The sequence below is a fragment of the Candidatus Zixiibacteriota bacterium genome, from assembly GCA_036397555.1.
GTDB lineage: Bacteria > Zixibacteria > MSB-5A5 > WJJR01 > WJJR01 > DATKYL01.
In genome coordinates, this window is record DASWIS010000028.1 from 1 (window position 1) to 57671 (window position 57671).

A 57671-nucleotide genomic window follows, 5' to 3' on the forward strand; every position below is an offset into this window, starting at 1 on the left:
CTTGCCGCTGGTCGCCACCAGCCGAACCGCTTCCGCCTTAAACTCCGCCGTGTACCGGCGTCTTGAACTGCTCATCAAACACCTCCTCCGAGAGTATCAAAACTCTCTTATGAGGTGTCAACCAAATCGGGGGAGGATCAGGGTGCTTCGGCGTGTACCGTTCTGTCTCTCCTTCGTTGTCAGAGTGAATAGCATATGGCCCCGTAGAACCTAGCTCGAGGAGTGCTTCGTAACGTCGGATTTCTCCTGTCCTCGGCGACTCCGCTTCGAAGAGATAGCGCATGGAATGCACAAAACGATCCTTTCCTTTGTCTCCGATTAGACGCACGCTTCTTGCGGCAAACAAAGTCTGCTAGCCTCTACCTCCCCCCCGCCGCGCTCGCCAATAGCCCCTCAATCTCTTCACCGACCAGATCGAAGCGTTTTTGCTGCGCGAGGATGCGGATCAGGCCTGCGCGGGCGGAGAGATCGTTGGGGTTGATGTCGAGCGCCTGACGGTAGTGGCGCTGCGCCGTTTCGCGTTCGCCCTTTTTCAGGGCGAGATCGCCGAGGGCGACGAGTGCGGCGGTGTTGGACGGGTCGGATTCGAGGATGCGATCGTAAAATGCGGTGATCTCGCCGAATTGTCCCAGTTCAAAGAGGGCGCGCTCCAGCCGGTCGAAGATCACGTGCGCGTCTTTCGGCGCGGTCTCGGCGTAGCGCGTCCACCATTCGACCGCGTCATCGAGACGGCCTTCGTTGCGATAGGCATCGCCGATCCCGAGCAGCGCGGCGAGGTGATGGTCATCGTGTTTGAGTGCGTCCTTGTAGAGCACGCGCGCGTCATGCGGGCGTCCGGCGCGGGTGACTTCCCCGGCTTCGAGCGTTTTGAGACGCGCCAGCACCTGGTCGCGCCCGCGGCCGCCGCCATTGCGACAGACTTCATAGGCGTCGTCGTAACGCTTGCTGCGTTCAAGCACTGCGACCAATTGCTCGCGCGCCCACAGATGGTGATCGTCGAGCGACAGAATCTTTCGCAGCGAACTTTCCGCATCACGCCATGCCTCGGCGGCAATGTGGTCGAGGGCGAGACTCTGGTGCACAGCGATCTGGCCCTTGGGCGGCAATCCGAGCCGTAATGTCAAATCTTCATGCACCCGGATTGCACGTTCGACATGCCCGCGCTTGCGCAAGAGATCGCCGAGCTTGATGTAGGCGTCAAGGTTGTTGGAGTCTTCGCTCACGGTCGCTTTCAGGCGTTCGAATGCCAGTTGGTCGTCGCCTTCGACCAACGCGCGCAGGGCATCGGTGTACAGTTGCGGCGCCGATGAGGTCCGTCGCTTGAGCGTGCCGCTCCACCACAACGCCGCCCCGGCGGCCGCCAGCGCGAACACCCAGAAGATGATCCAGCCGAATCCGGTAAAGTCCAGCATCAGAGCTTCTCGAGTTCCTCGATCGAACGGTTTCGCAGCGCGCCCATCTCCATCTCCAGACGCTTGCGGGCGCGGCGCTGCGTCCGCAGGTCGCCGTGAAGTCGGATCACATAGGTCATGCCCAGCAGCGCCGAGACCACCATTCCGACCAGAAACGCCCAGTACATCGCCACAATCAAAAGGACATTGTCGTAACGGGTGCGAATCAAATCGATCGAGACCCGCTGGTTGGCGTTATAGATCGAAAACCCGACAACCACCGCGACGATTATCAGTACCAGAATTGTGCGGATGACCCACACGCAACGCCTCCCATGTTGGTGCTCAGTCTACCGTGGCCACGGCCGGTCGTCAACTCAAATCACCGGCCAGGCATGACCGCCGGCGCCCAAAAAGACATTGCCGCTGATCGGTCTGGGCATGTATATCGTTCTGGCCGGAACATGGTTGCGAGTCGCACCTTCCGGCCATTCGTGCCCCCGTGGTGTAAAGGATAACGCACCGGCCTCCGGAGCCGGGAATACAGGTTCAATTCCTGTCGGGGGTACCAGCGCCCATCGCCGACTGCCCGCAACGTGTCCGAAGCGATCCCCCGATCCCGATTCGATGCCGGGTCTGAACAGCCGCCCGGCGAGACGCCACGGACGCCGATCGCGGTCATCATCACCATCCGCAACGAACGCCGCACCCTTGGCGAGACACTGCAGTCGCTCTTCGCGCAAGACTACCCCCACGACCTGCTCGAAATCCTCATCGTCGATGGCCGTTCCGAGGATGGTTCACTCGATGTGGTTCCGCCGTCGGATCGCTCGCCGATCCCGATCCGCATTATCGACAATCCCCGGCGAATGACGCCGGCCGCGTTCAACCTGGGCGTCAACGCCACCTGCGCCGATGCGATCGTGTGGATTTCCGGTCATACTGTCCTCTCGGCGAATTACCTGAGCACGGCGGAGGCCGTCTATCGCGCCGATCCCGGGATCGCTGTGGGCGGACGACTCGCCGTGCGCGGCAGCGGATGGATCGGCACGCTCAATGCGTTGGTATTGTCGTCGCCGTTCGGGACCGGTCCCGCTTCGTTGCGGTTCGGCACGAAGCTTGGTGAAGATGAAGTGATCGCCTTTGCGCTGATGGACCGCCGACGCATTCTCGCGGTCGGCGGAATGGATGAACGCTTGCACCGCAATCACGACAATGCGCTCTGCGCGGCTCTCAAGAAGCACGGCATGCGCTTTGTCCGTGTCGACTCGGTAGCCACCTACCTGGCGCCGCCGACATTGCGGGGATTGTGGCGGCGTGCCTGGGGCAACGGCTGCTGGAACATCTGGGGCCGGCGCCTGCATCGCGGCGGTCTGTCGTGGTGGCACTACGCGCCGATGAGCGCGGTGGGCTGCGGCGCGGTTCTGGCGGTGTTGACGCCGTATTCGGCCTACGCTGGAACGGTGCTGGCGGCGCTGGCGATCCTCTACGCACTCGGCGCGCTGATCGAATCATTTCGCGTCGCGCGAATTCACCGTCGATTCCGGGCAATCCCGCTTGTTCCGTTGGCGTTCTTCGCGTTCCATGTCGCCTACGGAGCAGGAAGTTGGTCGGCCCTGTTCCGCCGGGTCCCGTCGCTGCCCGTATGGCGCGATGCAGCGCCTGCGACCGGTCAGGAGGCAAACACGCAATGAAGATCACTTGCACGGCGTCGGTTCCGGACACACTGCCCGCCGGTCACGCCATCGCCGTATTCGTCGGTGAGTCATCAAAATCTCTCCCGGCATGGACACGAAAACTCCCGGACGCGCTGCGCGCGGCGTTAAACGCGGCAGTATCCTCAGAAAGTTTCAATGGAAAGATCGGGCAGACGGAGATCGTGCGGACCGAAACGGGCACAGCGGTGCTTGTGGGCGGCGGATCGGATACCGGCGCCGAATCGCTGCGGCGCATTTATGGGGCGCTGTGTCGCGACGCGTCGAACGCGCGCCTGAAGCATGTGTCGGCGCCGTTGCTCAGCGGTCGTGATGTCGCCGCCGCCGCCGAAGCGGCCACCGTCGGCGCCCGGCTGGGCAATTACCGTTTCTATCAATTCCGCAGCGAACCGGACAAGCTGACGCCGCCTGTGGAGGCGTTGACGCTCTGGGAAGCGGATGCCGCCCGGCGCCGCAGCATCACAGCCGGTATCGCGCGCGGCAGCATACTGGCCGCCGCGACGATGCGTGTCCGCGATCTGGTCAACACTCCGGCGAATGAACTCACGCCGAAAAGCTATGCGGAGCTGGCGCGGCAGTGGTTCGCCGATTCGAAGGTGAAACTGCAGGTTCTCGGCCCGCGCGAGATCACGCGCGCGGGGATGGGCGCGGTCATGGCGGTCGCGGGCGGATCGGCCAACGAGCCGCGTTTTCTCATCGCCAGCTACCTGGGTCGTCCCGGTCGCATCCGCGAGGTCGATGTCGCGCTGGTCGGCAAGGGCGTCACCTTCGACACCGGCGGCATCACGCTCAAGCCCGGACAGGACATGTGGGAAATGCGCGGCGACATGATGGGTTCGGCGGTCATGCTGAGCGCCATCGACGCGGCAGCGCGGCTCTCGCTCAAGCACAACGTCATCGCCGTGACCCCATTGGTCGAAAACATGCCGTCGGCCACGGCGTATCGACCCGGCGACATCGTCAAAACACTCTCGGGGCAGACCATCGAGATCATCTCCACCGATGCCGAGGGGCGGCTCATCCTGGCCGATGCGCTGACCTACGTGCAGCGATTCAAGCCGCGTGTCGTCATCGACTGCGCCACGCTCACCGGCGCGATGGCGGTCGCCTTGGGAGAAGTCTCCTGCGGTGTCTTCACCGATCACGACGCGATCTGGCGGGCGGTCGAGACGGCCTCGGCCGCGACCGGGGAGATGGCCTGGCGCATGCCGCTGCATCCGGGATACGACCATCTGTTCGAATCGCCGGTGGCCGACATGCGCAACTCCGGCGGGCGCTACGGCGGCGCGGGCATCGCCGCGCGCATTCTCCGCCGCTTCACCGGCGATCTGCCGTGGCTGCACATCGATATCGCGGGCGTCGACAACTACAAAAAGGGCCACGAATACTGCCCGGCCGGAGCCAGCGGCTTCGGCGCGCGCCTCGTCATCGAGTTGCTCCGACAGCCCGCCTGGATCGATCTCGTCGACCGTCGTCACAAGCGTGCGGCCGTCCGCGCGCGGACATCCGGCCAGCCGCGTCGTCGGGCAGGACTGGCACGTTAGCCGACCTGCGGACTGTGGATCATGTCGTCGTGGCGGCCGGCGGATGCGAAGGCGTGGTTGCTCGACCTCGATGGCGTGCTCCATGTCGGCGGCGAGCCGATCCCCGGCGCCGCTGAGGCCGTCGCCCATCTCCGCAGTCGTCATCTCCCATTTCGCATCACCACCAACACGACCACGCGCTCACGGGAGCAGCTCGCCGCCGATCTTTCCACGATGGGCATCGCCGTCTCGGCGGCAGAGATCATCAATGCGCCCTTCGCGGCCATTCTGCACTTGCGACACATCGGCTCGCCGCGCTGCCGGTTGCTCATGCGCGATGACGTCCAGTCCGACTTTGCGGAGTTTCCGACGTCCGACATCGCCCCCGACGTCATCGTCATCGGCGACATCGGCGAACGCTGGGACTATGCACTCATGCGCGAATTGTTTTTACAAATCCGTTCCGGCGCGCGCATCGTGGCGCTGCACAAGGGAAAGTACTGGCAGGAAAAGGACGGATTGCGTCTGGACATCGGCGCGTTCATCGCCGGTCTCGAATACGCCACCGGGACGATCGCCGATGTCGTCGGCAAGCCGTCTCGCCCGTTCTTCGAGTTGGCGCTCAGCGATTTGGGCGTCCGGTCAAGCGACGCCGTCATGGTCGGAGACGATATTGAATTGGATATCGGCGGCGCGCAGGCGGCGGGGCTGCGCGGCGTGCTGGTGAAGACCGGAAAGTACCGTACCGAAACGCACACGGCGTCCGGTATCGAACCGGACGCCGTGTGGGAATCTATCGCGGATCTGAGAAGCGTTTAGCAGGTTGCCGTAATCCCCCTCTACTTTCGACTCAGCCGTCTTTGTCACCCTGAGCGAAGCGAAGGGTCTGCTTTCATCCCGTTGGCGAATCCAGCAGATGTTTCGCTTCGCTCAGCATGACAATCCGCGCTTCGTTAAAAGTACTTAACCGCCTTCTTCCGCAATCGGTCCGCCGGTGTTTGTCCAGCCGCGCTTGACGACCGCGTTGACCATCGGCGTTCCCGGCGGAAGTTTGTCGGGATTCAGCAGGTCGGTGTCGAAGTCCCAGTCACGATTCGGCGCCGTATAGTAGCTGCCGTACGACCACGGGCTGTCGGCCTGCTCGGACAGCCACATTTGCACCATCGACCCCGCCCACTTAAACGTCTTGCCGTCCCACTTCTCGAGGAAGCGCGGGAAGTTTTCCACGCCGCCTGAATAATTGCCGCCGGCGCTGGGGACATACCCGGAGATGAAGGACACGTTGGCGGTCGTGCTGCCGGCCACGCGGTTGGCCAGCGTCAGGGTGCTTTTGGCATCGTCCCAATCCTTGGACAGCACCGTGTACGCGTCGGTCATGACCGCTGCGGGCTTCTTGTTGACCGTATTGTAATTGCCCAACGTATAGACCGGGTTTTCCGAGACGACCGTCAGCCCTTCTTTCAGCGTTGCACCGCTGATCAGACGGGTTGCCGGAAACGCACCCGCCGATTCACTCGTGTACAGAATCCCGTTCGTCGGCCAGTAGGGGCTGAGGTTCAGCTTGGCGATATCGATGTCCAATGAGCTGACGGTTTGGCTTTCGCGCGAATCATAAAACGACGCCGTCTTCAACGACCCCTGTGCCACCATGTCGGCGGTGACGTCGATCCAGGAGCCGCCCGACTTGAAGAACGCCTGTCCGTCGACGACCTTCAATGTCGCCTGGTTCTCATAGGAGTCGCTGTTGCCGCCCGCGGCGGTCTCGATGATGGCGTGTGGGTCGTCGCTGGTCTCCAACGGCAGCTCCAGCGTCGTCATGCCGTGATCGGAATCCTGCACGAGCCCATCCCAGCGATCCATCGATTCGTCGAGCCAGTCGGCGTCCCCGTGATCCAGCCAGGTGCCGTCGGCGTTCTGCATATCCTGATCGACGCCGTCCTCATCTTCGATGCGCACATATCCCCCGCCGGTGGCTTGGCCCGATGCCGGATGCCGCCCATGGTTGATCCCACCGCCGGCCGTGACAAACGAATTGATCGTCAGTCCGCTGTTGGCGCCCAGATACAGATCGCCGTTGGAATGCACACGCCCCGATAGCGTCATGATCGGCCCTGGATGCCATTCGAGGACGTCATCGTAGAAAATCGCGAACTGGAAGATCGGAATGAGCGCGCGTTCCATACGAATGCGCACCGAATTCTGCACCCCGGTCGCATCGGAGCGCGCATAACCCCAGATGTCGTAGTCCTGCACCAAACCATACAGGCCGCGATAGGCCCCCTTGGTCAGCGTCCGTGTCACCGGCGCGCCGACCTTGTCGACTCTGTACACGACTTTGTACCGGTCCACGTCGAACGAATCCGACGGCAGGGGATCGGGCGGCTTGTTGACCGAGTCGATCGAGGCATTGAAGAGCGCAAATGCCTGATCGCAACCCGCCTCGGAGGCGTAGAGCGCGTTGAGATCGCGCATTTGATAGGACGAGACCTTCATATCGTCCGACGACTTCTTGACCATCGAGACGCCCATCAGCCCGAACATCAACAGCAGGGCCAGGGTCGTGATCATCACGAAGCCGCGTTCATTGGCACACAACCGATGCATGGTTACCTCACCTTTCAATCGCCGAGGGGCGATGGACGATTACAACGTCTCGTGATTACGGATGCTCACCCGAAAGTTGTACCGGCGGCGACGGTAGTCCTGTTCGACGTCTTTGTCGACCATGTCGGTGCGCGCCACCAGGTCGACCAGCACGCTTTGCACCAGCTCAGGGTTCGTCAGGGTCAGAACCGTATCGCCGCTCTGCATGATGTAAGCAAACTGCAGGTCTTCGATGTTCTCCGCGTACGGTTCGGGCGCGCCGCCGGCGCGCTGACGCATCAGCATCGGGTGCAGCGTGTCGGAGCGGTCCAGAAAGAATGTGAGCTGCTCGATGTGATAGACGCTGGCGCCGGTCGGATAGGTCTGCGACAACGACGAACTCGGAATCAGACTCGCCGGCGTCTCGATCACGCTGGTGATGTCGAAATACTCGCCCGTGTTGCCGTTCGGATCATAGATGTACGCCGTCATGCCGGGGCTGAAGCAGGTCACATCGGAGCCGTCGCACTCCAGCGGATCCGACGGCTGCGCCATCGCCGATGAGGTCGACACCTGGCAGGCGTCCTCGGATTGATGCACCACCGTGATCGTGTCCGGGTTGCCGTCGGTGCCGGCCAGGGCGTCGAGGGTCGGCGGCAGACCGAAGCCCGCCATGCGCAGCCGCTGGCTGATTAACTCCATGGCGGCGCGTCCCGACTGCTGCATCTCGTTGATCTGATCCTGCCAGATCGACTCCAAATGCATCGTGACATAGGCCTGCATCGCGGCGTAGACCACCAGTGTGCCGATCAACACCGAGATCAGAACTTCGAGAATCGTCATGCCGCGTTCGTCGGAGCGAATGCGGCCCGGTATCATTCTGCGCAGGGACTTCATTCGATCGCCACCCCCGTGTTGCCGCGGAACAGATAGGTCGTCGCCCGCTGCTTGCGCACGACGCCCAGATCGGTTTCCCACGTGACTTCTACGATGACCTTTTCCAATCCGTCGGGATCGGTCTGTGTCCACCATTCGCAGGCCATCCCGGTTTTCGCGTCGACTTCATACCCGGACGTGATGACATCCTCGGTGCGCAGAAACTCGATGTGGTTTTGCAGCACCGTCTGCGCGTCGTTGGTGTCGCGCGCCAGCTCGTTGGCGCCGATGGCGATGGTCATCAGGGGCAGCAGCGTCAGCAGCCCCATCGACAGCATGATCATCCCGGCCAACGACTCGATCAGCGTCACGCCCGCCTCGTCGCGATGACGGGCACGGAGTCGGCGATTGAGGTATTTGAGATAGCGCATAAGACTTCCCGCTCCTTCGTTCCGCTGAGCCCTCAGGTGGCGCAACGGTTCCGGCTTGTCTTGTAAAACCTGTGCCAAAACGCCGGATGGCTGGTAACACGAAGCGGGTAACGAACTAACGGACACAGACGGCGCTGATGCCGCCGACGCGGACCCGGCAAGCAGGACTTGTTCTGTGGCCTATTCTCTGGCAGTGTGGGCGCAGCCCCATACCGGAGCGCATCGATCGGGGCCTTGAACGAGTGGCCGGGATGTGGGGGGGAGCGTTGCAAAACTCCGCTATGATGTCATGCCGAACGACTTGTCCCGAGCGCAGCCGAGGGAAGTGGGGCATCTCTATGCGCGGGAGGCCGCCCTCAGCTCGTTGGAGATTCGTCGCCCGAAGGGCGCGACGGGTGGCCCGGACGTTCGTCCGGGTTTCAAACGCAACCGTCGCCAAACTTTGGACACAACGAAGCGGTCACGCGCTTGAGATTCCTCACCCCATCATCCCGTCCAGTCCGCAAAGCGGGCTGGACGGGATTCCGGGGATTCGGAATGACATGGGTGGTGTTTCACAGCTACTGATCAGGCAAATGGGTTTGGTTCGTCATTCCGAATCCCCGCTTGTCCCGGGCGCAGCCGAGGAAAGTGAGGTATCTCTATGCACGAGAGGCCGCCCTCAATTCGTTGGAGATTCGTCGCCCGAAGGGCGCGACGGGTGGCCCGGACGTTCGTCCGGGTTTCAAACGCAACTGACACCCTACTGAGAACACAACGAAGCAGTCACGCGCTTGAGATTCCTCACCCCATCATCCCGTCCAGTCCGCAAAGCGGGCTGGACGGGATTCCGGGGATTCGGAATGACATGGGTGGTGTTTCACCGGTACTGATCAGGCAAAAGGTTCTGGTTTGTCATTCCGAATCCCCCGAGTACCGCGCCGCAGGCGCGGGGTCGAGGGGGTGAGGAATCTCCTACACGTCGAAGTCACGTTTGCGGCTGGCAGTAGTTGATCCGGGTCTCTCACCCCAGCGCCAGTTTCCCCGAGCGCCGGTTGATGCGTGTCGGGTACTTGCCGGAGAAGCAGGCAGTGCAGAACGACGTCTTCGGGTGGGACGACAGCGAAAGCATTCCGTCCAGCGAGAGATAGCCGAGCGAGTCGACTCCGAGGTGGCGCTTGATGGCGGCAATTGTACGTTTCGAGCCGATCAGCTCGCGCTTGGTCGGCATGTCGATGCCATAGAAACACGGCGAGATGATCGGGGAAGAGGCAACGCGGAAATGCACTTCCTTTGCGCCCGCATCGCGGACCATCCGCACCAGCTTGCGCGCCGTGGTGCCGCGCACGATCGAATCGTCGACTATGACCACGCGCTTGCCCTGCAAAACGCCGCGCACGGTGTTGAACTTGATTTTCACATCGAGGTCGCGCAGTTGCTGGTGCGGCAGGATGAACGTGCGTCCCACATAATGATTGCGGATCAGGCCGACCTCCAGCCGGATGCCCGATTCCTCGGAGTATCCGACCGCCGCGGTGTTCGATGAGTCGGGCACCGAAATAACGATGTCGGCGTCGGCGGGCTGCTCGATGGCGAGCTGCCGTCCCAGGCGGCGTCTGACTTTGTCGACATTCTCCGAATAGATGATCGAATCGGGGCGCGCGAAGTACACATGCTCGAAGATGCAATACGCGCGCTGGGCGGTCGTCGGCAGATGAGTCGATTTCAGACCCTTGCGGCTGATCGAGAGAATCTCGCCCGGCTCGACATCGCGGATGTACCGCGCGCCGATGAGATCGAACGCGCACGTTTCCGATGCCACCACCCAGGCGCCGTTGCGTTTGCCCAGCGCCAACGGGCGAAACCCCAGCGGATCGCGGGCGGCGATCAATTCGTCGTCGGTGAGGAAGATGAAGCAGTAGGCGCCCTCCAACCGCATCAACGCATCCTTGAGACGCGCGATCGTGCCTGTCTTGCGCGACCGGGCGAACAAGTGCAGGACCAGCTCGGAATCCGATGATGTCTGAAAGATGGCGCCGCCGCGTTCCAACTCGGTCTTCAGATCGCCGGCGTTGGTGATGTTGCCGTTGTGCGCCGCCCCCATCTGACGGTACTTGAACTTCATCAGCAGCGGCTGCGCATTTTGTTCCTGCGATGCGCCCGTGGTCGAGTACCGATTGTGCCCGATCGCGGCGTGGCCGGTCAGGTCCTTTAACGCGTAGTGGCCGGGGAAGACATCGGCGATCTCGCCCATGCCGCGCCGCATCGTGATGCGCTCGCCGTTGGTGACCGCGATCCCCGAGGACTCCTGCCCGCGATGTTGCAGCGCGTACAGTCCGAAATAGGTCCACTCGGCCGCGAGCTTGGTTCCGAATGCCCCGAAGAGCCCGCACTCGCAATGCGGCCGATCGTCGGCGACCGGAGAAAGACGAATACTGTCGGCTTCAGAACGTGAAATACCACGCCTCCCACTGACCCGAAGAAGCGGCCATTAAACCTAAACCGCGGGACTCTGTCAAGTGTGCCCGGAGGCTGCGGAAAACTGCGATGACAACACCCTCACAGCGGCCGGTCGACACCGACCCCGTGCGAGTACACCATCAGCCCGCCGAAGTACGCCCCGTAGCTGATGACCGCCGCGACCGCAATGAGCAGGAACAGATACACGAAGCTCAGTTTGCGCGGGAATGCCCCCCGCAGGGCGATACGCCAGAATGTCAACAGCGCCAGAGTCCCGGTCACGATGAACGCCGACAATTCGTGCGCCTCGACCAGCTCGTGAATGATCGGGGTCTCGACCGGGATGCCCTCTTCGGCCTGCAGCCCCGTGATCACCGCCGCGCCTCCGCCGATCAGGGCGAGAATGAGCAACGGTGTTGTCCCGCCCCAGAAGTCCGCCTCCAAAAGACGGTCCCTGCCGAAGATCCACCGCCCCCAGTCCAAGAGAAGAACGGTGAACACCATCGCGATCGGCAGGTGAACCAACATCGGGTGAATCTCAATGTGCATGGCAGCCGGTTCCCGCAGTTAGCTGGGTCGCCAAAGGCGACTGAAAGGGCGCAGACTACCTTGGTTGGCTCACGTCGTCAATCGTAAATCGCCGAGGTCGGCTCAGTGCATATGCTGTGACCGGTGATGCAGACTGAGAAAGCTGCCGCAGCCGGCATGTCCTCGGACCGACACGCCCTCCCCCGGCGCCGCAAATTGCCATTACACATAAATATCAGGACCAGAGTATGTTACGAGTAAATACGAAAGTATCGCTTGAACTGACGTGTCGCGTGTCAACACGCTGATTTCGGCCCGGTGCACCCTTGCGTGACAGATTGCGGGCATTAGGTTTGCGCCAAGAGGGGTGTTGCAAACCGCTTCCCTCGGGCATCGGCACGCGCATGGCAGATAGAGAGACCCAATCGGACCACCGTGGCTTCGCCATTCTGCGGGGCATGGCGATCGGAGCCGTGCGCGGCGAAGCGCCCCGAGATCTTGTCGAGCACGCACTAAATCAGTCTGTCGAGCGACTCGGCCTGGTGGCCGGCTCGGTGCGTGTTTTTGCCCCGCAGGGCGACCAGGACACCCTGGCCATCGTGGGCGGCGAGCAAAACGGACGTGCCGCCATCACGCGCCTCGAGCAGACGTTGCTGGCCGATCTGCGCCGCAGCTATGCGGTGCGTTCTCTCTACATGACGCTCGATCTCAATGGCCCCTCCGGGCTGTTTTCCTATCCGCTGCGCTTCGGCGACCGTGTCATCGGCGCGGTCTCCGGGCTGGCGCGCGGCGAACGCAATCTGGCGGTCGAAGAGGAATTCGTTTCGGCGGTGGCGGCCATGATCGTGCTCGTCGGACGCACCGGCAGCCCGTGGGAAACCGGCGCGGCCGTCGATGATGCCGCCACACGCATGGCCGCGGTCCGCGAAACCGCCGCCGCCATCAACCATGAAATCAACAACCCGTTGATGGCCGTCGTGGGCAATCTCGAATTGCTGCTGCGACGCAGCGATCAACTCGATGACGATACCGTCAAAAAGCTGGCCAAGATGCAGGAGGCGGCCGAACGCATCCGCGTGGTCACGCAGGGGCTGATGCGCCTGCGCGAAATCCGCAGCGTGCCCTATCCCGGCGGCGGCCGCATGATCGACATCGAGGGCTCGCTGCGCGAAGGGGAGTAGCTGTACGCGGATCGGACGGCCCGATCCGATGGAGGGCAGTTACATCATTCGCACGGGCGGCAATACGTTTCCCACTGACTCTCGTTGCGAAAGGCAACACCGATCACTCCGACCACATCGAACACTTCCGTCACGCCGCTGCAATTGACGTCGGTCCGCGCCACAGGGCAGTCGGCATCCTGCGTGGCCGCGACATTGCGGAAGGCGACATCGACGGCACGGACGACATCGAGCACATTGACGATGCCGTCGCATTGCGGGTCGCCGAGGCAGTGACAATCGCAGATCATGCAGGGCCCGGTCTCGGCGCCCATGTTGACGCCATCCTGACCGGTGCCGCAGCAGGGTGAAGTTGAATCGATCGTGAAGTTGCCGATCGGCGAATTCCCATACATCGGATCGGCGGAAATCGAATTCGGCCCGCCCACCGCGCCTCCTGCGTAGTTGGCGCCATTCTGCCAGACACAATTGTAGTCCAGCTCCGCGTAAGACCCCGAAATTCCATATCCCTCGGAGTTCGTCACGATGTTGTTGCGCGCGATTGTCCCCAACATATGCGAGAAGAAGCCGTTCGCGTTGGCGTCGAATGTGTTGTTCAGAATCGTTGCCCCCCCGGAGTAGACGCCGATGCAGACAGCCGAAACGTTGTTATAAAACACATTCCCGGCGATGAGCGGGGGGACCGCCGCGTGACAGTCGATGCTGACGCCGTTCTGATTCGTGTCGGAGCGGTCCCGGAAGATATTGCCGACGATTTGAACTGCTTGCGAGCCGTTGATATCTACTACATGGAAGTCAGACCCTCCTGCGATCGTAAACCCCGAGAGCAGCGCCGTGCCGCCGGTCGTTCCATTCAGATTGACGGTCGCTGCGGCCGCCACCGACGGTCGAATGATGGTCCCTGGCGCGCCATGGGAGCTGATGAGTTTGATGGCGCGCCCGAGGTAGTGGATGTTTTCGGTGTATGTCCCCGGAGCCACCAGCACCGTATCGCCCGACTGCGCGGCGCTCATGCCCGCCTGGATCGTGGCGGCCGAATCCGGGACATGGATGACCCTGGCCTCTGCCTTCGTCGATCCCAACGCAATCCCGAGCGTCGTTGTCACGACCAGCGCCAGCCGCTTCGATGTCACCATGACATTCATCGTCTGCCTCCAGCGGTCAATTACAGAGCACAAGGTGCGCAAAACGCGGAAACAGGGTCGGCATTTCGAAACGCCACGTCGACGAATCGGACGACGTCGAATACATCCGTCGCGCCATTGCACGACACATCGGTGTCCTCGAACGGGCACTTCGGGCCGATGCTGGACGCGCCATTGCGAAACGCCACATCGACCGCCTTGACCACATCCAGCACGTCGACCACGCCGTTGACGACCGGGTCGCCGTGCGCGGGGCAGCCGCACGCGACATTGTGCTCCGCCCACTGCCAGGCCGCCTGCACGATGCGATGGAGTCCCGCAGCCGGCATCTGGCCCGGCGCCGGTCCGTAGGCGAAGTGCTGCAGCGTGTCGGAGACGAATCCGACGATGTAGTATTGCGTTTCACCCGGATCCAATGTGAGGCCCTGATCCAGCGTGAGGACGGTGTAGATGTCCTTGGACGAGTCGGGGTGCATGCTGACGACCGAAACGCCCGCTACACCGGTGAGCTGGGAATACATGAAGCCGCTGCCGGGGCCGCCGCCGATCTGGTTTTCACGGTTATCGCGCACCGCACCGTGCAGCGGGACCGATGCGAAAGAGAACTCCTGCCCGGATGCATCCCGTCCGGCCATATACGTCACGCCCGCAGAGTAACGGCGCGACGTCTGGAAATGGCTCGGGGGATTCCATCCGGGCGCATCGGCGCCGAATTGATACAGCAGATTCGAATCCGGCCAATATGCTCCTTCGTTGTCGACGTTCATTTGATAGTCCACCGGCGGCGCTTCAGTGACATTAAAATCGATCCACAATCCCAGGACGATGTCGTCGATCGTCTGCGGCAGCATGCCGTCCTGATCGGTGCGATTGGTGACGACATACTCGGCGATGACGAAGTCGGCCGAATCGGGATGCTGGGGTGTGTACCAGTGCGCATCGATGCCCAGAGTGGCGTCCATCGTCATGAATCGCGCCTCGGCGACTGCATATCCCGCGCCGGTGCCGTACCGACTCGTGTCCAGGTCGAGCGGCGTGATGGCGGCAAAGCCGTGTTGGCCGGGGTCGCTCTGTTTGTTGCCGAATCGGTGGAAGACGAGCGTATCGGGCATCTGATCGCCGTGCGCGACCAGCAACGAGGCATCGCCGATCGCCCGTGACAAATCCGGCCAGCGTTGCAGGCCCCCGTCATCGTGGGGCGCGCCGAATCGGCCGCCGCTGGAGATTTGCAGGGTCAGCACACCGTTCCCCGCGTCCGCGGTTTTGATGAAGGCCTCCTCCGGACAAAACACATAAGGTGTCACGGCAAACTCGATGGGGATTACGATCGGATTCGGCTGCGCGAACCCATTGTGGGCTATCTCTATCGTGCCGTCGTAGAATCCGGTCATCAACGCGATCGCATCCATTGTGACCGTCAGATCGATGTATTCGTCCGCGGTCGTAACGGAGAACGCCCCCGATGGCGCGATCGAGAGCCACGATGATCCCTCCGTGATCGCAATCGTTCCGTTGAGCGTCGCCGATCCGGTGTTGGCGATGCGCAGTTGCGTTTCCTGAAACGCTCCGGCCGCAGCATGGAACTGGCATTCCGGATCAACAGCGAGTTCGGGAAATATGGCCGACGCCACCAACGGACAGACGAATGGCGCGTCATCGCCGCCGGGAAGGTTCAGGTACATGACCGGGTTGAGCGTCCACCCCGATCCGTCTGCCCACGATGCGGCTTCAAAATCGAGGAGATACAGGATATCGATTCCCGCCTGCCCCGAGATGTCGCGGGCAATCGTGGCCATCGTCTCCGACGCGCAAAGCGAATCGGGATGGATCGACGTGCACTGCGGCGTCTTGGTATTGGTCAGGTTGACCGGCGGCGCCCATGTTCGGCCGCCGTCGGTCGAGCCAGTCGTATAGAGCTCGCCGTTGCAGACGCCGAACTTGGAATAGTCCGCCTGCTCCTCGGGCGTCTCGCCGCAGTTCTTCGTGAAGACAACATAGAGGAAGTCTTCCGTGGTCAGATCGATTCCCGAGCAATATGCGGCGCCGTCGCCGACTCCCAATGTGACTTTGTTGAGATTGAGATGTCCCGAATAGTTGGCGTCATTGTCGTAGTACCCGACCGCCGCTGTGCGAATGTCGCGGCGGAGATCGTTCCAATGTTTGATTGCGATGTCAGGGGACTGATTGGCGAATCGCTGCTCATCCCAGACGATGTGCAAAATGCCCGCGTGATCATACGCGATCGAAATGTGCGCCCACACTTGCGGACCGGGGGTGTCGTTATCGGTATAGTCGGTGACATACTGACGGCTCGCATTGCCCAGTTCGGAACCGTCGCGCCAGCCAATTCCGGCCGTATACGACTCGCGGTAGACAAGATTAAACAGGTTATTCCAGCGGCCCTCGTAGTTTTGCGTGAATGCGACCCCGACTTTGTCGGTGCCGTCGGCGGCATCGATGACATACGAGAGCGCGCCGTTTGAGGAGTCGATCACGACAGGGACATACCAGTCCGGCTCGTTTTGTGCCTTGCGCCAATAGACGATGTCGCCCGTCGGCGAGGCGAAACCGGCGGCCGCCGGAATCGCCCCGGTCGAGATGACGTGGTAGACGTCGTTGGCCTCCGACTTTGCCGCGACCGCATCCTGCGCAATGGCGATATCGGGCCACAAATATTCGGTGAAGTACCATGGCGACGAGATCGTCGGCAGCATCTCCGGAAAAATGATGTCGCTGCCGTTATAAGGCAGGAACAGATGCCAGATGGCGTAGTGCTGAATACCCGGATCGGGATACTGGTGAAACGCCACGTGTGCCCGGCTGTCGCTGTCGACATCCAGACGCGCAAACCCGGCGCGCGAGAAATCGCCGAGCCCAATCTCCGTGCCGCCAAACTCCGGGAACAGGACACCGCCGCTCACGTCCCAGGCCGCGTAGTTGACGAACCGATCCAAGTCGGACGCTCCCCCCGGAATAATGTCCCAATTTATCCATGTGAAGTGCACGAAGGCCGCCCCCGGATTGCGTCCGACCTGGTGGCCCTGCGAGTCGTTGGCCCATGAGTCGTAGCTCGTGTAGTCGATCAGGATTCCAGGTGACAGAATCGTGTCGGGAGCCAGCAACGAATTGCCGGCGGTCATCCTCGCACGGTCGTCGACTTGCGTATGTGCGGGCAGCGGCTCGTGCGAAAGGTAATCACGGCCGACGATCACTCTCGGCTGAGTACGATCGTAAATGTTGACTGCGCCTTGCACGTTTACTGGGGGGAACGTCGTAAGCGCCATCACGCCGACCGCATAGACCGCACACGGCACGACCCATCGCGGCAGTTCGGACTTCGATTTTACTCTGGTTGGTCTCTCTTCCATCTCGATTCCTCCTACTAAGCGCACGGCTGGCAAAACGCCGTCGCCGGATCGGCGCTGCGAAACGCCACGTCGACAATCGCCACCACATCGAATACGTTCGTCGTCGCGTCGCAGTTTACGTCAGTGTCGGCGAACGGGCAGTATATGCTCTGCGAGGGTGACCCGTTTCGGAAGGCCACGTCTATGGCTTCTATCACGTCGAAGACATTGACCACGCCATCGGGAGCAGGATCGCCGACGTTCGGGCAGACACACCCCAGATTGGAGTGGGCCCACTTCCACGCCTTCTGCACGACACGGTGCAGACCGGCGTCTTCCGTCTGACCGGGGGCCGGACCGTAACTGAAGTTCTGCAGCGTGTCGGAGACATAGGCGACGATGTAGTGCTGCGTCTCGCCGGGCGCCAATGTCAGCCCCTGGTCGAGGGTGTAGTGGGTGTATCTATCCGCATCGCAACCCGCAGGATCATAGAACAAGCCGGGAATGCCGGCCATGCGTCGATAGATGAGGCCGCTGTTTGTGCCGGTATATCCGTTACTCGGACCCGGCAGGTTCTCGCTGTTACTACGAACGCCGACACGTATCGGCACCGGATCTTGAAAGTGAAAAAACTGACCGAGCGCATCGCGTCCGGACATGTAGGTCACACCGGCCGAAAAACGCCCGGCCGAAGTGAAATAGTCCGGGGGACTGTAGCCGATTGAATCGAGTCCTCGCTGATAGACGAGGTTGGAATCAGGCCAGAACCCGCTTCCATTATCGTTACCCCATTGCGAATGCACATGCTTCGCCGGGATGACATTGAAATCGATCCACAGTCCGGCCACGATGTTTTCAAGTGTTTGCGGGAGCATGCCCGCTTCATTCGTGCGGTTTCTCAGCACATACTTGGCGACGACAAAGTCGGCTGAATCGGCGTGTTGCGGCGCATACCAGGTTGCCGTGACCTCCAGCAGTGAATCGCGCGTATTGAAAATCGCCGTCGCCGAGGCGTAGCCCATGCCGGTCCCGTAAGCCGATGTATCCATGCTCAACGGCGCGACCGGCAGAAAGCCGTACTGTCCCGGATCGTCCTCGTTATTGCCGAATTGATGGAAGACGACCGTGTCGGGCGATTGCTCGCCGTGGGCGATCACCAGCGAGGCATCGCCGATGCCATAGGACGAATCGGGCATGCGCAACAAACGTCCCTGCAGATCAGGCACGCCGAAGCGTCCGTTGTTGCCGACCTGCAGCCCCAGCACCCACGGACTGGAGCTGGCCGTCTTCAGGATCTTCGCCTCCGGACAGGAGTAGTCTTCGGTGACGAAGAACTCGATGGGATAGACTTGAGGGTCGGCGATCAGCGTATCGTCGTGTGTGATTTGGATCTCGCCGGCGTAATACCCGTTGGGCAGGGACGACGCATCCATCGTGACCTCGATCAGCAACGGCGGGTCGGCCGGTTGCAGGGCAAAAGGTCCGCCCGGCGCAACCGACAGCCACGACCCTCCCTGCATGACCATGACCGACCCGTTCAGCGGCGCATTGCCGCCATTGTCGATCTCCAGTGCGATGGTCAGCCCCCCACCCGACGGCGCATGGTATTCGCACTCTGCGGTTTGTTCGAGGAGGACATCGAGCGACGGGGCCAGCAACGGGCAGACGAATGGCGCGTCATTGCCGCCGGGCAGGTTGAGGTACTTGACCGGGTTGATCGTGGTTGCCCATTCACCGGGTATGGACGGTCCCGCTTCCAGGTCGAAGAGGTAGAGAATGTCGATCCCCTCCTGGCCGGATATATCGCGCGCGATGCTCGCCATCACTTCGGAAGCGCACACCGAGCCGGGATCAGAAGTGTGACAATCCGGCGTTTTCGTATTGCTCAGGTTGACTGGCTTCGACCATGTGGCGCCGCCGTCGTGCGAGCCGTTGATGTACAACTCGCTGTTGCAGTAACCGTAGCGCGAGTAATCGGCGCGCTCAGCCGGTGATTCACCGCAGTTCTTGGTGAATAGCACATAGAGAAAATTTTCGTTGCTGGATCCGAACTCGGTGCAGAACGCCGAGCCGTCGCCGATTCCCAGCGTGATCTTGGTGAGATTCAGATCGCCGGGCGGATTGTGGCCGTTCTGGTAGTACCCGCGGGCGACCCGGTCCATTGTCTGCCGTGAATCGTCCCAGTGGCGGATCGCCACGTCGTGTGCGATGCCATCCGCGTATCGCTGCTCATCCCACACCAGGTGCAGGACCGCATCGTGATCGTAGGCGATGGAGATGTGCGCCCACGCCTGCGGGCCGGGCGTCGTGTTGTCCGTGTAATTTGTCACGTAGTGTCGGTTGGCGTTACCCAGCTCGGTCCCGTTGACCCATCCCATCCCTCCCGTTTGCGACTCGCGATAGACGATGTTGGCCAGCCCGTTCCATTGCGCTTCATAGTTCTGCGTGAATGCAACCGCGACCTTGCCGGTGCCGTCGGCGGCATCGATGACATAGGAGAGCGCGCTGGTGAAGGAGTCGAGGACAACGGGTAGATTCCAGTTACCGCCAACCGCCTGATCCCACCGCCAGTACTCGATATCTCCGGATGACACGGGAACAGTCCCGTATTCCGCAACGGGCATGGCAATAATGTGATAGATGTCCGTCGAGTTATACTTCGTTTGACCTTGATTCTGCGTAATCGCGACGTCGACTCCGAAGTCATCAGTCGGCCAATGCAAGTAGTCCGGGAGTTGCTCGGGGGTGAACGAGCCGCTTCCCTCGACAGTCTGATACAGATGCCAAGCCGAGTAATTCTGAATGCCCGGATCTGAGCGCTGGTGCAACACGACATGACACTTGTTGTCGCTGTCGACATCGAGACGGGGAAATCCGGCTTGGGCGAAATCACCGAGTCCGATTGAAGCCCCATCGAAGCCGGGAACCAAATCGCCCGCCGCCACGTCCCATGCCGCGTAGTTCACAAAGCGGTCTATCCCAAATTGTGCATACCGATCGTAGTGAGTCCATGTCATGTGCACGAAGTCTTCCCCCGGATTGCGCGCGATCTGACGGCCTTGTGAGTGGTAATGCCAGAGGTCGTAGAAGGTGTTGGCGATGTGCATCCCGGGCGACTCGAGCGTGTCCATGTCGAGCAGGCCGTTAGTCGACCTGGGGCGGGTGCGGTCGTTCACCGCCGGATAATCGACATCGGCGACGCGTTCGCCGCTGTCGCTGCGCGACGGCTGCGAGCGCCCGCCTGCGGCAGCATCCGTCGGGTACGTCAGTGCGGACGCCAGCGTGAGGGTCGCCGCCAGAGTCATCAGGCGGACGCGTCGGACCCTCCGGAAATCGCTACGAGCGATGATCATCTTTGCATCCCTTCGTTTCACGCGCACGGCTGACAAAACGCAACGCTCGGATCGGCGCTGCGAAACGCCACATCCACGAATGCAACCACGTCGAAGACATTGGTCGTCGCGTCGCAGGTGACATCGGTGTCGGCATAGGGACAATACTGACCTGCACTTGAAGCCCCGCTGCGGAACGCCACGTCGACCGCCGCCACCACGTCGAAGACATCGACGACGCCATCGGCATACGGGTCGCCGACGCCCGGGCAGGCGCATGCGTAGGGACAGATGTGCTCGGCATCGTCGCCGCCGGGGAGATTCAGGTACAGGACCATGTTCATGGTCCAGCCGGAGCCGTCCGCCCAGGTCGCGGGCTCGCGGTCGACGAGGTAGAGGATGTCAATCCCCTCCTGCCCGGAGATGTCCCGCGCGATGGTGGCCATGACATCGGAGGCGCAGAGCGAGTCGGGATTGGCGCTGCGGCAGTTCGGCGTCTTCGAGTTGGTCAGATTGACCGGCGCCGACCACGAGGCGCCGCGGTGGGGCGAGCCGGTGATGTACAGCTCGCCGTTGCAGTATCCCTGTGTCGACGTGTCGGCCCGCTCCTCCGAAGTCTCGCCACAGTTCTTGGTGTAGGTCACATACAGGAAGTTCTCGTTGGTCGCTGCGACATTGGAGCAGAAGGCCGAGCCGTCGCCGACCCCGAGCGTGATCTTGTTGAGATTCAGGTGCCCGGAGTAGTTGTAGAGGTTGGGATAATACCCCAGCGCCACTTGATCGATGGTTTGACGGGCATCGTCCCAATGACGAATCGCGATGTCGTCGGACTCGTTGGCATGCCGTTGCTCATCCCAGACAAGATGGAGAGTCGCGTCATGGTCGTAGGCGATGGAGATGTGCCCCCACGCCTGCGGGCCGGGCGTGAGGTTGTCGTTGTAATTCGTCACATAGCCGCGGTTGGGGTTGCCCAACTCCGTGCCATCGAGCCAGCCCAGACCACTGGTCAGCGATTCGCGGTAGACGATGTTGGTCAGTTCGTTCCACTGCGCCTCATAGTTCTGCGTGAATGCGACCGCGACTTTGTCGGTGCCGTCGGCCGCGTCGATGACGTAGGAAAGGGCGCCATTGGAGGAATCGATGATGACGGGATAAGGCCAGCCGGGATTCGCCTGATCCCAGCGCCAGTAGAGAATATCCCCGGTCGGAGAATTGTTCGGATAGTAGCCGGCGCCCATTCCAATTATATGAAAGACGTCCGTGTAGTTGTCTTTGGCCATGCCGTGATACTGAGAGATGGCGATGTCCGGCCACAGCGTCTCGGCGATGTCAGGGTTACTTGGGACAAGCGGCAACTGCTCGGGCGACAGAATGAAGTCACCTTCGACCGGGAGGAAGACGTGCCACGCCGAGTAGTTCTCGATCCCCGGATCGGGATACTGGTGAAAGGCCGTATGCGCCTTGTTGTCGCTGTCGACATCCAGACGCACGAATCCTGCGTGGGCAAAGTCCCCCAGCCCAATCGACACACCGTCAAATCCGGGATACAATTCAAACCCGGGCGGACCAAGTACATCCCACGAAGCGTAGTTTACAGTACGATCGCGGTCCCAGATGCCTTCGGGAATCTCATCCCAGTGAGTCCAGACCATGTGCACAAAGTCCTCACCCGGATTGCGCGCGATCTGGTGCCCTTGGGAGTCGTTGTGCTGGCTGTCATACGAATTACAGGCGATGTGCACGCCCGGTGAGGGCGGCGTCTCAGCATAGCAATACGGTCCGCCGGTTCTCGCGGACAACAGACCATCATCGACGACCGTTCGGTCGATGCACGCTCCCGTGGCAAGATAGTCGCCCCCGACGATCACCCGCTCGACATCCCGCCGGCGGATGTCGCCGGCGAGTGTATCCCCATACATTGCCGCCGTGAAGGCGAGCGCCGCGAGGGTCATTCGCAGCGTGCGGAGCAGCGATCGAAATCGTTCAGGCGTTGTCATGACTCCTCCCTGAATCCGTCGGCAAAGGATTGATAGCGCGCGCCGGGAGGCTCAGCAGAAGCTTCGCCCTCCCAAAGCGTGCGAGCGGGAGGGCGAGGCTTCCGCTCGTCCTGAGCACAGCGAAGGGCCGAGCCTGTATTTCGATTAAGGTTGCCCAATGGAGCTGATGATCCATCGCCTCACCCGCACGCATCGCAAAACACCACCTCCGGATCGGCGCTGCGAAACGCCACATCCACAAACGCAACCACATCGAAGACATTCGTCATCCCGTCGCAGGTGACATCGGTGTCCTCGTACGGGCACACCGGACTCTGCGGTGGCAGTGCGGCGCGAAAGGCGACATCCACCGATTTGACCACGTCGAAAATGTTGACCAGGCCGTCCAACACCGGGTCGCCGAGATTGGGGCAGTTGCAGCCGAGATTGGAATACGCCCATGCCCAGGCCTTCTGCACCGCCGCATGCAAACCGGCGTCATCCGGCTCGCCGGGCGCGGGGCTGTATGCGAAGTGCTGCAACGTGTCGGAGACCAGCGCGATGACATAGCGCGATGAGGCGCCGGGCGACAATGTCAGATTCTGGTCGAGCGTCAGGTATGTGTAGCGATCCTGCGACGAGCCGGGATCGATCAGTGCAAAGGTGATTCCCGGCGTCCCGACGATCCGGCTGTACATCAGTCCGCTCGACGGCCCGCCGCCGGTCTGGTTTTCCGTGTTCGCGCGAATGCCGCCATGCAACGGCGCGGCTTCGAAGAAAAACGGCGTCCCGGCCGCATCGCGTCCCGCGATGTAGGTGACGCCGCCGGAGAAACGCTGTGTCGACTGGAAAAATGATCCCGCGTGTCCGGCGGTATCGAAGCCGTACTGGTAAATCAGATTCGAGTCGCCCCAGTATTCGCCTTGATTGTCCGCACCGCGTTGACTGCCGACTGCGCCGCCGTCAAGGATATCGAAGTCGATCCACAATGCCGCAACGATCTGATCGAGCGTCTGGAGAAGAGATCCCGGCTCGTCGCTGCGATTGGTGATTCTGATGTCCGCCGCGATGAAGTCGGCCGAGTCGGGATGCTGCGGCGCGCACCATTTGAGCTCGATCTTAAGCAGCGAGTCGCGCGTCGTCATCTCGACGCGCGCGCTGGCGTATCCCTGACCGGTGCCGTATGCCGACGTGTCGACTTCCAGATCGGCTAAGGGACGGAACCCAAGCTGCCCCGGATCGGACATGTTGCCGCCGAACCGGTGATAGACGACCGTATCGGGCGACTGGCTCCCGTGCGCGATCAACAGCGAGGCATCGCCGATTGAGCTGGAACCGCCCGGAAAACGAAACAGCCCGCCCTGCACATCGGGCGCCCCGAAACGGCCGGTGCTGGCGACTTGGAGCGAAAGCACACCGGGGCTGGCTTTCGCGCTGCCCAGGAGCAACTCTTCAGGGCAGTAAAACTCGTCGACGACAAAAAAGTTGATCGGCAGGATGATCGGACTGGCGACCGAATCATCATCGTGGACAATCTGAACCTCGCCGACGTAGAGTCCTTCGGTCAATGCACCGGCGTCGAGCGTGAGAGTGAAAGCTTCGGCCGGATCGATATCGGCAATCTCAAATGGCCCCGACGGCGTCACCGAAAGCCATGATGCGCCCTGTGTGACCATGATCGAACCGTTCAAGAGCGCATTCCCGACATTGTCGATCGACAGGACCACCTCGGTGAATGCGCCCGGCGGCGCGTGATATTCGCACAACGGCTCCTCGGGCAACAGCGCCGCGATTGCCGGGGCAAAGTGCGGGCACACGTGCGGCGCATCGTCGCCGCCGGGGAGATTCAGGTAGATAACTTGGTTCATGGTCCAGCCGGAGCCGTCCGCCCAGGTCGCCGCCTCGCGGTCGACGAGGTAGAGGATGTCGATCCCCTCCTGTCCGGAGATGTCGCGCGCGATGGTCGCCATGACATCCGAGGCACAGAGCGAGTCGGGGTTTGCCGAGCGGCAATTCGGCGTCTTGGTGTTGGTCAGATTGACCGGTTTGGACCACGATGCGCCGCTGTTGTACGAGCCGGTGATGTACAGCTCGCCGTTGCAGATTCCCTGTGTCGACGTGTCCGCCCGCTCCTCCGAAGTCTCGCCGCAGTTCTTTGTGTAGGTCACATACAGGAAGTTCTCGTTGGTCAACCCGACATTCGAGCAGAACGCCGACCCATCGCCGATACCCAGTGTGATCTTGTTGAGATTGAGGTGGCCGGCGTAGTTTGCGTCATTCTCATAGTAGCCCAGCGCGACCTGATCGATGGTCTGACGGTTGTCGTCCCAATGCCGGATGGCGATGTCATCGGATATGTTCGACAGCCGCTGCTCATCCCAGACGATGTGAAGGACCGCGTCGTGATCGTAGGCGATGGAGATGTGCCCCCATACCTGTGGGCCGGGCGTCGTGTTGTCGGTGTAGTTGGTGACATATTCGCGATTGTTGTTGCCCAGTTCGGTGCCGTTAAACCACCCGAGTCCGCCGCTGCTTGATTCGCGGTAGACGAGGTTGAACAAATTGTTCCACTGCGCTTCGTAGTTTTGCGTGAATGCGACCGCGACCTTGTCGGTGCCGTCGGCCGCGTCGATCACATAGGACAGAGCCCCGTTGCTGGAATCGATGATGATCGGATCAGGCCAGCCGGGATTTGCCTGATCCCATCGCCAATAAACCAAGTCCCCGCTCGGAGAGCCGAACTGACCGCAAGGGCATATCGGCATGGCGATTACGTGGAAGATGTCGCTCGTATTATCCTTGGGCAGGCCATTATTTTGCGTGATCGCAATATCGGGCCACAACACTTCGGTGATGTCGGGTGACAACAGTGAGTCGGGGAGCTTCTCTGGCAACAAGACGTCCCCTCCCTCGATCGGTAAGAACACGTGCCACGCCGAGTAGTTCTCGATCCCGGGATCCGGATACTGGTGAAACACCGTGTGAGCGAGATTATCGCTGTCGATATCCAGACGTCCGAATCCGGCCCTGGCGAAATCCCCCAGCCCAATCGATACGCCGTCAAATCCGGGATACAATTCAAACCCAGGTGAGCCCAGTACATCCCACGAGGCGTAGTTCACAAAACGATCGCGGTCCCCGACGTCCTGCGGAATCTCATCCCAGTGCGTCCACACCATGTGCACAAAGTCCTCACCCGGATTGCGGGCGATCTGATGGCCCTGCGAGTCGTTGGCCTGGCTGTCATAAGACGTGTTCGCGATATGCGCGCCGGGCAACGGCGGCAGCGCATCGCTCTGCAGCCCTGCTGATGTCGCGGCCGTCGGACGGTCATCGACCACCGATTTATTGAGCGATGCATCCCGGGCGAGATAGTCGCCGCCGACCAGTACGCGCTTCGTATCCCGCCGCTGGATGTCGGCGGAAGGTTTAGTTTTGACGGCGGCCAGTGCGCTGTTATGAGCCGAATCACACACGCCGAAGGCACAGGCCAGCGCAATCAGTGTGACGGCCTTGATCCGGCGATGCGATCGACGCCGATGGATAAACGTGTCCCTGTTCATACAATCTCCTGATCAAATGCATGGATTACAAAACGCAGTGGCAGCGTCGGCGCTGCGAAACGCCACATCCACAAACGCCACCACGTCAAACACATTAGTCGTCCCGTCACACGTCACATCCGTGTCGGCAAACGGACAGCGCACACTCTGGTTCGGCGGGCCGCTGCGAAACGCCACATCGACCGCCGCGACGACGTCGAAGACGTTGACCAGGCCGTCCGAGACCGGGTCGCCATGCGTGGGGCAGTGACAGCCCAGATGTTCGTTTCCCCATCGCCATGCCTTCTGCAAGCTCTGGTGCAGACTGGTGATCGCGCCTTCCTGCCCCGACGGGACATAGTCCGGATGCGACAGCGTGTCCGACACAAAGCCGATGACATAGTTCTGCGACGCCCCCGGCGCCAGCGTCAGATCGTGATCGAGTTGGAAGTAGGTGAACATGTCTTCCGACGAGTCGGCCACAACCCAGTTGGGGTCGATGACCACGCCCGGACCGCCGGTCAGCGTGGAATAGAGGGCGCCGCTGGACGGTCCGCCGAAGGGGGTCTTGTTCACGGTGTTGAGCCCGACCCCCGCATGAATCCCCGCCGGGCCGCTGAAGCTGAAGCTCGTGCCGTTCGCGTCGCGCCCTTTCATGTATGTGATGCCGCCTGAGAACTTGCGCGATGTAGCGAAACCGGAATGTCCCACCGTGTCGAAGCCGTACTGATAGACGAAATTCGAATCGACCAGCGCGTCGCTGCCTGAGTTGTCCGCGTCGTGCTGGACATTCTGCTTGTTGCTCTCGACCACGTCCAAATCGTTCCACAGTCCGACCAGAACGTCGCTGAGCGCCTGATTGAATTGCGGATGGCCGCCCGGCAGATCGACGGTGCGATTGCGCACCACATATTCGGCAATGACGAAGTCGGCCGAATCGGGATGTTGCGGCGCGTACCACGTGGTTGTGATCTCGATGAGCGAATCGCGCGTATGGAACAGCGCCGTGGCACTGGCGAAGCCCGCGCCGGTGCCATAGGCCGACGTATCCATCGACAACGGCAGAATCGGAATGAAGCCGAACTGTCCGGGGTCGGTGAAGTTGTCGCCGAAACGGTGAAACGCCACCGTGTCGGTCGACTGTGTGCCGTGCGCGATCACCAGCGAGGCATCGCCGATGCTGTACGACGAATCCTTCAGCCGCAGCAGCCGTCCCGGCAAATCCCCCGCGCCGAAGCGTCCGTTGTTGGCGACCGACAGTCCGAGAACCCACGGATTGGTCTTTGCGGTCTTCAGCACCATCGCCTGGGGACAGAAGAAGTCGTCGGTGACGAAAAAGTCGATCGGGATGACCAACGGATCGGCGATCAGCGTGTCATTGTGTGTGATCTGAATCTCACCGGCGTAGTAACCGTTGGGGAGCGACGACGCATCCATGGTTACGTCGACGCTCAATGTCGGATCGCTCGCCCCGAGATTGTATGCGCCGCTCGGCACGGTCGAGAGCCACGCGCCGCCCTGCGTGACGATGATGCTGCCGCTCAGCGGAGCAGTGCCGCCGTTTTCGATTCCCAAGGGCGCGATGACCTGCATGCCCGACATCGTGTGGAATTCGCATTCGGGGTCCTGCTCAAACGTGAGCTCAAGCGACGGGGCAAACAGCGGGCAGACATACGCCGCGTTGTCACCGCCGGGGAGATTCAGATACATCACCGGATTGAGCGTCCAGCCGCCGCCGTCGGCCCAGGTAGCCGCTTCGCGGTCGACGAGGTAGAGGATGTCGATCCCCTCCTGACCGGAGATGTCGCGCGCAATCGTCGCCATGACATCGGAGGCGCATAGCGAATCGGGATTGGCGCTGCGGCACCCGGGGGTCTTGGTGTTGGTCAGATTGATGGGTTTCGACCACGTCTGCCCGTCGCTGGCCGATCCGGTGATGTAGAGCTCGCCGTTGCAGAAGCCGAAATCGGAGACGTCGGCCGCTTCCTCCGCTGTCTCGCCGCAGTTCTTGGTGTAGGTAACATAGAGGAAGTTTTCGTTCGTTATGCCGTAGTCGGAGCAGAAGGCCGACCCGTCGCCGACCCCGAGCGTGATCTTGTTGAGATTCAGGTGTCCGGGGTAGTTGAAGAAGTTCTCATAGTACCCCGTTTCGACTTCATCAATTGTTCGGCGCACATCGTCCCAGTGACGGATCGCTGCCTGGCTCTCGTCATCGGCGTATCGCTGCTCATCCCAGACAAGGTGCAGCACCGCGGCATGGTCGTAGGCGATGGAGATGTGCGCCCACGCCTGCGGACCGGGGGTGAGATTATCGGTGTAATTGGTGATGTACTCGCGATTGGCATCGCCCAATTCCGCACCATTGACCCAACCGAGTCCGCCGGTTGTGCTTTCGCGGTAGACAATGTTCTGGAGGTTATTCCACTGCGACTCGTAGTTTTGCGTGAATGCAACGGCTACACGGTCGGTCCCGTCCAGCGCATCGATGACGTAGGATAATGGGCCATTCGTGGAGTCGATGAGGACGGGCTGACTCCATCCGGGGTTGTTGTTGTCGAATCGCCAATAGGCGATTTCGTCGAATACGCCGCAGAACTGGAAGCAGGATGCCACTGACGCGATCGCGTGTACGACGTCGGTCGAGACATCCTTCGCGGCGCCGTGATTCTGGGTGATTGCGATGTCCGGCCAAAGCGTCTCGGTGACTTCCGGGTTGTTCGGGATTGAAGGCAGCTGCTCGAGGAGGATGACATCCCCGCCCTCGAGGGGGAGGAAAACGTGCCACGCCGAATAATTCGCGATCCCCGGATCCGGGTACTGATGGAATACCGTGTGGGCCAGGTTATCGCTGTCGATGTCCATGCGGACAAAGCCCGCGCGCGCAAAGTCGCCGAGCCCGATCGACACACCGTCAAATCCGGGATACAATTCAAACCCGGGTGGACCAAGCACATTCCACGAGGCGTAGTTCACGAAGCGATCGCGGTCCCCGATGCTTTCGGGAATCACATCCCAGTGAGTCCACACCATGTGCACAAAGTCCTCGCCCGGATTGCGGGCGATCTGATGGCCCTGCGAGTCGTTGTGCTGGCTGTCCCACGCCGTTTGGGCGATCCATTCCCCCGGTGAAGTCGGCGGAGTGACGATCAAAAGCGGACTGGTCGTCGCCCCGCGCGGCCGGTCGTTGACGACCGGGCGGTCGCTCGCGTCGCGCACGATGTAATCACCGCCGATGATGCGTCGGGGGCGGTCCTGATTGGCAGCGAACGCACTGGCAGCGTTACCAACCAGCAACACACTGCTGACGATTATCGCGAAGCTCTGCCGCATTGTGCGGCCGGTTCGTGTACACCGCTCACTCCCTGACATGTTTCCTCCTTAAGAACAGGCTCAGCAGAAGCTTCGCCCTCCCAAAGCGTGCGAGCGGGAGGGCGAGGCTTCCGCTCGTCCTGAGCACAGCGAAGGGCCGAGCCGGTATTTCGATTAAGGTTGCCCAATGGAGCTGATGATCCATCGCCTCACCCGCACGCATCGCAAAATACAACCTCCGGATTGGCGGCCCGAAACGCCACATCCACAAACGCAACCACATCGAAGACATTCGTCGTCCCGTCGCAGGTGACATCCGTATCGGCAAATGGACAGCGCACACTCTGGTTCGGCGCGCCGCTGCGAAACGCCACGTCGACCGCCGCCACGACGTCGAAGACATTGACCAGACCGTCTGAGACCGGGTCGCCATGGGTGGGGCAGTCGCAGACGTAGGGGCAGATGTGCACGGCATCATCACCGCCGGGAATGTTCAGATACATCACCGGATTGAGCGTCCAGCCGGAGCCGTCGGCCCAAGTGCCCGCTTCGCGGTCGACGAGGTAGAGGATGTCGATTCCCTCCTGGCCGGAGATGTCCCGCGCGATCGTCGCCATCACCTCCGAGGCGCACTCCGACCCCGGCACGTCACCTTCGCAATTGGGCGTTTTGGTATTGGTCAGATTGAACGGCACCGACCAGTTCAGTCCGCCATCGGGAGAGCCGGTGATATACAATTCCCCGTTGCAGAAGCCGTAGTCGGACACGTCCGCCTGTTCTTCAGGCGTCTCACCGCAGTTCTTCGTGTAGGTGACATAGAGAAAGTTCTCGTTGGTCGTGCCATAGTCGGAGCAGAGGGCCGAGCCATCGCCGACCCCGAGCGTGATCTTGTTGAGATTCAGGTGCCCGGAGTAGTTGTAGAGATTGGGATAATACCCCAGCGCCACCTGATCGATGGTTTGTCGTGCGTCGTCCCAGTGACGGATGGCGATGTCGGGCGACAGTTCCGCAACCCGCTGCTCATCCCAGACGATATGAAGGGTAGCATCGTGATCGTAGGCGATGGAGATGTGCCCCCACGCCTGCGGGCCGGGCGTCGTGTTGTCGGTGTAATTGGTGACGTACTGCCGTGTGGCATTTCCCAGTTCCGTACCGTCCACCCACCCCACGCCGCCGGTTTGCGATTCGCGATAGACGACGTTCTGAAGGTTGTTCCACTGCGCTTCGTAGTTCTGCGTGAAGGCGACCGCGACCTTGTCGGTCCCGTCGGCGGCGTCGATCACGTAGGAGAGAGCGCCGTTACTGGAATCGATAACGACGGGGGGGGTCCAGTTACCGCCAACGTCATAATCCCAGCGCCAGTACAGAATGTCACTGCTGGGGCTGCAAAATCCGCCGCCAGTAACTATGCAGCCCATGCCGATGACATGCAACACATCGGTGGTGTTGTCTTTGGCAGCGCCGTGATTCTGAGTTACCGCGATGTCCGGCCATAGTATCTCGACAATGTCAGGGTTACCGGGATAAAGCGGCAACTGCTCGGGCGACAGAATGAAGTCACCTTCGACCGGGAGGAAGACGTGCCACGCCGAGTAGTTCTCGATCCCAGGATCCGGATACTGGTGAAAGACCGTGTGAGCCAGATTATCGCTGTCGATATCGAGACGCACGAATCCGGCCAATGCGAAATCGCCCAATCCCATCGAAACGCCATCGAGACCCGGATACAACGTGCTGGTTATCGCATTCCAGGCCGCGTACTTGACGGTGCGGTAACGATCATCCGGGGCGGTTGGTATCTGATCCCAGTGCAGCCACACCATGTGCACGAAATCCTCGCCCGGATTGCGCGCGATCTGATGGCCCTGCGAGTCGTTGGCTTGGCTGTCGTACGAAGTAGTCGCGATGTGCACGCCCGGCGACGTGATTGACGTGGCATCGACGAGCGCATTCGACAACTGCGCGCGCAATCGGTCATCCACGGCGGCCTGATCGGTCGGCTGCCCGCGGACAATCTCGTCGCGGTGCAGCACCGGCGGCCAGGTGCGCGAGGTGACATCGCCGGCGCTCGCGTCGGCAATGCCCAGGGATATGATTACTGTCGCGGCCGTCGACACGGCGGCCCGGCCGGGGAAAACCCGCATCGATTTGGGCATACCACCTCCCTTGGGAAGTGGTGAGGGGTGTATGGCGCTGACTCCAATTATCTAAGATCGGGCCTAAAGGGAGCGATGCAAGCAGAATGTGCCGTGGGTCCGTCAAAACCTTGGCAGACCATGAGGCGACGCCCGGCCCCGATCCCTCCCATGGGCATTACCCACGGGCAGGCAGAGTATTTCGAGCCATCCCTTGACGGGGCAGTTTTCCGTGAAGGGAGATTCCTCACCCCCTCCATTGACCGCCTGCGGCGCTCAATTCGGGGGATTCGGAATGACTCTTCGGGCGGGGGACGCACCGTATCAGGCGTTGTTGTGCTGAGTTCTGCGGACAGTTCCCCCCATGTCATTCCGAACCCCCTCCATCCCTTCCCGCATGCGGGACGGGATGGAGGGGGTGAGGAATCTCCAACGCGAGCGTGTGACCAAGCGTCAGAAAGCCCGCACGATGGTACGGGTCTCACACAGACGTCACCCCAAACCCTTACCAGGGGGTGTGTTGAGAAAGTCCTATTCGATGTCACCCCGAGCCCTTCGGGCGAGGGGTCTCGATGCGCGCGAGGCCGCCGACAACGCGTTGGAGATTCCTCGCCCTTCGGGCTCGGAATGACCTGAGTGACTATTTGCATGAAACTCGATTTTGTGGATTCCAATGGGATTTACGACATTCCCAAGGCCCCGGGCCACCGTCCAACTTAAAAGGCGGTGGTAGACATTGACCCCGCCGTCCGCCCACGGGATATTCTTAACATGACACTGGGCGGTTCGGAGTCGCGTTTCTGGACCATCCCCAACGCGCTGTCGCTCTCGCGGATCGCGCTGTTGCCGGTGTGGTGGTGGGTGATGGCGTCGCCCGCCATCTCGGACATCTGGGGTGGTGTTTTAATCATCTACGCGATCATCTCCGACGTCGCCGATGGGTATCTCGCGCGACGCCTCGGCCAAATCACGCGCTGGGGACGAATTCTCGATCCGATCGGAGACAAGATCGCGGCCCTCGTGGTCGGCGTCTTTTGCGTCATGCACCGGGGGATGAGTCCGCTCGCATTCTTCTTAACGATCGTGCGTGATGTCGCGCTTATCATCGGCGGCTGGCTGATCTTCCGCAAGCGGTATGAAATCCCGACGTCAATCAACATTGGACGCTACGCCGCTCTGATCTGGGGACTGACACTTCTCTGTTTCGCGTTCGATTGGCAGCCGGTCGCCGGATGGCTGCTGTGGCCGGCAGTGGCGTTCTACCTGCTTGCGGGAATTGTCTATCTTGCGGGTCTGCGCAGATCTGCGCCGAACCCATCGGTCGCCGCAAACCGCACTAAAAGCGTCGGAATTTCGAGTTGACGATCCCTGCCGCCGTCGCGTAATACATTGGTGGTACTGTGCGTTACGCGTCGCCGGGAAGAGCCATGAGCCAGAACGTCATCGCCGCACCGCTTCTGATCGGGACACCCATCCGTCTGCGAATGACGGTCAACGGCCGCGCGGTCACCATCGACACGACGACCGACCGGACGCTGCTGGATGTCATCCGTGACGACCTCGGATTGACCGGCGCCAAACGCGGCTGCGATATCGGCACTTGCGGCTCCTGCGCGGTGATTCAGGATGGCAAGGCGGTGATGTCGTGTATCGTGCCGGTCGAGAAATCGCAGAACAGCGCCGTCGAGACGGTCGAAGGACTCACGCAGGACGGCCGGCTGCACCCCCTGCAGCAGGGGTTTATCGATGGGCATGGATTCCAATGTGGAATATGCACTTCCGGGTTCCTGATGTCGGCTAAGGCATTGCTCGATATGCACCCGAACCCGACTGAAAAACAAATCCATCAGGCGATCCACAAAAACATCTGCCGCTGCACCGGCTACAATCAACTCGTCGAATCGATCAAGCTCGCCTGCGGTCAAATCAAAGTCGATGAGCTCGACCGCGACACCTACCGCACCGCGCGCGTGGTCAAACCGGTGCCGGGCACACCGGAGCTGCCGCCGCGCAAACTCAACGTCGTCGGCAAAGCGCATGCACGCATCGAATCACGCAGCCGCATCGACGGCTCCGCGCTGTACACTGCCGACATCAAAGCGCCGCCGGGAACACTGCACGGCGTCACTGTCCGTGCCGACCGCGCCTCAGCCGACATCATCACGGTCGACACTTACGCCGCGCTGGAAGTCGACGGCGTCGTCAAGGTTCTCACCTGCGAAGATATCCCCGGTGAAAATGCCTACGGCAAGGTCATCCGCGATCAACTCGTCTTTGCCGAAAGTCAAGTGCGCTACTATGGCGAGCCGATCGCCCTTGTGCTGGCCGAGACTCCCAGGGCGGCGCGTCTGGGGGCCGAAGCAGTACACATCGAATACGGCGAGCGTCCCGGAGTCTACGATCCCGAAGCGGCGATGGCGCCCGATGCGCCGCTGGTCCACGCCAAGGGCAACATCCTTTCGCACTATCATCTCGAAAAGGGAAAGGTCGATGACGCCTGGGGGTCGTGCGCGCATGTCATCGAACGGCGCTACACGACTCATCCGCAGGATCACGCCCCCATCGAGCCGGAGGCGGCGCTGACATACTGGGACGACGACGACGGCAAGCTCGTGGTGATCTCGCCGGGGCAGTCGGTCTTTTTCGACCGTTTGAATGTCGCGCGCGCGCTGGGCGTTCCCAAAGATGACGTCCGCTGTATTCAACCCGCGATCGGTGCGGCCTACGGCAAACGCGAGGACATCTACGCGCAAATCCACGCGGCGCTCGGCACGCTGGTCACCGGCCGTCCGGTGCGCATCGAGTACACGCGCGAAGAGACGATGCATGTCACCACCAAACGCACGCAACTGCGCACCAACATCAAAGGCGGCTGCGATGCCGAGGGGCGGTTGATCGCTCTGGAAGCGCGCGTGGTGGGCGATGCGGGCGCGTATGCGTCGTGGTCGGTCAACATCATGCGCAAGGCGGGCGTGCTGGTATCGGGACCGTACAACATTCCCCATGTGCGCGTCGATTCGTACGCAGTCTACACGAACAACCCGTTCACCGGCGCGACGCGCGGTTTCGGCGCGGCCGAGACCGCCTTCTGTGCCGAGTCGTTCATGGATGAACTGGCGCGCGAGGCCGGAATCGATCCGTTGGAATTCCGTCGCCGCAATGCGTTGCAGCCGGGTATGCGATCGGCGACCGATTTTGCCCTGCCCGGACCGTTGCCGGTCGTCGAGACCATCGACGAGGCCGCGCGCGACTTTCCCTGGAATGAGCCATTGCCGCAACACCCCATCGACCCGGAGCGCTACAAGCGGGGACGCGGCATCGCCACGATCTGGTACGGCATCGGATTCGGTTCCGGCATTCCCGACATCACCTCGTGCATCGCCGAGTTGCACGACGACGGCGTCTGCTCGATCCGCGTGGGCACGGTCGATTACGGCAATGGCTCCAACACCACATTCGCGATCATGGCGGCCGAAGCATTGGGCTCGACTGTCGAAAAGATTCGCGTCATCAATGCCGACTCCGCCAACACCCCCAACTGCGGCTCGACGGTCGCCACCAAGCAGACATACACCACCGGCAACGCCGTGGTCATGGCGTGCGCGCGTTTGCGTGAGGATGCCGATGCGGTCGCCGCGCAATTGCTCGGTGTCGAGGCATCGCAGATCGAAGCGGCAGATGGATTCTATCAGGTGACCGGGAACGGTCACCATCCGCTCGCACTGTCGGAGATCGCCGTCAACTTCCGCAAGTACGGAAAACCGCGCCGCCGCGAGGGACGATTCAACGCGGGCGCATTGACCGCGCCGTTGGACAAACAGACCGGATTGGGGAAGGCGTGGTTTCCGATGGCCTACGGCACCCAGATCGCCGAGATCACCGTCGATACGAAGACGGGCAAAATCACGGTCGACCGCATCGTCGCCGCGCACTACCTCGGACGCGCCATCAACTCGCGCGCGGTGCGCGGGCAGGTGGTCGGCGGCGTGTCCTTCGGGATCGGATTTGCGCTCACGGAGGACTCGAAGTACGTCGATGGCATCTGTCAGAACGTGAACTTCGACAAGTATCGTCTGATGCGCGTGACCGAAGCGCCGCCGGTCAAAGTCATCGCGGTGGAGCAGGATGAGACCAGCGGCCCCTTCGGCGCGATCGGCATCGGCGAGCCGCCGACGCTCGGCCCCGCGCCCGCCATCGCCAACGCGCTCCATGACGCCTGCGGCATCCGTATCCGCGACCTGCCGCTGACCAAAGACAAGGTCAAAGCCGCGCTGGACGCGCTTCACACGTAGGCGCCGATCCTGCATGCGCAGGGTGTCGCCCTCTCCCTGTGGGAGAGGGTTGGGGTGAGGGGTTCGTCATGCCCCGAGTCGACTGAACTCCGCCGCCGCCGACTCTCACCCCGACTTCTCCGCCTCAAATTCCAGCTTGCCCGATAGCCCGATCAGTTCGATCCGCACCAGCCAGTTGCCCGCTGATCCCGACAACGTCGAGATCGTCCCATCGTCATCGAGGTCGCGCGAGTAGACCTGTGTGCTGTCGGCGTCGAGGATGATCAGCATCGCGCTCCCGTCGGTGATGTCGCAGGACTGCGTAACACTGGCGGTGGTGCCGTTGAAGTCCCACTCGTAGTCAATCGTGTCGGTGACATTGATCATCTCATCGGCGGTGTACCGGAACCGATCCACCGAGATGCGCACGTCGGGACCGGGCGGCCCGGTCGGGCCATCACCGCAGCCGGTGCTCAGCAACAGACCGGCGAATACGGCAAACACCGATTTGTGAGTCATGGGGCGCCTCCTTCTGTCAAAGAGATTATACCAGCTTCGCAACGGCTGATGACACGAATACCCGCTCTGTTTCTCCACGCCGGCCGCCCCCGTCATTCTGAGTCCTTCAGCCCGCCTGCGGCGGGCTGAAGGGCGAAGAATCTGCTTTTACCCCCGTGGCGGGCGAAGAAGCAGATTCTTCGTTGCACCGTTCCGCCTCCGGCGAAACGGCGCTCCTCAGAACGACTGTGACCGGGATGGCGACAGGCGGCGGGTAACGGAGCTCTGACAATTTGACTGTTGCTCCCGGCCCGCGCGTGTAACTTTGGCGCATGCCGACCGGCCCCTTGAATCTCGACTACGGCGTGATCGACATTCACATCCATGTCGCCCCGTGGGGGATGCTGCATGAACCGATCCTCGAACAACTCAAGCAGGGCCGCGACCGATTCGAGTTTCTGCTCTCGGTTTCGCGCGATCCCCAAAAGTTGATCGCGCTGATGGACGAGGCCGGCATCGAACGCGTCGGCGTCATGAACTATGTCGCGCCCGACATCATGGGGTTCACGTTCGCAGTCAACCGTTTCTCCGCCGACTACGCGCGCGACCATCGGGACCGCATCTTCGCGCATGGGTCGGTCGATCCGGTCGGCTCGACCGACCCGAACGGTGAACTGTCGCTGCTGCTGGATGAATGGGGGATCAGCGCGATCAAGATTCACCCGCCGCACCAGGGCGTTGCCCCGAATGCGTATCTCAGCGGCAACACGATCCTGCCGGTCATATACGAAGGGTGTCAGCGTCGCGGTGTGCCGGTCGTATTTCATACCGGCACGACGACATTCAAAGGCGCGCGGATCAAGTACGGCGATCCGATCCATATCGACGATGTCGCCTGCGACTTTCCCGATCTGACGATCATCATGGCGCATGCGGGACGGCCGTTGTGGTATCAGACCGCGCGGTTTCTGGTGCGCCGCCATCCCAATGTATACATGGACCTCTCGAGCATTCCGCCGCAGAGCATCCCGCGCGCCTTTCCCGACCTCGCCAAATACGCCGACAAAGTTCTGTGGGGGACCGACTGGCCCGGCCCCGGCGTGCCGGACATGAAGACCAATCTCCACGCATTTCTTCAACTCGGCTACGATCCGGCCATGACGCGACAGATTCTGCGCGATAATGCAATGCGACTGTTCGGGTGGAAATGAGCGAGATGCCGGTCAGCGTCTTGACCGTCTTCGCGGTGGCGATGCTCACGGCGCTGGCCACCGGTTTGGGAGCAATGCCGTTTCTATTTTTCCCGACTGTCAGCCGTCGCTGGCTGTCGATCTCCAATGCCGTTGCCGCCGGGCTCATGCTCGCCGCCAGCCACAGCCTGATCGTCGAAGGGAATCATTACAGTCTCTACAAGACGCTGATCGGGATTTTAATCGGCATGGCGGTCATCGCCGTCAGCGACCGCATTCTCGAAAAACGCAAAGACCTTCACATCGGCCGGCTCAGCGGCGCCGATGGACGCAAAGCGATCCTCATTCTCGGCGTGATGACCATGCACTCATTTGCCGAGGGAGTGGGAGTCGGCGTTTCGTTCGGCGGAACCGAGGCGCTCGGCATCATGATCAGTCTTGTCATCGCCATTCACAATATCCCCGAAGGACTGGCAATCAGTCTGGTAATGGTGCCGCGCGGCACAACGATCTGGAAAGCGGCGTGGTGGAGCGTCTTCTCGTCGCTGCCGCAGCCGCTGATGGCGGTGCCCGCGTATCTCTTCGTCAGCATCTTCGAGCCGTTTCTGCCGATCGGTTTGGGCATCGCAGGCGGGGCGATGATCTGGATGGTTTTCGCCGAGTTGATCCCCGACGCGCTGCGCGACGCCTCCGGTCATCTGGTCGCCACGACCGTGACCATCTCGGTCGTCGTCATGCTCGCGGCGCAGGCAATGTTCTTCAATCTGTAACTACCAATGCACGCGCTGTTATTGTCGCTTAGACCAAGTAATCGGATTGTGCTTGGTGCTCTGGACTCGGTGGATACCAAGTAGTTTCAGTCGCTGCTGTTGATTAGCCGTCCCCAGCAATCCCAGCGCCTTGACTGTAAGGTCGTTGACGGCTTCTCCTATGTCTTCATCGAGTTGCAGCAATGACGGATGGCTTAGATCGCAAAACTGAAATGCCATCGACCAGCCGCGTACGGTTAGCCGGATTCTACTGAGCCACTCGGAAAGGCCATTCCCATGGTAGAGGGTCGAACGTGAAATCGACCTCAGATCACAAATTGCGTCGTCGGAGATGCTCTTGACTTTCTTGAGGACTTTTCTGCGTGACTCTCGACTCGGAATTACGACACCCGGGCTGATCTTGCATCCAAGGAAATCAAACCCCTTGTCAACTCTGCCTGTCTTTGCCTTGCAATTCTTACCATTGAGTTCATGCAACGATAGACCATGGCCTCTCAGCACCTTGTCGGCGCGTGCGAGGACAGCCCTTACTGATTGCAGTGTGGGGCCGAGAATGACGAAGTCGTCGATGAATCGAATTGTTGTAGTTTGATCGGTGTTTGTGATACGGTCAAACTCATGAAGTAAAATGTTCCCCAGCAGAGTCGAAAGGCAGTTTCCTTGAGCAACACCACGAAACTGTGTTGGGAACAATTCTCCCATAGTCCGAAGTGCACCGAGGTTTGTCAATTCTGTTCTCGTCGCACCGTCGAGGAGTTGGAACAGATACGGATCCGTCACATGCGCTTTGATTGACGCTAAAACGGATTGACGCGGCACATTCCTGTAGAATTCAACAATGTCGGATCGAACAAAGAACTGTGATTTGCGATCGCGAATTGCGTGCGCCGTACACTCAATCGCCTTGGCAACGTCGCGCTCTTGAACGCCTCCGAAGCTGTATGGATTAAGATAGTAAGGTCTTAGAGATGCAATCGATTGCAGCAAGTCGAGAATCGCACGTTGGACAATCCTCTCCTCGACTTGGGCAACGACGATCGGGCGTTTCTTCCCTTCGCCCTTGTCTTTTAGCCAACCGTATGAACCTCTAAACGTGAATCGTTTTTCTCTAAGTTGCCTACAGACACGTTTGAGGTGTCGATCCGACTCTCTAGCGAATTCTTTAACTTCTTTGCGAGTTTTCTCACCTGCAGTCGGAGACGTACCGTTACGATAGATTGTGTGCCAGGCGCTCCGAATGAGCGGAAGGGAACTGATCTTTTTCAATCGTTACTGGTGACCTATCTGCCTTGTCTTTCGGGTGCCATTCGAGTCCAACCCGGTAGACGAGACCTGCTTTCTATCGTCTTCTGAGGTTCCGAATCCGGCCCTTCCAGTCGACGGACAGGGTACATCCGCCGGAGCACGTCTTCCACGAAATCGCCCCTTCCGGGACGTTGACTTGGAGACTAGCTAAGACGAGTGATACGCGGACGGCCAAAGACACAAGAGCGCCGAATCCGGCAAACCTGCTGCCTCCATCAACGGTCATGGTCCCTCCATCCCGTGTGTGGTACGGTTTTTGTGGTCGGCGTTTGGACTAATCTCCAAACTTTCGTCCACCCCGGCGGCCCCGTGCTCAATCAATGCTGTTAGCGTTATCTGGCACTCTGCAATGAGCTGGACGCCGCTCTCTGGTTCGCCTGCCGGGTACTCGCATCGTCTTCTGAGGTTCCGAATCCGGCCCTTCCAGTCGACGGACAGGGTACATCCGCCGGAGCACGTCTTCCACGAAATCGCCCCTTCCGGGACGTTGACTTGGAGACTGGCTAAGACGACTTCCCACAGCGTTACCGTATGAGCCGTACGCCATGTTCGTCAATACTTTTCAGTGGATTGAGTCGAGAAAGTGATATGAAGGATTCTGCGGCACCGTGGGCATACTGGAGTAGCTTCTCCACGACCATGGTTGACACAAGTGATGAATCTCCCCCGCTCTATTGTGCGATTGAGTGCCTAAACCGTCCCCCCGCCAAAATCCCGGTATCGGTGATGATCGCAGTGATCAGCGCATTGGGCGTCACATCGAACGCCGGGGAGAAGACGCGCACATTGGTCGGGGCGAGGCGGGCATCGCCAATATCGGTCACTTCCGTGGCGGAGCGTTCCTCGATGGGAATCTGCGCGCCCGATTCGATCGCATCATCGAAAGTCGATCTGGGCGCGGCGACATAAAACGGTACGCCGTGATGCGCCGCCAGCACCGCCAGATTGTATGTGCCGATCTTGTTGGCGACATCACCGTTGCGGGCGATGCGATCGGCGCCGACGATGACCGCATCGATTTGGCCCGAGGCAAAGAGCGTCGCCGCCGTATTATCGGTGATCAGCGTGGCGTCAATCCCTTCCTGCAGGAGTTCCCACATCGTCAGCCGCGATCCCTGCAGCACCGGGCGCGTTTCATCGACGAAGACACGAAAGGTTTTCCCCTGGTCCCTGGCCGTATACAGCGCGGCGAGCGCGGTGCCGATTCCGGCGGTCGCCAATGCCCCGGCATTGCAGTGGGTCAGCACGATCGCGCCGTTTTCGATCAGCGTTGCCCCATGCTCGCCGATCCCCCGGCACATGGCGACGTCTTCGGCATGTATCGCCTGCGCCTCCGAGGCGAGCAGCTCCTTGAGACGCGGCGCGTCGGTTGCGCCCGAACGGCCCGCGACGGTCATCATCCGGTCGACCGCCCAGGCGAGATTGACGGCCGTCGGTCGCGCCGATTTCAATACATCGCCCGCCGTGCGCAGCCGCACGAGAGCGGACTCGATGCCGGCCTCTTTGCCGGTGAGCGCCATCGCCATTCCATAGGCGGCCGCGACGCCGATGGCCGGAGCGCCGCGCACCGTGAGATTGCGAATTGCTTCGGCGGTGTCCTCGGCGGTCGGACAGACGACCGTGTGGATATGGCGCGGCAACGCGCGCTGATCCAGCAGGTGCAGCGCGCCGTCTCTCCACTCCAGCGTTTGGAATTTCATTATCCGGGGCAAGGCAGCGGTAATCGTATCACGACTTGCGGCCGAGGAGCTTGCGCAATAGCCAGCGCACCGGATCGTACGATTTGTCCGCCACGCGCTCTTTCAACGGTATGATGCCGTTATCGGTGATCTTGATATGCTCCGGACAGACTTCGGTGCAGCACTTGGTGATGTTGCAATACCCGGTGCCGCCCTCATGTTGCAGAAACTCGCGACGGTCCCTCGTGTCCAGCGGGTGCATCTCATACACGGCCGCCCGGATCAGAAATGCCGGGCCGACAAAATCATCGAACTTGGCATGGGTCCTCAGCACATGACACACGTCCTGACACAGGAAACACTCGATGCACTTGCGAAACTCCTGCGGCCGCTCGACTTCGTACTGTTGCATGCGCCAGGACCCATCGGGGAAATCCGGCTCACGCGGCTGGAAGTAGGGGAGACGCCGGTTGCAGGAATAATTCCAGGAGACATCAGTCACCAGGTCCCTGACGACCGGGAATGTCCGCATCGGCGTGATGGTGATCGTCTCGTTCGGTTCATAGTCCGACAGGCGCGTCATACACATCAGTCGCGGCCGTCCGTTGATCTCCGCCGAGCAACTGCCGCACTTGCCCGCTTTGCAGTTCCAGCGGCATGCCAGGTCGGATGATTGCTCCGCCTGGATGCGATGCACAGCATCGAGGACGACCATCCCCGTATCGCAATCGATTTCGTAGGGGACCAGCGCGCCGGTTTCACGGTCGGTGCCGCGAAAGACCCTGAACGACCGCGTCGCCATGGTCAGACCGCGCCTTTCTCGATGATGGCGCGCAGATCGTCGGGCAACGGCGGTTGTGGCGCCGCCGCGACATTCATCTTCTCACCATCGCGTCGGATCACGATCTCCTGACGTTCCCACGACGTTTCGCTGTTGGGAAAGTCCATGCGGGTGTGCGCGCCACGGCTCTCCGGGCGCAGCAATGCGGCACGTGTCGATGCCTCAGCGACGATCATCAGCGAGCGCAGATCGATGGCCGTATTCCAGCCGGGGTTGTACTCGCGATGGCCTTCAACCGATACTTTAAGTGTCCGCTGCCGGAGTGCGTCCAGGTCGGACAGCGCTTCTTCCAACTGCGCCCGCTCGCGGATGATCCCGACTTTGCTTTGCATCATCCTCTGCAAGTCGGCCTGGACGGTAAATGGATTCTCTCCGCCGGTGTGATCGAACGGGGCGATCGCGCTTTGAATCGCCGCCTCGATGTCCGCATCGGGTATCGTGCGATCCGATGAATCCTTCCGGGCGGATTCGGCCGCGTGCATTCCGGCGAGACGTCCGAAGACGATCAGATCCGAAAGCGAATTGCCGCCGAGACGATTGGCGCCGTGCATGCCGCCGGCGACTTCACCCGCCGCGAACAGCCCCGGCACGGTCGATTCCTGGGTATCGGCATCGACCTTGATGCCGCCCATGGCGTAGTGGGTCGTCGGCCCGACTTCCATCGGTTCCCGGGTAATGTCCAGGCCCGCCAGTTCTTTGAATTGATGATACATGCTCGGCAGCTTCTTGCGAATGTAATCGGGCGAGCGTTTGACGGCGATATCGAGAAAGACGCCGCCGTGCGGGCTGCCGCGTCCGGCTTCACACTCGGCGCGAATCGCGCGCGCGACCACGTCGCGGGTCAGCAGTTCCGGCGGGCGGCGATACTTCGTACGATCTTCAGTGACCCAGCCGTCCGCTTCCTTCTCGGTATCCGCAAAGTCGCCCTTGAACATGTCGGGCACATAGTCAAACATGAAACGCCTGCCGTCTGAGTTTTTCAGGACACCGCCTTCGCCGCGCACTCCCTCGGTGACCAAAATTCCCTTCACCGACGGCGGCCAGACCATCCCCGTGGGATGAAACTGCATGAACTCCATGTCGATCAGTGAGGCGCCCGCGTCATAGGCGAGCGCTTGTCCGTCGCCGGTGTATTCCCATGAATTGCTGGTGATCTGCCATGCCCGGCCGATGCCGCCGGTCGCCATGACGATGGCATCCGACTCGAACAACACGAAGCGACCGTTCTCGCGACGGTACGCCAATGCCCCGGCGACACGGCCATCGATCACAAAGAGCCGGGTAACCGTGTGCTCCATGAAGACATCGATGCCGCTGTGCACGCCTTTGTCCTGCAGGACACGGATCATCTCCAGTCCGGTGCGATCGCCGACGTGAGCGAGCCGTTCGTAGGTGTGCCCGCCGAAGGGACGCTGATTGATTTTTCCTTCGGCCGTACGGTCAAACAGCGCGCCCCATGCTTCCAGTTCCCGCACGCGGTCGGGGGCCTGCTGCGCGTGAATCTGCGCCATGCGCCAGTTGTTGTGCATTTTTCCGCCGCGCATCGTGTCGCGAAAGTGAACCTTCCAATTGTCCTCGCGACGGACATTGCCCAGCGCGGCGGCGGCGCCGCCCTCGGCCATGACCGTATGGGCCTTGCCGAGCAGAGACTTGCAGACCAACGCGACTTTGGCGCCGTGCGCGCTCGCTTCAATGGCCGCGCGCAAACCGGCGCCGCCCGCGCCGATGATGATGACATCGTGACGGTGTCGTTGGACTTCAATCATCAGATGATTCTCACGTCGCTGATAATTCCCATGGCACACAGACGGATGTACAGATCGGTCAAGCCCACCCAGATCAGCGACGTCCATCCCCAGAGGGCATGGCGTTCATTGAGCATTGTGACACGATGCCACAAGCCGTGGCGGACGCGCCCGGCCAGCGCGCACGAATAACAATCGACGTTGCCGCCGACCAGATGACGCCACGAATGACATCCGAACACGTACAACGACAACAGCAAGACATCGAGCGCGATCACGAGCGTGCCGACACCGATGCCGAATTCCAGCGATCCGGCGCGCATCATGCCATCGGGTCCGATGCCATTGACCGGCCAGCGGATTGCGTGAAACAGGTCGTACGAATGAGTCAGGATCAGGATGAGTGCCAGATACAGGAAAAAGCGGTGGAGATTTTGAAACAGGAACAACTTCGTCTCGCCCGCATACGCCCGATCCGGCTCGCCCACTGCGCACGCGGGCGGATCCATCAGGAAGGCGCGGTAGTATACGCGGCGGAAATAGTAGCAGGTGGCGCGAAATCCCAATGGCACCCAGAGGACCAGAAACGCCGGCGAAAACGCCCACCAGTCCGGGAGCATCAGGGGAGAGTAAAACGGCGAGAGATACGGGCCCCAGCGGTACTGACCATTTTGCAGCGCCGCCCAAAAGGCGTATATCCCGAAAACGACGAGTGCTCCTGCCATCAATGCCGGCGCGCCCCACCACGCATCGCGGCGCAATGTCGCACCCAGGCGCTGTTCGAGGATCGCGGCGGCGCTCGTGCTCATGGAAAGTTGCGACCGGCGTGCCTCACAATGTCCGGCTGCCGGATGCAGCGGGAGTATACCGAATGCTCCAATGGGTTCAAGCGAAAATCCCGGCCGTCACCTCCGGCGGCGAACTGACTGACAAAAAAGCCCCGCGCCGTCACCAGCGCGGGGCTTCATATGCTGCGTTTATCCCTGGGAATCTAATTCCGTCGCGCTCTGCGGCCACCGAGCAGTCCGGAAACCAGTTGATTGCGGAGCCGTTTCCGTCGCGATCCTTTGGCCACGCCGCTGGGCAGCTTGCGCCCGACCGTCTCGAGAAACGCATCCACGTCGCTTTCGATCGCGTGACGCGCGAGGTCCGGATGGCTTTTGAATATCACCGTATGCAGCGCCGAACGAATGACGCTGGCGACCGAGGTGTTCTCCCGACGCGCCATTTTCCGCAACACACTGAGTTCGCCTGGATCGAGTATCAGCGAAAACGGCATCTTCGGTGTTCGGGCGCGTCCGGCGCGAGTCCCCAGCCCGCGGCGCGGCGCCGAACGGGTCTGGACAGTCGCCGGCTTTCCCGCCGTGCGGCGCCGACGGCGCTTGCGAAGGGGAGAAGGGGCCCTACGAGATTTCGGGGTCATTGCGTTACCGTCCTTTCTCGTACTTCCGCATGAGAAGTACAGCTACTAAACACTACCGGCCGTCCTGGGCTGGTGCAGAACCACAGCGCGGATACTAACAGGTTGCTGAAAACCCCCCGGATTTCGTCTCAGCTTCCATTGTCACCCTGAGCGAAGCGAAGGGTCTGCTTTTTGCCTCATAAGTGAAAACAGCAGATGCTTCGCTCCGCTCATCATGACAATCTTCACTTCCCAGTTCTTATTGGTGTTTTTCAGCAACTTGCCAATACCTCCGTGAGTGGAATAGTCACTCCGCGCTTCTGAGTCAAGAGTGATCGCAGTACCGGCATGACGTCTGTTATTCACCGCTGCATCGGGGACACATCACCCCCCTGAAACTGCTATAACGGTTATGCGGATCGGATGTTCCGGTGATCAGGGGCGGGACACGACCTTCTCGCGGCAAAGGATCGAATGGTAGTCGTTGAACACGACCTGCCGCGGCTTAAGGTCCAACGGCGGCGTCGAAAACGTCGTCTGCGGTCCGGTCACGCGCTGGAGCACTGTCCGGCGTCCCTCATCGAATACATAGGTGACGGGCATGATCGCGGTAAATGTGGAATCCGTATCGAATTGGTCTATTTGTCCGTGCACGATCCAGCGCTCCCCACCGGCCGGCTCCACGCGCCAACTGTACTCATACCGTGGAATCGTCACACCGTACACCCATTGGTCGAAGAACCAGTCCAGCGATGATCCGACATGCCGTTCGGCGATATGCTGAAAGTCGATGGTCGTGGCGTCTTTGCCCGCGCCCTGTGACACGTAGTCTTGCATCATCCGCAGGAAGCGCTCGTCGGTACCTTGCTGATAGTCGTACATCATCTGCCGCAGCATATGCAGAACGTAAGCGCCCTTCGCGTACACCAGTTGCAGATAGGAGCCGGGCGACGACACCGACGAACAGCGGTACCCCAAACCGATCGGGGCGACCTGCGGGCCCTCGTGCCAAAACGGCCCGCCGCCGACCTCGAGAATGTCGTCGCGCCACTGCCGGACCAGTTTGAAAAACTCCTCGTTACCATCGTAGCGCGCCTGCACATACATCGCGCCGGCATACTCGGCGAATCCTTCCGACAGCCATTGGTCGCGATACGAGTCCCAGCCGACATAGTGGCCGAACCATTGATGCGCTACTTCGTGCGCGCGGAATGCATCGGTGACCCCTTTCTGGCTGTGCTCGAACGACTGCCAGCCGAGGTGAAGAAGCTGCGGAAACCCCTGCCCATGCCCGGCGGGGATTTCGGTCGCCGCCAGGTGCGGCCACGGGTACCGCCCGAACAGCGTGTCGAAGAGCTGCAGCGCCCCGGCGATGTCTTCGGCGACGTCGGAGTTGATGTCCCCGGCGAACAACCCGCGCTGGTGATTGCGGCTGCGATATATCTCCAGCAATGGTCCGCCCTCGATCTGGCGGCCCAGCCGCTCGAAACTGCCGATGCTAAACGAGATGAAGGCGGCGCGTCCGATGGTGCGCCATCGCTGAATCCGCCAGTCGCCGCCGGTCGAGTCGGACAATCGATCGCCGCAGGAGACGAGGTCATAGTGCTTCGGGAAGCGAAAGGTCGTCTCGTAGGAAGCGCGGCGATGCGGCGCGCCGACCGGCAGCCAGCGCGTCGTGTACCGTACGGCGAAATCGCCCCACGGATACTTGTCCAACAGTTCGTCGGCGCGGTAGTGGAAACGGACATCGACGGTGTCCCCGGTGCTGCGCGTCTCCGGATCGGCCGCGACTATCCACGCGCCCCGCTTGTGATAGACAAAACCGCAGGCCACCCCGCCGATGCGAATCGAATCGAGCTTGAGCTCCGGCGCGCAATAAAACTCCCAGAAACGCAGGTTCCGTCGTCGCACCGACGCCGTGACCGTGACATCCAGCGCCATGTCGCCGGAGCGTTCAATCGTGGCATCCGTTTTATACGAAGCGACATCGAATCCGCCGCGCCGAAGATCGGAGCGCTGCCGGACTTCCTCGGCCGTGCGCGGGCGATCATACGAGCACACCAGATCGATCGTGCCCTTGCCGTGCGCCCCGGCCGGAACCCGCCACACGGAGACCGGCTCATCGGCGGTCTCGTCGAGCAGGAAGTGAAGCCGGCGTTGGCCTTTCACGTCGGGTTGGACATACAGAAATCGAGGCAGCGGGTCGCTGCTGAGAAGCTGCCAGCCGCGAACTGGCAACGCCAGCGTCAGATCATCGGCGGCTCGCCCTTCATACGACGCCAGCTCTTTGGGCGCGGGCGGCTTCTCGCCCGAAAGGTCGCCGCCGCAATCACGCAACCGCATCGAAAAGATCGTATCGAAATAGCGAAAATAGACGTCACCGACGTCTGCGGCCAGCACGGTGTCTTTGCAGAATCGCGCCAGTTGGGCGCGTTCATTGGCGTCGAGGGGACGGAAGTCCAGCCGCCCCCGTCCGCGAAACAGGCAGCCCGTCGGACGGCCGCCGACGCGCTCAAAGAAGGTCAACGTTCCATCGAGGAAAGTATAGGTGCCCAGGTCGGTCGCAAACGTCGACTGCGGCACGACATCAAAGCACGATGTCGCGGCCGCCCGCGGCGCGGCCAGAGAATCGTACACAATGCGATCGGGGCCGGTGATTTCCACGACCAGGTCCGCGGCCACCGAAACCGGGCATTGCATACAGACGATCAGCAATGCGGGCAGCGTCAGTGTCGCGATCGGTCTCATCACGGACATAGAAAACGCGCCAGAGGCGCGTTTTCAAATTGGATATGATGCAGTGCAGGTCAGCCCAAGGGCTGACCCGCACGGGACGCTGAGTGTTCGCAATGTTGTGGCTGCCGGCCCAGGCGCTGGTCTCCATGTGAGGCGGAGTGCTTGTGATATTGTGTGGGTCAGCCCTTGGGCTGACCCGCGCTGTGCTATCACACAAGTGTCATCGGAGTGCTCAGGCATGACTATAGTGCGCAGGGATCGCAAAACTGGATGCCCGGATCGCCGTTGCGAAATGCCACTTCGACCATGCCGACCACGTCGAAGACATTCACGACGCCGTTGCAGTCGATGTCATTGCGCGTGCGCGGGCAGTCGGGATCGACGATCGGATCCCCGTTGCGGAAGGCCTCATTGACGCAGTGGACGACATCAAAGACATTGGCCAGCCCGTTGCATTCGGGATCGGCATGGCAGGAACAATCGCACGCCGACGAGTTGTAGTCGACCGTGACGCCATGCGGCGCCGTGGTCGGCCCGGTTTGGTTTTCGCTGTCGGTGCCGTTGAGATCATACCAATACTCGCCCGGAGATTTGTCGGCAACCGCATAGGACGTCTGCGCCACGGCGGGGTCGAGCACGACGATCGAGTCGAATTCGACCAGCGGGGAGATGTCGTCGAAATAGATGCCCTCTTCGAGCACGAAGCCATCCGTCCGGTAACTGAGACGAATCAGAATGTCCTGGCCGATATAGGCGTCCAACGGGAACTTGCCATCGACGAAGACCCCCCCGGAACTGCCGGTGATCCCGTTGCCCAGATTGTTGCCGTTGGGGTTCGTCGAGGTTGTGATGTTGCCCGCCAGCCCCGACCATGTTTGGCCGGCATTTGTCGAGACATCGACATAGCCGTAATCCCAGTTGATTTCGATGTCGTACCAGACCTTGGCCCGGACGGTATCACCGGGTTCGACGTGGATGAAGTTCTTCGAGGTCAGATGCGACTGCAGCCAGTCATCCAGTCCGCCGTAGTAGCTCATCGTCCCCGAGGCGGCTCGCACCGGCGTGTTGACGAAACCGTCGTTGTCCCATAGCGCCGGACCCGATTCGGCGTCGTCGGATTCACGTTGCATCCCGTAGAGCTCGCGCAGTCGATAACTGGCGGCCACATTGATGCCGCCGTTATCGGTCCAGACAAGATCAAAAAACGACGTATCGGCATCGGTCGGACCGACCCAGATCGGCAATTCAGCGGGCAGAATTTTCTCCGGTGCATTCGCCAGCTCCATAATGAGGAAGTTCCCGGCCTGCGTTTCATTGATCTGGGCGGGGATCTGCGCGCCCGAGGGCCAGAAACCGCCGTCGACGCCGCTGCCGACTTCGGGAGTGTACGGCAAAATCAGGTCGTGCTCGGTTCCGCTGGCGCCGTAGCACCAATCGTCGGAGTCGCCGTTGGTCACATAGAGCTGCCAGCCCACCTGCGGCGTGTAGCCGTTGAAGCTCCCCAACGAATCGCCGATCGCCGCAAAGAGCGCGTCGTCGGCGGAATAGATTTCCTCGTATCCCCACGGCCACAAGTAGAGGTCCGAATACGAGTGGTAATTGATGACGAACACGAATTCCCGACTGTTGATGAAATCCCGCATCGCCTGTGTTTCCGGCTCGCTGAATGCCGACGGTCCGCGATAGGTCTCGTAGGCAGTGTTCGGCGAAGAACCGAAGTCGTCGTATCCCCAGTTGTAGCCGTAGTTGCGATTGAGGTCGACCCCGACGTTCGATGCATGGTAGGTGTCATTGCGGTTCTTGCGCCACATGCCGCCGCCGCCGGGAGCAATCAACTGATTGTAGAAAAAGCCGTCCGGGTTGACCGCAGGGCAGAAGTAGATTTCACGCGTGTCCACCAGCCGGGTGATCACACTGTCGGAGTCATATCCGGAGCCCAGGCGCCGCATCGTTTCCAGAAGCAGCATCGGCGTGATGCACTCGCGGGCGTGATGGAGGGCATCGAAGAGCACCTCGGGCTCGTCTTCATCAACCTCCGGATTGTCGGAGAATTTCATGACCCAGATGTCCCGGCCCTCAAAGCTTGTCCCGATGGAAAACTTGGCGGTCGTAATCGCCGGATACGCGGCGTGGATCGAATCCATGAGCATCTCGACTTCCGCGAGCGTGTACATGCCGCCCATCGTCTTGTTGCCGCTTCGCTTCGCGTAGGTGTCGTACCAGTCGTCGGTTTCGACCGTGACCTTGGCGCCGGTCGCCTCCAATTGGGACAGTTGTGCGGCATTCACCAGCGCCGTGACATATCGCCGACGCGGATCCGGATGGTGCTCAAAAATGTCGAATTCCAGCGCCATCACCGCCTCAAACTGCCCCCGGGCGGTAAACTCCACGCGGGCGACGATCTTCTTTTCCAGAAAGGCCAGATCGGCCGCGGTCAGCGCGGCCGGCCCGTTCGATTCGTTGGCCGACCACACGCCGGTGGCCGCGATGACAATGCCCGACAACGCGACTAATGAAACTGCGAGTACACGTCGATCCATTACTCCTCCTACATTATTGTCGGCTTGAGGTTCGGTCCATCAGACCATCGTCGCGCGGTGAGGGCCGAAAACGACGTTGGGGCACTGCCTGTGCCCGTCGCAAGATAAGAGATTGACTCCCCACGGCAAGGCCGGAATACTGCTTCGGTCCCTGCCGGACCGTCAGCCGTGTCCGATCAGGGGCTGGCCCGCGGGGGCTCTTGACATGACAGACAAACACCTCAGCCACTACGACAATCAGGGGCATGCCCGCATGGTCGACATCTCGGGAAAGGCGGTGACCGAACGCCGAGCGGTCGCGCGGGGACGAATCCGGGTTTCCCCCGAGACACTCACCGCGATCGGCCGGGGCATGGCGCCGAAGGGCGATCCGTTTGAAGTCGCGCGCGTTGCCGGCATCTCGGCCGCCAAGAAAACATCCGCTCTGATTCCGCTGTGTCACCCGCTGCGCTTGAATGTTGTCGACGTGTCGATCGCAGCGGCGCCCGATCAGTCGGCGATCGAGGTGACCGTCGCCGTGTCCGCCTCCGAACGCACCGGCGTCGAGATGGAAGCGTTGGTCGGGTGCGGCGTGGCGCTCCTGACGCTCTACGACATGCTCAAGGCAATCGATCCGACCATGGTGATCGAGGGCATACGCGTCGTGGAGAAGACAGGCGGCAAAAACGACTTTTCGTCCGCGTGAACGCTACTGCTGCACCGGGGGGGACGGCGCCGCGACAACCTCGAATCGCGGCACGATCGACCGCACGTCGGGCGTCACCAATTGCAGTGTGTTGTGGGGCCGAATAAACGTCGTGTCCATCCGGAGCGATGTCGCAGGGGCGCTTGAGTGCCCGGTGTAGTACATGCGCAGGATCGTGCCCTCGCCGGGCTCCAACGGCGGCAGGCCCATTCCCAGGTCGGGCACCAGGCCGATCAGGATCGTTTGCGCCGCCGAATCGGGCAGAAACGTCTTCAGCGCGAAATACTCGACGCGCGTTTGCGCGTACGATACCGAGTCGATGAGGATGCCCCGCCCCGACCAGCGAAACGGCAGTGTCATGGCCGCGATGATTTCGGCGTTGGTCAGCGTGACGGTGGCGAGCCAATGCGCCGAATCGGTCCGCTGAATCTGAACCGATACCCGCTCCGGAACCGAATTGCCGACCGTGTCCGTGGCATCGACAGGTCGCGTGCCCAGCAACAAAGACGCCAGCAACAGGAAGATCGCGGTCAGGACGGCCCGCTTCCACGTCGGTACACGGCATGTCATCGCAGACATGATACACGCAGTGCCCCGAATCGACCGTCGCGATGGCGCGTGATTGTCCGGGGATGGCGCAATGCGAAGTGGATTCTACGGCGCCGACGGGGGATCGTCAACCGCCGCGCGGTCGAGCCACGGGCCGGGCCGACTTGTCCTGAGTCCCAGCCACAAGCCCGACGGCAGACGCTGCCGCGACCCATCGGGTTCCGACGATGAACTGTTGAAGCTCAGGGCCCGGCGGATCAGTTCCCTGGCCCGATCGTAGTAGCCGCGCGCTTCATAATAAATGCCGGCACGGTACAGTCCGGCCACATAGACCATCTGGGCGTCGTAGTCGAAACGAATTCGTTCGATGTCGCCGTAAAACAGAGAGTTGCGCTCGAATTCCTCCTGATGTTCGACCGACGATGGCTCCAAAGTCGTCGGCTCTCCCGTCACTTCGAAGAGGTGTCCGGCGGGCAGCAGGTGATTGACCATCTCCAAATCGATTTCCGTAAACTCCCAATACACCGGCACACCCTCGGCCGCCAGCTCCTGCGCCCACCGATCGAGTTCCAGGCCGTCATCGTCGGCAGGAATCTGTTCGATACCAAGGCCGGGGTAACGGTCTTTGGCCCATTGACGGTACCAGGCCGAGGGCAGCAGATCGCGGTTGATGACCCGCACATCGGGGCGCCATTCGTCGCAGTATTGCAATCCCCGCAACACGAAATCCCAATTGGCGCCTTTGAGAATCACCACCGCGTTGGGCTTCAGATGCAACGTCGATTCGGCGCCGAACACATACGCGAGCCGGTGCGAGACCAGATTGCAAAACGGGGCATTGATCACCACCGGCGCGAGCGCCAAAAAGCCGACCAGGGCCGATGACGTCCCCACCAGGATCGGCCGCATCCTCGCAGTGGGCAACCGTTGCGCCACGGCGCGCAACAGTGACAACGCCTGCACGAACCCGGCGGCGACAAACAGTCCCATGACGGCCAATGACGGCAGCAGGTACCCGTGCACATCGGCATTGGTGTCGGAAAACTCGGTTGCCAGAAGCGCCGTCACCGCGACATTGCCGATTGCCGCTCCCAGCAAGAGCATCGCCCAACGGCGCACGCGTGACAGGAACGCAATGAATCCCAGCGCGACGAAGATCAGCAGCCCCAACCCCCATTGGTCGTACAGTAGGATCAGGCACTGCCGCATTCGGTCGGTCCAACCCGAAAGGGAGCCGGTCATCATCGTTATCCAGGAATCGTGCCCGACAACGCCCGCCCAGCGTGGCGCGGGATCGATTGCCAGCCAGCCCCAATTCAGCGGCGGATTCTGCGCCGCCCGAATCGGCAGATAGGCCGTGACCGAAAGCCCGATGGCCAGACAGATCGTCGCGTACGCCCACCACCGCAGTGGGACACGATCCCGCACCGCGATCGTCACGACGAACAGGAAGAGCGCCGGCATGACCGACGCCACGGTGGCATTGTGCAGCCCCATGCCCAACCCGGCGACCAGACCGGCCAAACACAGCCAGCGCCCGGCGGCACGGTGATCGGCATCGAAGCGTTCGGCACACGTCAGCATGACCGCAATGCACGCCAACGTCGGGGCGTAGACCTCGGCGCGGACCGATTGCATCCAAAACGTGAATGTCCCGGCAATGGCCAGTGACGCCAACACAACGGCGGCGAATGACTCGCGCAGCGCATCGCGACTCTGCCGCGCATGCAGCCGCAGCGACAGATGCGCCAGCAGCGCCAGAGACGCCGCTCCGCTGAGAGCGGAGAAGAAGTTGATCCGATAGAAAAAGTCGCCGAACGGCACCATGCCGAACAGCCGCCCGATGAGAATGTACAACGGGAATCCCGGGCGGTGCGCGATGCCCAAGACCTTGGCATTGGCGGCCAACTCGCCGGTGTCCCACCAGTACACCGTACGGCACATGGTGGCGACATACAGCGTCAGGGACAAAATGAAGACGACCGTCGCCACCAGCCATTCGACGTTGCGCTGTTGCGGAGACAGTGCCCGCTCTACCGCCTTGACGGGTCTGTGGGCGGTCGAATAGATGATGTCGCTCATAGCTTGGCCGTGAGGGGATGGCAACGCGAAACCCCGGCGACATCCGGGGATGCGCCGCCATCAAATATATCGGCCAAATCGGCGAACTCATGCGTCCGGTTCGCCATCTGGCGCGGCCCGGCAGGTTGCTGAGAAACCCACCGTGATCGCCACAACGCAGTCTGTCACCCTGAACGAAGCGAAGGGTCTGCTTTCTGCCCCACAGGAGAAGAACAGCAGATGCTTCGCTCCGCTCAGCATGACAAAGCTGGCCTTTCTATACTTCCTGGAGTTTTTCATCAGCCGCCCAGGCCGTTCGGGCGCCCGGTATACGAATTGACCACTTCGTCGCGCTCTTGTAGTATCACCCGGTATGCCGCACACACCGTCATGCAGGGGCCCGGTCCGCGTTGGCTTCCGGTAGATCGCCGATGTTGTCGCTGGAGCGCTCCGGCGCTCAGCGCGTGATTGCGACCGTAGTCGCCGTATCGGTCATCATCGCGCTGTCGTTCGGTTTATGGGCGATCTGGGGGATTCGCGCCGCCCGTAAAACGCTCGTGGCGGAAGCCCAACGCGACGCATTGGCGCTGCTTGAGTCGTTGACGCTGGCGGCGCAATACTCCGTGGCCACCGGCGCGCTGGTGGATCGTCTGGAATTCGAAAAGCAACTCGCCCACGCCGACCTGATCGCCGCAGGACTGGCCCGGGCGCGCCTCGACAGCGCGGCGCTGGCCGGTGCGCTCGCGCGATTCGATGCCGACGGATTGAGCATGCGGGCCACGAGCGGTGATCTCCTCACGGAGCCGTCCGAACTGAATCGCCTGCTGGGTTCCGATCCGACCCTGGCCCGGCTGTTGCCGGCCGACCGCGACCCGCTCGATGACGTTGTCTCCGTCTCCGATTCCGTCGGTGGAGTCCAGTGGACGGGCCTGTTGCGGAGTTTACCGCAAGGGGAGTTGATTGTTTGGAATCGCGGCGAGCTGGAAACCACACCGGCGGTGATCGGCGGGATCGGGCAACTGATCCAGCAGATTGGGGCGGCATCGAATGTGCATTATATCATGCTGCAAGCACCTGATGGGATAGTGTTTGCGTCACGTCCATTAAAGCCCGTCTTGAAGTTGGCCGCCGACTCCTTTCTCGTCTCCGTCCTCAGCGCCAATATCAGCGCCACACGCGAGATCGAGTTTGAGGATGTCCCGACGCTGGAAGCGGCCAAGCCGTTCCTGTCGGAAGATCTGCCCTCGGGAATGTTTCGCGTCGGCGTCAGTTTGGCCGCTGTCCATGCCGCGCAATCGCGTCTGGCGTGGCAATTGGGAGTCGCCGCGGTCCTCTTCGTCCTGTTGGCCACCACTGTCATCGCGTTTCTGCTGGGACGGCAATCGCTCATCAACCTGGGGCAGGTCTACCGTCGCGTCGAAACGATCAACAAACGCATTCTTGACGCCATCGATCAGGGGGTCATCGCGGTCGACGGTTCAAAACGCATCAGCGTGTTCAATCCGGCGGCCGAAGCGATCACGGGGCGCACTGGCGCCGATGCGATCGAATCGGACTGCGACACCGTGCTGGCGTCCGAAGGATTCTCGTTGAAAGAAGTGGGATCGTCCGGCGAGTCGGTCCGCGACCGTGAAATTTCCCTGCGGGCCGATGGACAGGAACGGATTTTAGTCTACACGACCTCCCCGGTGCTGAGAGCCGACGGGCATCCGGAAGGGGCGGTCGCGGTCATCCGCGATGAGACGACAGCACGTGAACTGGCCCAGAGGGTCCGTCAGTCCGAGCGCCTCTCCGAGATGGGACATCTGGCCGCCGGCGTTGCGCATGAAATCCGCAATCCCCTCAATGCCATCGCGCTGGCGGCTCAACGGCTGCGGCTGGCGGTCGGCGACGCCGACGCGAAAAACCTGGCCGCCACCGTATGGGAAGAGTCGAAACGGCTCAACACGATCATCGATGATTACCTGTCATTGGCGCGCAGTTCCGCAGAAGCAAAGCGTCCCATCCGGTTGGAACGGCTCGTGGGAACGATCGCGGAAATGGCGCGTCTGGACGCCGAGAAACGCGGCATCACGTTGGTTCTTTCGCTGCCGCCCGAGTCGGTCGTCAACGCCGCCGAGGGAGAACTGCGCAAGGCGATCTGGAATGTGCTGTCCAATGCGCTGTCCGCGACGATGCCGGATGGCCGCATCCGGCTGTCCCTGCAGCACGCCGGCGACACCGTCCTGCTGCAACTCGATGATAGCGGCAGCGGGATCGACCCTATTGATTTGCCCAGGGTGTTCCAGCCCTACTACACGACCAAGACAGGAGGCACCGGCCTGGGATTGGCGATCACGCACCGCATCATCAGCGACCACGGCGGCACGATTGCATTGGAGTCTCCGGTCCCCGGTCAGGATCGTGGCACACGGGTGATCATTCGCCTGCCGAGGGTGCAGGAGACATAGGGGTTCATTGTTAATCGCTTCCGGCGATCGCGAACGAACAGGATTTGCGGCCTGAGCCGATCTGTCTGATATGGGCGGACTCACATTTATCAGCGCCGGTGAATCGCATGGCGCGCAATTGACGGGGATCCTCGAGGGCCTGCCGTCGGGGCTGCGCATCGATTTCGACCGGCTCGCCGCCGACCTGGCCGAACGCCAAAAGGGATTTGGACGCGGCGGACGGATGAAAATTGAACGCGATGTGTGCGAGATTACAGCGGGAGCGCGTCACGGCGTCACGCTCGGGTCGCCCGTGTCGTTTGCCATTCGCAACCGCGATTGGGACAATTGGCGTTCGGCGATGTCGGTCACGTCGGAACGTCCCGAACCGGGCAGCGAACGCGAAGCCGAGCTCTCCTTGCCGCGCACGGTGCCGCGTCCCGGTCACGCCGATCTGGCCGGAGCGCAGAAACACGGATTCGACGATCTGCGCAATATCTTGGAGCGCGCCTCGGCGCGCGAGACGGCGGTCCGTGTGGCGGCGGCCGCGTTTGCCAAGATGCTCCTGTCGGAGTTCGGCGTCCAGACCGCCTGTCATGTCGTGCGCATCGGAATGGCGTCCTTCGATGGACCGCCGCCGTCGGTCGCGGCGATCCGATCGCGAACCGCCGATTCGGATGTGCGCTGCGTCGACCCGGACGCCTCCGAGAAGATGCGCGCCGAAATCCGGGAGGCGGCAGCGGCGCAGGACACGGTCGGCGGCGTCATCGAGGTCGTGGCGAGCGGTATCGTCGCCGGGCTGGGCGATCACACGCAGTGGAATCGCAAGCTCGATGGACGGCTCGCGCAGGCGGTGATGTCGGTGCACTCGATCAAGGGCGTCGAAGTCGGCGCCGGATTCGCCCAGACGTCGCAGCGCGGCTCGCGGGTGCACGATGAAATCTTCTATGATGAGGGCCGCGCACACGACCGGAGCGGATTCTATCGCAAAACCAACCGGGCCGGCGGTCTGGAGGGCGGGCTGACCAATGGCGCCGACCTGATCATCCGTGCCGCCGCCAAGCCGATTTCGACCTTGAACAAACCGTTGCAATCGGTGGACATTCACTCCAAAGAGCCCGCGGCGGCGTTCGTCGAGCGCTCCGATGTTTGCAGCGTTCCGGCGGCGGCGGTCGTCTGCGAAGCAATGGTCGCGCTCACCCTTGCCGATGCCTATCTTGATGCGTTTGGGGGAGGGGCACTGCGGGACATCAAAGAACGATTTGACGCGTACCGGAAGCGCATCGACCGATTCGGTCGTTGACCGCCAATTCCCGAAACGGGGGGTGTGTGTTCGAGGCAATCTTAATCGGCAATCAACCGAAGATCTTCGACGGCGCGCATCCGGTCAACTTACGCGCCGTGCGCAATCAGTTCGACAAGGAACGCGCAACGGCCGCGGAAGTCGAAGCAGCCGTTCGGGACACGATCCGTTTCACCGTATCCGATCAGACCGACGCGGGCATCGATCGGATCAC

Annotated in this window: 37 protein-coding genes and 1 tRNA gene (1 of these 38 running past the window's edge); 13 read left to right on the plus strand and 25 right to left on the minus strand. The window is 61.3% G+C overall.

Going from position 1 to position 57671, the window contains the following annotated elements:
* Window positions 1-359: 359 nt before the first annotated feature.
* Together VGB22_08665 and VGB22_08670 are read right to left on the minus strand one after the other, a co-directional pair.
* Entirely contained in the window at window positions 360-1412 is a 1053-nt protein-coding gene (locus VGB22_08665) for a tetratricopeptide repeat protein (GenBank protein ID HEX9751338.1), read from the minus strand.
* Entirely contained in the window at window positions 1412-1714 is a 303-nt protein-coding gene (locus VGB22_08670; GenBank protein HEX9751339.1) for a hypothetical protein, read from the minus strand. Before VGB22_08670 ends, VGB22_08665 begins: the two co-directional genes overlap by 1 nt.
* 173 nt (window positions 1715-1887) lie before the next feature.
* On the opposite strand from VGB22_08670, the gene VGB22_08675 reads away from it, so the two are divergent.
* The 4 genes from VGB22_08675 (at window position 1888) to VGB22_08690 (ending at window position 5448) form a co-directional block, all read left to right on the plus strand.
* Window positions 1888-1962: transfer RNA gene (locus VGB22_08675), tRNA-Arg, on the plus strand.
* Window positions 1963-1987: 25 nt separating this feature from the next.
* Entirely contained in the window at window positions 1988-3085 is a 1098-nt protein-coding gene (locus tag VGB22_08680) for a glycosyltransferase (GenBank protein ID HEX9751340.1), read from the plus strand.
* Window positions 3082-4650 carry a leucyl aminopeptidase gene (locus VGB22_08685; protein HEX9751341.1) on the plus strand — a complete coding sequence of 523 codons (1569 nt, stop codon included), beginning with the start codon at window positions 3082-3084 and terminating at the stop codon, window positions 4648-4650. Before VGB22_08680 ends, VGB22_08685 begins: the two co-directional genes overlap by 4 nt.
* Window positions 4651-4671: 21 nt before the next feature.
* Complete coding sequence (locus tag VGB22_08690; protein ID HEX9751342.1) at window positions 4672-5448, plus strand: TIGR01458 family HAD-type hydrolase; 777 nt, start codon at window positions 4672-4674, stop codon at window positions 5446-5448.
* A 144-nt stretch (window positions 5449-5592) separates the two neighbouring features.
* Here VGB22_08690 and VGB22_08695 read toward each other — a convergent pair whose 3' ends face one another.
* From VGB22_08695 to VGB22_08715, 5 genes are all read right to left on the minus strand, one after another.
* Complete coding sequence (locus VGB22_08695) at window positions 5593-7233, minus strand: hypothetical protein (GenBank protein HEX9751343.1); 1641 nt, start codon at window positions 7231-7233, stop codon at window positions 5593-5595.
* A gap of 39 nt (window positions 7234-7272) precedes the next feature.
* On the minus strand, window positions 7273-8109 hold the full coding sequence (locus VGB22_08700) for a hypothetical protein (protein ID HEX9751344.1): 837 nt from the start codon (window positions 8107-8109) through the stop codon (window positions 7273-7275).
* On the minus strand, window positions 8106-8519 hold the full coding sequence (locus VGB22_08705; GenBank protein HEX9751345.1) for a hypothetical protein: 414 nt from the start codon (window positions 8517-8519) through the stop codon (window positions 8106-8108). The genes VGB22_08700 and VGB22_08705 overlap by 4 nt, the downstream gene beginning before the upstream one ends.
* Window positions 8520-9522: 1003 nt before the next feature.
* Window positions 9523-10956, minus strand: coding sequence for an amidophosphoribosyltransferase (gene purF, locus VGB22_08710; protein ID HEX9751346.1), 1434 nt, complete (start codon window positions 10954-10956; stop codon window positions 9523-9525).
* A gap of 101 nt (window positions 10957-11057) precedes the next feature.
* Window positions 11058-11486, minus strand: coding sequence for a DUF2231 domain-containing protein (locus VGB22_08715; GenBank protein ID HEX9751347.1), 429 nt, complete (start codon window positions 11484-11486; stop codon window positions 11058-11060).
* A 404-nt stretch (window positions 11487-11890) separates the two neighbouring features.
* Between VGB22_08715 and VGB22_08720 the strand changes: the two genes are divergently transcribed.
* Window positions 11891-12667, plus strand: a complete 777-nt coding sequence (locus tag VGB22_08720; GenBank protein ID HEX9751348.1) for a histidine kinase dimerization/phospho-acceptor domain-containing protein — start codon at window positions 11891-11893, stop codon at window positions 12665-12667.
* Window positions 12668-12711: 44 nt separating this feature from the next.
* Here the strand turns inward: VGB22_08720 and VGB22_08725 are convergent, their stop codons facing one another.
* The 7 genes from VGB22_08725 to VGB22_08755 all read right to left on the minus strand — a co-directional run bounded on the left by VGB22_08725 (window position 12712) and on the right by VGB22_08755 (window position 31474).
* On the minus strand, window positions 12712-13812 hold the full coding sequence (locus tag VGB22_08725) for a NosD domain-containing protein (protein ID HEX9751349.1): 1101 nt from the start codon (window positions 13810-13812) through the stop codon (window positions 12712-12714).
* 20 nt (window positions 13813-13832) lie between these two features.
* Window positions 13833-17180 carry a hypothetical protein gene (locus tag VGB22_08730; GenBank protein HEX9751350.1) on the minus strand — a complete coding sequence of 1116 codons (3348 nt, stop codon included), beginning with the start codon at window positions 17178-17180 and terminating at the stop codon, window positions 13833-13835.
* Window positions 17181-17194: 14 nt separating this feature from the next.
* On the minus strand, window positions 17195-20512 hold the full coding sequence (locus VGB22_08735) for a hypothetical protein (GenBank protein ID HEX9751351.1): 3318 nt from the start codon (window positions 20510-20512) through the stop codon (window positions 17195-17197).
* Between the two features lie 17 nt (window positions 20513-20529).
* Window positions 20530-22488 (minus strand): hypothetical protein, encoded by a 1959-nt coding sequence (locus VGB22_08740; protein ID HEX9751352.1) that lies wholly within the window; start codon window positions 22486-22488, stop codon window positions 20530-20532.
* Window positions 22489-22667: 179 nt separating this feature from the next.
* Window positions 22668-26030 carry a hypothetical protein gene (locus VGB22_08745; protein HEX9751353.1) on the minus strand — a complete coding sequence of 1121 codons (3363 nt, stop codon included), beginning with the start codon at window positions 26028-26030 and terminating at the stop codon, window positions 22668-22670.
* 12 nt (window positions 26031-26042) lie between these two features.
* Window positions 26043-29339, minus strand: a complete 3297-nt coding sequence (locus VGB22_08750; GenBank protein HEX9751354.1) for a hypothetical protein — start codon at window positions 29337-29339, stop codon at window positions 26043-26045.
* Window positions 29340-29527: 188 nt separating this feature from the next.
* On the minus strand, window positions 29528-31474 hold the full coding sequence (locus VGB22_08755) for a hypothetical protein (protein ID HEX9751355.1): 1947 nt from the start codon (window positions 31472-31474) through the stop codon (window positions 29528-29530).
* Window positions 31475-32224: 750 nt separating this feature from the next.
* Here VGB22_08755 and VGB22_08760 point away from each other — a divergent pair.
* The gene (locus VGB22_08760) at window positions 32225-32815 is read left to right on the plus strand and encodes a CDP-alcohol phosphatidyltransferase family protein (GenBank protein ID HEX9751356.1); all 591 of its coding nucleotides are present in this window, start codon (window positions 32225-32227) and stop codon (window positions 32813-32815) included.
* 65 nt (window positions 32816-32880) lie between these two features.
* Window positions 32881-35745, plus strand: a complete 2865-nt coding sequence (locus tag VGB22_08765) for a molybdopterin cofactor-binding domain-containing protein (GenBank protein ID HEX9751357.1) — start codon at window positions 32881-32883, stop codon at window positions 35743-35745.
* Between the two features lie 105 nt (window positions 35746-35850).
* On the opposite strand, the gene VGB22_08770 is transcribed toward VGB22_08765, so the two are convergent.
* Window positions 35851-36243, minus strand: coding sequence for a hypothetical protein (locus VGB22_08770; GenBank protein ID HEX9751358.1), 393 nt, complete (start codon window positions 36241-36243; stop codon window positions 35851-35853).
* A gap of 311 nt (window positions 36244-36554) precedes the next feature.
* On the opposite strand from VGB22_08770, the gene VGB22_08775 reads away from it, so the two are divergent.
* A complete protein-coding gene (locus tag VGB22_08775; GenBank protein ID HEX9751359.1) occupies window positions 36555-37433 on the plus strand; it encodes an amidohydrolase family protein in 879 nt (292 codons plus the stop codon).
* Entirely contained in the window at window positions 37430-38182 is a 753-nt protein-coding gene (locus VGB22_08780) for a ZIP family metal transporter (protein ID HEX9751360.1), read from the plus strand. Before VGB22_08775 ends, VGB22_08780 begins: the two co-directional genes overlap by 4 nt.
* An 18-nt stretch (window positions 38183-38200) precedes the next feature.
* On the opposite strand, the gene VGB22_08785 is transcribed toward VGB22_08780, so the two are convergent.
* The 8 genes from VGB22_08785 to VGB22_08820 all read right to left on the minus strand — a co-directional run bounded on the left by VGB22_08785 (window position 38201) and on the right by VGB22_08820 (window position 50430).
* Entirely contained in the window at window positions 38201-39448 is a 1248-nt protein-coding gene (locus VGB22_08785; GenBank protein HEX9751361.1) for a reverse transcriptase domain-containing protein, read from the minus strand.
* A gap of 710 nt (window positions 39449-40158) precedes the next feature.
* Entirely contained in the window at window positions 40159-41187 is a 1029-nt protein-coding gene (mtnA, locus tag VGB22_08790; GenBank protein HEX9751362.1) for an S-methyl-5-thioribose-1-phosphate isomerase, read from the minus strand.
* A gap of 28 nt (window positions 41188-41215) precedes the next feature.
* Window positions 41216-41968: a succinate dehydrogenase/fumarate reductase iron-sulfur subunit gene (locus VGB22_08795; GenBank protein ID HEX9751363.1), complete on the minus strand. Its 753-nt coding sequence runs from the start codon at window positions 41966-41968 to the stop codon at window positions 41216-41218.
* 2 nt (window positions 41969-41970) lie between these two features.
* Window positions 41971-43773, minus strand: a complete 1803-nt coding sequence (locus VGB22_08800; GenBank protein HEX9751364.1) for a fumarate reductase/succinate dehydrogenase flavoprotein subunit — start codon at window positions 43771-43773, stop codon at window positions 41971-41973.
* Window positions 43773-44561, minus strand: a complete 789-nt coding sequence (locus VGB22_08805) for a succinate dehydrogenase (GenBank protein ID HEX9751365.1) — start codon at window positions 44559-44561, stop codon at window positions 43773-43775. The genes VGB22_08800 and VGB22_08805 overlap by 1 nt, the downstream gene beginning before the upstream one ends.
* Window positions 44562-44743: 182 nt before the next feature.
* On the minus strand, window positions 44744-45175 hold the full coding sequence (locus VGB22_08810) for a hypothetical protein (GenBank protein ID HEX9751366.1): 432 nt from the start codon (window positions 45173-45175) through the stop codon (window positions 44744-44746).
* A 414-nt stretch (window positions 45176-45589) separates the two neighbouring features.
* Entirely contained in the window at window positions 45590-47902 is a 2313-nt protein-coding gene (locus VGB22_08815) for a M1 family aminopeptidase (GenBank protein HEX9751367.1), read from the minus strand.
* A gap of 230 nt (window positions 47903-48132) precedes the next feature.
* Window positions 48133-50430: a M14 family zinc carboxypeptidase gene (locus tag VGB22_08820; GenBank protein HEX9751368.1), complete on the minus strand. Its 2298-nt coding sequence runs from the start codon at window positions 50428-50430 to the stop codon at window positions 48133-48135.
* Window positions 50431-50635: 205 nt separating this feature from the next.
* Here VGB22_08820 and moaC point away from each other — a divergent pair, with 205 nt between their 5' ends.
* A complete protein-coding gene (moaC, locus tag VGB22_08825; protein ID HEX9751369.1) occupies window positions 50636-51115 on the plus strand; it encodes a cyclic pyranopterin monophosphate synthase MoaC in 480 nt (159 codons plus the stop codon).
* A gap of 3 nt (window positions 51116-51118) precedes the next feature.
* On the opposite strand, the gene VGB22_08830 is transcribed toward moaC, so the two are convergent.
* Together VGB22_08830 and VGB22_08835 are read right to left on the minus strand one after the other, a co-directional pair.
* Window positions 51119-51694 (minus strand): hypothetical protein, encoded by a 576-nt coding sequence (locus tag VGB22_08830; protein HEX9751370.1) that lies wholly within the window; start codon window positions 51692-51694, stop codon window positions 51119-51121.
* Window positions 51695-51769: 75 nt separating this feature from the next.
* The gene (locus tag VGB22_08835) at window positions 51770-53746 is read right to left on the minus strand and encodes a DUF2723 domain-containing protein (GenBank protein ID HEX9751371.1); all 1977 of its coding nucleotides are present in this window, start codon (window positions 53744-53746) and stop codon (window positions 51770-51772) included.
* 410 nt (window positions 53747-54156) lie between these two features.
* Between VGB22_08835 and VGB22_08840 the strand changes: the two genes are divergently transcribed.
* From VGB22_08840 to VGB22_08850, 3 genes are all read left to right on the plus strand, one after another.
* Window positions 54157-56175 carry an ATP-binding protein gene (locus VGB22_08840; GenBank protein HEX9751372.1) on the plus strand — a complete coding sequence of 673 codons (2019 nt, stop codon included), beginning with the start codon at window positions 54157-54159 and terminating at the stop codon, window positions 56173-56175.
* 70 nt (window positions 56176-56245) lie between these two features.
* On the plus strand, window positions 56246-57457 hold the full coding sequence (gene aroC, locus VGB22_08845) for a chorismate synthase (GenBank protein ID HEX9751373.1): 1212 nt from the start codon (window positions 56246-56248) through the stop codon (window positions 57455-57457).
* 26 nt (window positions 57458-57483) lie between these two features.
* Window positions 57484-57671, plus strand: partial view of a hypothetical protein gene (locus VGB22_08850; GenBank protein HEX9751374.1) — the 5' end (the start) only. It continues 805 nt past the right edge of the window; 188 of the gene's 993 nt are visible here — the first part of the coding sequence; it begins with the start codon at window positions 57484-57486; the stop codon falls past the right edge of the window.

Excerpts from the sequence above, each read along its gene's own strand:
- VGB22_08805 (HEX9751365.1), bottom strand. The coding sequence starts at position 44,561 with ATGAGCACGAGCGCCGCCGCGATCCTCGAACAGCGCCTGGGTGCGACA.
- VGB22_08830 (HEX9751370.1), bottom strand. The coding sequence starts at position 51,694 with ATGTCTGCGATGACATGCCGTGTACCGACGTGGAAGCGGGCCGTCCTG.
- VGB22_08800 (HEX9751364.1), bottom strand. The coding sequence starts at position 43,773 with ATGATTGAAGTCCAACGACACCGTCACGATGTCATCATCATCGGCGCG.
- VGB22_08840 (HEX9751372.1), top strand. The coding sequence starts at position 54,157 with ATGTTGTCGCTGGAGCGCTCCGGCGCTCAGCGCGTGATTGCGACCGTA.
- VGB22_08810 (HEX9751366.1), bottom strand. The coding sequence starts at position 45,175 with ATGACCCCGAAATCTCGTAGGGCCCCTTCTCCCCTTCGCAAGCGCCGT.
- VGB22_08745 (HEX9751353.1), bottom strand. The coding sequence starts at position 26,030 with ATGAACAGGGACACGTTTATCCATCGGCGTCGATCGCATCGCCGGATC.
- VGB22_08740 (HEX9751352.1), bottom strand. The coding sequence starts at position 22,488 with ATGACAACGCCTGAACGATTTCGATCGCTGCTCCGCACGCTGCGAATG.
- VGB22_08780 (HEX9751360.1), top strand. The coding sequence starts at position 37,430 with ATGAGCGAGATGCCGGTCAGCGTCTTGACCGTCTTCGCGGTGGCGATG.
- VGB22_08720 (HEX9751348.1), top strand. The coding sequence starts at position 11,891 with ATGGCAGATAGAGAGACCCAATCGGACCACCGTGGCTTCGCCATTCTG.
- VGB22_08755 (HEX9751355.1), bottom strand. The coding sequence starts at position 31,474 with ATGCCCAAATCGATGCGGGTTTTCCCCGGCCGGGCCGCCGTGTCGACG.
- VGB22_08750 (HEX9751354.1), bottom strand. The coding sequence starts at position 29,339 with ATGCGGCAGAGCTTCGCGATAATCGTCAGCAGTGTGTTGCTGGTTGGT.
- VGB22_08715 (HEX9751347.1), bottom strand. The coding sequence starts at position 11,486 with ATGTTGGTTCACCTGCCGATCGCGATGGTGTTCACCGTTCTTCTCTTG.
- VGB22_08815 (HEX9751367.1), bottom strand. The coding sequence starts at position 47,902 with ATGAGACCGATCGCGACACTGACGCTGCCCGCATTGCTGATCGTCTGT.
- VGB22_08765 (HEX9751357.1), top strand. The coding sequence starts at position 32,881 with ATGAGCCAGAACGTCATCGCCGCACCGCTTCTGATCGGGACACCCATC.
- VGB22_08735 (HEX9751351.1), bottom strand. The coding sequence starts at position 20,512 with ATGATCATCGCTCGTAGCGATTTCCGGAGGGTCCGACGCGTCCGCCTG.
- VGB22_08700 (HEX9751344.1), bottom strand. The coding sequence starts at position 8,109 with ATGAAGTCCCTGCGCAGAATGATACCGGGCCGCATTCGCTCCGACGAA.
- VGB22_08695 (HEX9751343.1), bottom strand. The coding sequence starts at position 7,233 with ATGCATCGGTTGTGTGCCAATGAACGCGGCTTCGTGATGATCACGACC.
- aroC (HEX9751373.1), top strand. The coding sequence starts at position 56,246 with ATGGGCGGACTCACATTTATCAGCGCCGGTGAATCGCATGGCGCGCAA.
- VGB22_08665 (HEX9751338.1), bottom strand. The coding sequence starts at position 1,412 with ATGCTGGACTTTACCGGATTCGGCTGGATCATCTTCTGGGTGTTCGCG.
- VGB22_08730 (HEX9751350.1), bottom strand. The coding sequence starts at position 17,180 with ATGGAAGAGAGACCAACCAGAGTAAAATCGAAGTCCGAACTGCCGCGA.
- VGB22_08705 (HEX9751345.1), bottom strand. The coding sequence starts at position 8,519 with ATGCGCTATCTCAAATACCTCAATCGCCGACTCCGTGCCCGTCATCGC.
- VGB22_08685 (HEX9751341.1), top strand. The coding sequence starts at position 3,082 with ATGAAGATCACTTGCACGGCGTCGGTTCCGGACACACTGCCCGCCGGT.
- VGB22_08725 (HEX9751349.1), bottom strand. The coding sequence starts at position 13,812 with ATGAATGTCATGGTGACATCGAAGCGGCTGGCGCTGGTCGTGACAACG.
- VGB22_08760 (HEX9751356.1), top strand. The coding sequence starts at position 32,225 with ATGACACTGGGCGGTTCGGAGTCGCGTTTCTGGACCATCCCCAACGCG.
- mtnA (HEX9751362.1), bottom strand. The coding sequence starts at position 41,187 with ATGAAATTCCAAACGCTGGAGTGGAGAGACGGCGCGCTGCACCTGCTG.
- VGB22_08770 (HEX9751358.1), bottom strand. The coding sequence starts at position 36,243 with ATGACTCACAAATCGGTGTTTGCCGTATTCGCCGGTCTGTTGCTGAGC.
- moaC (HEX9751369.1), top strand. The coding sequence starts at position 50,636 with ATGACAGACAAACACCTCAGCCACTACGACAATCAGGGGCATGCCCGC.
- VGB22_08795 (HEX9751363.1), bottom strand. The coding sequence starts at position 41,968 with ATGGCGACGCGGTCGTTCAGGGTCTTTCGCGGCACCGACCGTGAAACC.
- VGB22_08835 (HEX9751371.1), bottom strand. The coding sequence starts at position 53,746 with ATGAGCGACATCATCTATTCGACCGCCCACAGACCCGTCAAGGCGGTA.
- VGB22_08820 (HEX9751368.1), bottom strand. The coding sequence starts at position 50,430 with ATGGATCGACGTGTACTCGCAGTTTCATTAGTCGCGTTGTCGGGCATT.
- VGB22_08690 (HEX9751342.1), top strand. The coding sequence starts at position 4,672 with ATGTCGTCGTGGCGGCCGGCGGATGCGAAGGCGTGGTTGCTCGACCTC.
- VGB22_08775 (HEX9751359.1), top strand. The coding sequence starts at position 36,555 with ATGCCGACCGGCCCCTTGAATCTCGACTACGGCGTGATCGACATTCAC.